The organism is Lysinibacillus odysseyi 34hs-1 = NBRC 100172 (genome assembly GCF_001591965.1).
GTDB lineage: Bacteria > Bacillota > Bacilli > Bacillales_A > Planococcaceae > Lysinibacillus_B > Lysinibacillus_B odysseyi.
The window spans coordinates 1-57671 of the sequence record NZ_BCVX01000016.1; the positions used below are offsets into that span (position 1 = coordinate 1).

Genomic DNA, 57671 nt, shown 5'->3' on the forward strand with positions numbered 1-57671 from the left:
AAAAAAAGCTCCCAACAACCAAACACCGAAGGTGAGCCCGGCGCGTAAACCAAAGCATTCATTTTAACTAAGGAAATCAAAGGATACGGTATGAATTCCCCGAGCAGTGGGAGGACCAAGAAGGACAAGGAAACAAGGGAGCGAAAGAAGGAGCGTACTCTGTACGTGACTGAAAGAGCGAGCGCAGATGACGCAGTCATTCGCCGGTCATCGCGCTGCGAAAGAGCGCTGATGGTAGTTGGGGGCACCCCCTGTGAGAGTAGGACATCGCTGGGCAATCAGTCTCAACCTGTAAAGGTTGAATTTTTTATTGCCAAAAAAGCCTCCACCTACTAATTCCTAAAAAGAGAAAATCGCAATACTTTATTTTAAATACTAAATCAATGAAGGCGGGGCTTTGGCCATTTGGAATATATGAAGGCTATGAAAATAAGAGATGGTTATTCTCTACCAATTAATATAGTGATCGATTATAATATAAATGACTACTAGGGGCGCCGTAGCGGCTGAGAAGTACCCTTTGAACCTGATCTAGTTAACACTAGCGTAGGAAAGTAGCTAGACACATCTTTTTGGGGTCTTGGGGCTATTCTAGTAGTTCAAATTCAATTACCCAAGGAGATGAGTAAAATAAAGAAGATTAAAAAGATGACGTACACAGCCATAATAAGCGCTATTGTTTCGGTGAGCAGCACGATTGTCTATATTCCCGTCGGATTTGCGAAAATTTTCCCTGTACAGCATTTAGCTAATGTTTTGACTGCAGTTTTAGTAGGTCCTTATTATGCAGTTATTCAGGCTTTGTTGGCTTCTACCATCCGTAATATTATGGGAACAGGAAGCTTATTTGCGTTTCCTGGAAGTATGATAGGTGCTTTATTCGCAGGATTCGTCTATTCAAAAACAAAAAATCTTATGCTCACAGCGTTTGGTGAAGTGATTGGTACAGGAATTTTTGGAGCTATGGCTGCCTATCCAATTGCTACGCTTATTTTAGGGCAGGAAGCTGCATTGTTTGGTCTTGTCCCGGCGTTTATAATAAGCTCTTTTGCTGGAGCAGCATTTGCGTTCTTTTTATTAAGCATAATGGAACGCAACCATGTATTAAAAAGGTTAGAGAATTAAAGAAGTAAAATATAGTAAGCTATTTTGAAAAACATATTGCAGATTTTAAGCAGGCATGTTAAGATGATTTATGTCTTTAACAAATGGTCCCGTGGTGTAGCGGTTAACATGCCTGCCTGTCACGCAGGAGATCGCCGGTTCGATCCCGGTCGGGACCGCCATTTTAGGTTTTTGTAAGAACTCATCTTACAAGAGCTTTTTTTATTTATTTCTACTATTTTAATTTTTAATGCGTACAATGGGAGTGAGTCCCATTGTACGCTTTTTCTTTTCCCGCTCCTCTTTTATGAAAGGAAGTTCGCTCTCGCATATATAAGGGAGTATAGTTACTTATGTATAAAAAGGAGGAAACTCGGTCCTTTTTTAATAATATTCACTAGTAGTGGCTTAAAATAAGCTTTTATTCTCATAATTTTATTAGAGAAATATGTTAAAATGCTAGAATCATGATAGATTTGTTTCTATTTTAAAATAATAGGGTAAATCTATTTTTGAAAAGATAGTATGTGGGGGTGCCGTTTATGACATACAGACGAATTGCTCAAATGATCATCGTTCTGTTGTCGGCTATCGTTTTGTTTGGGTGCTCTTCTAATAAAATGATCGATATAGAAGATTCAAATACGTATGCATGGCAGAAATATATGAATGAGGATGAATTCAATCAGTTAACGGAAGGCATGTCTTATATGGAAGTGGTAAAAGTAGCAAAAGGTCCGGGTGAACAGATAGATGGGCAAACGTATATATGGCCGGATGAGCTGCTCATTACTCGAGCATATGAGATTAAATTCAAGGATAATCAATTAGTGGATAAACGAATTGTACAAAAGCGAGGAGAATCCACTCGGGATTTACCAGCAGGTGAGGAATCGGCCGACCAAGGAAAAGCAGATTCAAAATAAAAGCAGATATTGTAAACAGCACTTCATTTATTGAGAAAAATCAATAAATGGAGTGTTTTCTTTTGTAAACTGACACGCATCTTCTATCCAACTAGGTACTACCCTTTGAACATTTATGTTGCTTACAGTAAACTAGTAGTAATGTACTTTGGAGGATTAAAACATGGTATTCGAAAAATATATAACATCAGTGAAAGAAACGCAGGCATTGGCCCATCGTTTAGCTAGGCTGCTGGAACCTCAAACTACCATTACTCTTGAGGGAGATCTAGGGGCAGGCAAGACAACCTTTACCCAGGCATTGGCAAAAGGGCTGGGGGTTTCGCGTACAGTAAACAGTCCAACCTTTACAATTATGAAGCAATATAATGGACGTCTGCCGTTAAATCATCTTGATGTCTACCGTCTGGCGGACAGTGATGAGGACCTTGGCTGGGATGAAATTTTTTATGGGGATGCAGTAACGGTTGTAGAGTGGGCACATTTAATTGAGGATGAGCTGCCAAAAGAACGCCTTGGGATTGAAATCACCCGGTTGAGTGAAACTGAGCGGAAATTTATATTTAAACCGATGGGCGTACAATACGTCCAACTGTGTGAGGAGCTATTAAAATGATTTGGTTAGGAATAGATACAGCAAATGCCCCTCTTTCTGTGGCAATTGTAAAAGATGGACAAGTAGTGGCAGAAATAGTCCAAAATATTAAAGTTACTCATTCTGTAGGAGCCATGCCTGCTGTAGAGGAATTGTTTAAAAAGGCTCAAATGAAACCAGCCCAAATAGATGCCGTAGCTGTATCGGAAGGGCCGGGTTCCTATACGGGAGTACGTATAGGTGTGACAATTGCCAAAACACTTGCCTGGACATTAAAAAAACCATTAGTAGGTATATCGAGCTTGCAGGCATTAGCTGCCAATGCCAAAATGTTTGACGGTGTTATTTGTCCATTATTTGATGCTAGACGTCAGCACGTTTATGCCGCTGCTTATCGCGGCGACAAGCTGGAAGAAGTAATTGGTGATCATCATGACTATATCGATGGGCTGTTAGAAACATTGCAGGCATTGGATGAAAAAGTTCTATTTATCGGTACAGATATAGACGTGTTTTGGGATCGGATCAAGGAGATACTTGGAGATAAGGCTATCCGTGCTTCCTATACGCTCGATCTGCCACGTGCAGCAGAGCTTGTTGCACTTGCAGAGAAACGAGAGCTGCCGTCTGTGGAAGCTGTCCATCACTTTGTACCACAGTACCGCCGTATTGCAGAGGCGGAAGCGAATTGGATTAAGGAACAGAAGAAGGTGGCCGAGTGATTACGTATCGTAGAATGACAGCGGATGATGTAGAAGCTGTCTATGCAATTGAATTGGCGACTTTCCCAACACCGTGGACACTGGATTCTTTTCATTATGAAATGCGTGAAAATCAGTATGCCCATTATATAGTAGCAGAAGATGAAACGGGAATTATTGGATTTTGCGGCATGTGGCTAGTCATTGATGCGGCACAGATTACAAATGTAGCTGTTGTAGAGTCTGCGAGAGGCCAGGGGATAGGAGAAGCATTGATGAAGGAAGCCATCCGTATTGCCCGGGAAGCAAAGATGGACGTCATGAGTTTGGAAGTGCGTGTGACAAATATTGTGGCGCAAAACCTTTACCGAAAACTAGGTTTTCAAGACGGGGGCATTCGGAAAGGATATTATACTGATAACGGGGAAGATGCCCTTGTGATGTGGGTGAATATAAATGAGTAGATATATACTGGCAATTGAAACAAGCTGTGATGAAACAGCAGCAAGCATTATTAAAGATGGTACGGAGATTATTTCAAATGTTGTATCATCCCAAATTGATAGCCATAAGCGTTTTGGAGGCGTAGTACCCGAAATCGCGTCAAGGCATCATGTAGAACAGATCACTATTGTTATTGAAGAGTGTCTGATACAAGCAGGGATGGAACCGACTGATTTAGCAGCGGTGGCTGTAACAGAAGGCCCCGGGCTGGTTGGCGCTCTGCTAATTGGGATTAACGCAGCGAAGGCATTTGCATTTGCACACGGATTGCCTCTTATACCTGTGCACCATATAGCAGGGCATATATATGCCAATGCCCTTGTACAGCCAATGGAGTTTCCCCTTCTTGCGCTTGTCGTATCAGGAGGGCATACAGAGCTCGTCTATATGAAGGAGCATGGCAGTTTTGAACTAATTGGTGAAACAAGAGATGATGCAGCAGGAGAGGCGTACGATAAGGTAGCGAGAGTATTGAATTTACCTTATCCGGGAGGGCCGCATATCGATCGTTTAGCACATGAAGCCCAGGAAGCTGTACCGTTTCCACGTGTTTGGCTAGAGGAAGACTCCTACGATTTTAGTTTTAGCGGATTAAAGTCAGCGGTCATTAATTATAAGCATAACCTGGACCAGCGTGGAGAGGAAATCATTCCGGCACAGGTAGCGAAAGGGTTCCAAGATAGTGTAGTGGAAGTCCTGACAGCAAAAACTGTGCGTGCGGCCCGTGAATATAGTGTCAAACAGGTCATCGCTGCAGGAGGCGTTTCAGCTAATAAAGGATTACGCAATGCCTTGGAAGAAGCATTTGCAAACGAGGGAATTCCATTTTACGTTCCGCCGCTGAAGCTTTGCACAGATAATGCGGCAATGATTGGTGCAGCAGGTTTTTATATGTATGAAGCAGGCGTCAAAGGTAATATGAGCATGAACGGTAAACCTGGAATGGAATTAGAGAGCTGGGTGAAATAAAGAAAAGTGCTGCGAAAAATTTGCAGCACTTTTTATTTTTATAAAAAAATAAATATAGTAGAAAATAGCGATTTTTTGTGTAGAACTTTCTTAATGATGTAAATATTTATGCATTGTACAATTTTTCTGAAAAATTATCCACAGCTTTGAACAACTGTTTTTAAAATGTCAACGAGAACATTCGTACTTATGCACAAATTGTGGATAACCTGTGTGTAAGTTGTGATTTAATATAAAAATATGTGATTTTCTTGTTGAAATTGTGTGGAAAAATAAAATGACGATTGTGGATAATGTGGAAAACTCTGTTGATATGTTGCTATTACTACATTTTATCTGTGAATAAAAATGTGGAAATTTTTTATTCTCCACAGGTTTTATTTAAGAAGAAGAGGCAAAACAGGATGGCTTTCAGGGAAAGAGTTAATATTACGAAATAATATTAAAAAAGGAGTTGTATGTAAAAGAGCTTTTTATCAGTGGGCACGTACAAAATAACACTCTTCTCAAAAAATGGTACACGTCATTAGCAGATGTTTATCCATAACTATTTGGGCCTATTTAATATATTCGAACGCAGGAGTGAACATTCGGCTTGATTAAAATATACACGAAAATAAAAGAGCTATAATAAAGCAGTAAAAGATAAAAACCCCCGCTGATTTAGCGGGGGAAATGAATTTATAATGCATCAAGCTCTTCGTTCAGTTCAAGCCATTCCATCTCCAGAATATCATGGCTTTCTTTCGCGATATCAAGGTTTGTTTGAATTTCAAGAGCTTTTTCATGATTAGAGAAGATTTCGGGATTGCATAATGCTTCTTCATAGCCGTTAATCTCTTTATCAAGTGCCTCCATTTTTGCCTCTATTTCTTCGATGGAACGTCGAATTTGACGCTCGCGTTTTTTTGCTTCTTTATCGATTGTAGAGGTTGTCGTCCTGGCAGGGATGACAGAGACCGAAGTCTTTGCAGCCTCACTCGCGGCCTTCATCGCAGCAAGCTCTTCCAGCTCCTGCTTTTTCTCTACATAATAATCATAGTCCCCCAAATATTCGAAAGCCCCATTATTCGAAAGCTCCACTACCTTCGTAGCAATACGATTAATGAAGTAGCGGTCATGGGATACGAATAGAAGTGTTCCAGGATAGCCAATTAGGGCATTCTCCAGCACTTCCTTACTGTCCAGGTCCAAATGGTTCGTAGGCTCATCCAGAACAAGGAAATTGCATTTTTGCATCATTAGTTTTGCAAGGGCAAGCCGGGCTTTTTCACCGCCCGATAAGGAAGTGACGGGCTTTGTGACATCATCACCGCTAAACAGGAAATTACCGAGTACTGTCCGGATATCCTTTTCATTCATTAATGGCCATTCATCCCATAGCTCTGCAAGAACTGTCTTGTTACTATTCAGCTTTGCCTGCTCCTGATCATAATAGCCAATTTGAACATTCGTACCATAGCGTATCTCCCCGCGCAGTGCTGCCAAGTCTTTTACAACAGTCTTTAGGAGGGTTGATTTCCCCACACCGTTTGGACCTACAAGGGCAATACGGTCTTCACGGAAAATACGCATAGAAATATCATGGGAAATTTCCTTACCGGTATACCCGACAGCCAAGTCATCGATAGAAAGCACGTCATTGCCGCTTTGCCGCTCAATCATAAAACCGAAGCTTGCAGATTTTTCATCACTATCGGGAGAATCCATCCAGTCGGTACGCTCCAGCATCTTTCTGCGGCTTTGCGCCATTTTCGTAGTCGATGCACGGGCAATATTCTTTTGGATAAATGCTTCAAGCTTTGCCTTCTCGTCCTGCTGGCGCTCATACATTTTTATATCACGTTCATAGTTTTTGGCTTTTTCATCTAGATAAGCGCTGTAGTTACCTGTATATTTTGTGACGCGTGTACGTGATACTTCATAAACAATAGAAACGACCTGATCAAGGAAGTACCGGTCATGGGACACAATTAAAATAGCGCCGTCATAACCTTTTAAATAACCTTCAAGCCATGATAGAGTCTCAATATCCAAGTGGTTGGTAGGCTCGTCTAAAATCAATAAGTCAGGTTTGGATAATAACAGCTTAGCAAGTGCAAGGCGTGTCCGCTGACCGCCCGATAGCGAACGGATTGGCTTCTCATAGTCTTCCGGATAAAACTGCATACCATGAAGGACAGATCGTGTATCCGCCTCATACTGGTATCCTCCTGCCTCTTTGAAACCATACTGCAGCTGATCATACTCTGACATGACGCGGGTATAGGCTTCCGCATTCTCATAGATAGCCGGATCGGCCATTTGTTGTTCCAATTTTCTCAGTGCCTGCTCCATCTTATGCAAACTGCCAAAGATCGTCATCATCTCATCCCAAATAGAAAGCTCTGAGTCAATACCTGCATGCTGCTCTAGGTATCCGACTTTTACATCCTTTGGAATGATAATTTCACCTGAATCATAGGACATCTGGCCGGCAATGATTTTCAGAAGCGTAGATTTACCGGCTCCATTTCGCCCGACGAGCGCCACCCGGTCACGATGCTGCACTTCAAGCTTTACACCGCTCAGTATCTCATCGGTTACGAATGATTTATATAATTGATTTACTTGTAATACAATCATTTTTTTACACCTCAGTTCACCCTTTAGTTTACTGGATGAAACTATTGGGTGCAATGATAGGTGCTTTACTTGTTTCTATATGTTTAGTAAGATTAAAACGATTTCCATTTGATTGTAGGAGGAACATAAGTGAACAAAGAATATAAAATTCCTCAGGCAACTACGAAAAGGCTTCCTCTTTATTACCGTTTTCTTCAAAACTTTGCTCAAGAGGGGAAAAAGCGGATCTCATCTCAAGAACTAAGTGATGCAATGAAGATTGATCCAGCGACAATTCGCCGGGATTTTTCATATTTTGGAGCACTGGGGAAAAAGGGGTATGGCTATGATGTGCAGCATCTATTATCTTTTTTCAGCCAGACGTTAGATCAAGATGAGGCGACGAATGTAGCACTGATTGGAGTAGGGAACTTGGGGAATGCATTTCTGAAGTATAATTTCCAAAAAAACCATAATACTCGTATTGTTGTGGCATTCGATTCGAAGGCACCATATGAAGGAACAGATATTAGCGGTATTCCCGTATTTCATCCAGACCGACTGGAGGAAATGTATGAGGAGTACGGAGCAGAGCTGGCTATTTTGACAGTTTCATCTCGTTCGGCGCAGACAATGACTGACCGTCTGGCAAAGATGAATGCAAAAGGTATTTTAAACTTTACGCCAATCAGGCTGACAGTGCCTGACTCAATGAAGCTCATGAATATTGACTTATCAGTAGAGCTGCAGGCTCTCATTTACTTGGTCCGTAATAGCGAAAGCTGACGTAAATTATTCACATTTAATCTAATAGCAAAAATTCAGGTATTACTGTAAAATGATACATAGTAATAGAGGAGGTGGCTGTAATGGTTGTGCATTTAAATATGATTGGACCAGTGAGCCTAGTTATTATCGGCGTTGTTGCGGTATTAATTTTTGGCCCGAAGAAACTGCCAGAGCTGGGAAAAGCGATGGGAACAACGCTTCGGGAATTCAAAAATGCTACTAAAGGTTTAGCCGATGACGATGATGATAATGAAAAGAAAGTTATCGATCATAAAGATAACAATTCAATCAAGTAAGTTAAGGATGTCAATTCTATGAATCCAAAAGAACTAACTGTACTAGAACATATGGAAGAGTTAAGAAGCCGCCTCTTTGTTACGGCGCTATTCTTTGTACTAGCCCTTGTCGGGAGTTTTTTCTTAACGGAGCCTATTATTAAATATATTCAAATTAGTGATGAGGCAGCGCAATTTACGCTAAACGCTTTTGCGCCGGCTGATACGCTTGCTGTTTTCTTAAAGGTAATGTTTAGCTTGGCTTTGGTTTTCACTGTGCCGGTATTGCTGTACCAGCTCTGGTCGTTTATCACACCAGGCTTACTTGAGTCAGAGAGGAAAGCAACGCTCAAATATATACCGTATGCTTTTTTCCTATTTTTACTGGGAATTTCATTTTCCTATTTTGTGTTATTTCCATATGTCATGAGCTTTATGACTAGCCTGTCAGCAGACTTGGAGATCAACCAGACAATCGGGATTAATGAATACTTTTCCTTCCTATTTACGCTTGTATTGCCGTTCGGTTTTGTATTCCAGCTCCCGGTAGTAACACTGTTCCTGGCTCGGATTGGCATATTAAATCCGGTCTTGATGGTTAAATTCCGGAAATATTCTTATTTTGTTCTGTTTATTTTGGCTGCCGTCCTGGCACCTCCTGACTTTATATCGAACCTGATTGTGGCAGTACCGCTTTTCATCTTGTATGAACTAAGTATCATTATTTCACGTGCCGGCTACCGTAAGTATGTAGCGGCTGAAGAGCAGCGTATCCGCGAAGAACAGGAGCGTGAACAGCAGCTTCAAGTGGAAAAACTGCTGGCGGAGCAAAAAAGACAAATAGAAGAGCTACAAAGGTAACGTGCCATCAGAAGAAAATGGCACGTTTTTTATTTTATATAAAAATGTCTTCATAATAGCGGATTGCTTTTGCCTGTTCGCCAAGTGAGCGCAGATTCCATTCCTCTTCTAGGAATACTGCTGCCAGTTGTTCTCCTTGCCCCCGATGTTTTTTTGCATATTCAACGACATTCAGGCTTTCATAGAGTGAGACCAATTGCTTCATAACAGCCTTTGCTTCAAAGATCTGCATCGCTTCATCCAACGCTGTAAATTGAACGAGCAGCTCTCTTGTCTCCTCTAGTTTCCTTTCCACAATTTCTGTTAAATAGCAAGGTGACAGCAAGCTCAGGCGCTGTTCGATCGCCTGAAGAAACAACTCCTGCACATTATATTTCTGCACAAGACGAATGAGCTCCAATGCTAAAATATTGGCCGTTCCTTCCCAGACGGTCAAAACTTGGGCGTCACGTAATAGACGAGGGGTCACGAAGTCTTCAATATAGCCATTCCCGCCATGCAACTCAATTGCTTCATGAGAAAAATGGATAGCCTGTTCGGCGGTTTCCTTTTTGGTAAGGGCAATTAACAGGCGGACGAGGATTTGCTCCTCCTGTGTCCCATTGCCGGCTGTCACTTTATCATATAAACCAATTAAATCGAATAAGGAGACAAGCTCTGCATGATGCTTTGCCTTTAGCTTCATCAAACTATGGCGGATAACTGGGTAGTGCGTCAGCTGGGAGCTAAATGCAGAACGGGCAGACGTATAAGTATACGCCTCTTGAAGAGCACGCTGCATAATGCCGACAGAAGCAGCCGCATTGCAGATTCGCGATAAGTTCAATGCTTCGAGCATATAATAGATTCCCTTTGATGGGTCTCCCACTATATAGGCTTTTGCATGGTCAAAGACGACCTCCCCCGATGGTACAGCTCGGACCCCCAGCTTATCTTTTAATCTGCGAATCGTAATCCCATTTAATGACCCGTCTTCCAAATGCCAAGGAACGGCAAATAGAGTGAGCCCTTTTGAACCGGCAGCCGCTCCTTCTATGCGGGCAAGAACCATAGCGACACCGCACTGGCCGGCATTCGAGGCAAAATATTTTTCTCCATATAAATGGTAGGTACCATCTATTAGCTTTGCAGAGACAGTATTGGCCCCTACGTCCGAACCACCTTGCCTTTCTGTCAGGAACGTGGCTCCTTCGTACAGCTCTACATCACCCGTTGAGCAAACATGAGGCATAAAACGTTTCTTCACTGCGTCGTCTGCATAATGCTCAAGCAGATAGGCAGTTGCCATTGTCAGTGTAACAGGACAGTAAAAGCCCGGTTCACTTTGGGAAAGGAGATAGCCTTGGGCAAAACTGTAAATATAGTTTCCATGATGGCCAAGCTCAGGAATCTCTTTATGCACATAGCCGACAATTCCCGTATTGTACGTATCTTTTACCGTTTGCTTATAGCCCTCATTGACCCAGACGCGGCTCGTTTCTTCGCCGAATTTATTATAACGGACTAGGCGCGGCTCCCCTTCACGGTCTGTATGCTTTGCCCGTTCATCAATAGGACCAGCACAAAGAGCGCCAAAAATAGCTAATTCACGGTCAGCATAATTGAAAAAAGGCAAAGGCAATTTATCCTTTAAAATATTTTGCAATGTGTCATCCTGTAAATAGAAATTTTCCGTAACATTCGGTTGTTTAGCCAATACTTTCATTTAACACACCGCCTTTTAGTTGCTGTTTCAGTATTTTTCTTGAGGCATTCCGAGGGAGGGAGTCTACCTGTTCAAAAATGCGTGGAACTTTATAGCCTGCAAGATGTTCGTGTAAAAATTCCTGAAGCATAGTGATATCGATGATGGATGGGGCTGAAAAGACTGCCTTGACCGTTTCACCCCACTCGGGATGAGGAACACCTACCACGGCGGCTTCTGCTAGATCCCCGAATTGAAGCATTATCTCTTCAATTTCTTTAGGATAAATAGTAATACCGCCAGAGATGATGATGTCTTTCTTGCGGTCAACAATCCATAAGTATCCTTCCTCATCCATTCTGGCAAGGTCGCCTGTTCTAAGCCAGCCGTCTATAAAAGCAGTTGCTGTTGCCTCTTCATTTTTGTAATAGCCTTGCATATTACCTTCCCCGTATAATACGATTTCCCCGATTTCACCTTTTGGAACATCATAGCCGTCCTCATCTACAATGCGAATCTCAGTTCCTAACGGAGCACGACAGCCAATGCTGCCTGCTTTATGTGGATGCTCTTTTGGAAGCAGCAGGGAGCCGGAAGGACCGGCCTCTGTAAGACCGTATACACTTACAAGCCGGTCAGTACGGAACTTTTCTGCTATCATAAGCGCTTCTTTCTTTGATAATGGAGCACCCCCGTATACCCACCATTTCATAGATGAAAGGTCGGACACTGCTAACCGGGGATGTTGGGCTGTTAATAAATAGGCCACAGGAGCGCCAAAAAAATGAGTCGTCTGTTCGTTCACTACTGAATCAATAAGCAAATCCGGTGTAAAGGTTGGTGTCAGCACGCTTGTGCATCCTACTACAAAGGCAGCCATTAAAAATAAATGAAGGGGAGCCGAGTGGCTGAGCGGCATCATAAGGAGCATTCTGCTTTCCGGCTTTACCTCCATTTCCACGGCAATCATATTTGCCACGGTTAAAATATTCCGGTAGGAGAAAAGGACACCCTTTGGGTCCCCGGTTGTCCCGGATGTATATAAAATAGTGGAGAGATCATCTTCCAACAGGGCACAGGGAATGATTGAAGTATCAGTCTGCTCCATGAGCTTCTCCATGCCCAGCCAGTCATTCGCTGGAGAGCCTGTTTTAATCTTTATATCACCGAATGTTAACGGGCTAACAATAGAGAAGAGCATTTCATGCACAATAATGCATTTTGCTTCACTATGGGTCATGACAAATTCCACTTCCCGTAATGAAAATTTGGCATTAATCGGTACAACGATTGCGCCGATTCGCTGAATAGCAAAATAGCCAATCACAAATTCCAATACATTCGGCATAAAGAGAACAACCCGGTCGCCTTTTTCTATCCCTTGGCTTTGCAAAGCATGTGAAAACTTAGTAACGAATACATCAAGTTCCTGATACGAAACTCTTCTTCCCATACTGATAACGGCTTCGGAGGCTGGATATTTCCGGGCATTACGTGCGAGCAAATTTGAACTGTTCAATCAAAAAACTCCCTTCCTACATCCTGTTTGATAATAAATATGACAAAAAGCAGTAGAAAACCTCTTTAGGCAGAATATATAGGCGAAAGAAAATGAGACCTTCCGTTGGTGGAAGGTCTCATCCTATTTCGGCATATTATCCATAATTTGCTGAAGTTTATCAGCATTCAAATTCATGAAGCTTACAAAGCTATTTAACAAAATGTGGGCAACAATAGATGTTAACAGACGTTTTGTTTTCCAATAAAGAAAGGCAAAGACTAATCCACAGATTGTATACAGCAAAATGTGGGTAAATTCAAAATGGATTGCTGCAAATACAACGGAACTAATGATAGCAGAGAGCCAGAAGCCCTGTGTCTGGATGAATGATCCAAAAACGACACGGCGGAAGACGAATTCCTCCAAAATCGGGCCGATAACGGCAATCACGATTACCATGATAGGTGCCATTTTTGCTACTTCTACTAAATTGGCTGTATTTTCCGAACCACCTTTAATACCAATGGCCATCTCAATGGCTGCACCAATCATCTGCCCGACAAACACCATGAAGAAACCAATGATTCCCCAGCCGATTGCCTCGGTTGTAGAGGCCTTTTTTCCTTCATAAATATTCAGGAAGTTTTTGTCACGCATGACGAGCAGCGCGATGATGATCAGGGAAAGAATCCCGAAAATAAATGTCCACCATCCTGCCAAGATGGAACCCTTTTCCTTTATTGGGGCGTCTATTAAGCCAAGCACGAAGTCCTGGGCACCTGGCAGGCGCAGAAGAAGGGCAGATAATTGAAACACAAAGATGTACGTCAACAATATAAAAAATGCCGTTTTAAGTGACTTTTTCTTTTCAGTAAATGTTGGATCCAAAATGAATAACTCCCTCTGTCAATGACTATGATATATAAGCGTTATCTCTATTCTAGAGGAATATGGCAAGAAAACAAAATTTTTTTGCGTTCTTGCTTGCAAAAAAAAAAGAAATTCATTAATATAGAAAATGTGTTAGCACTCTCTGTCGTTGAGTGCTAATAAAATAAATATACTATATTAATTTGTAGGAGGTTGTTTCACTTGTTAAGACCATTAGGTGATCGTATCATTATCGAAACAGTTGAGGTAGAGGTTACAACAACTTCAGGATTTGTATTACCTGACTCAGCGAAGGAAAAGCCACAAACAGGTAAAGTCGTAGCAGTAGGGACAGGCCGTGTATTAGATAACGGTGTTCGTGTTGAGCTTGATGTACAAGTTGGCGATGAAGTGCTCTTCTCTAAATTCGCAGGTACAGAAGTGAAATACGACGGCAAAGACTACTTAGTTTTACGTGAAAGTGACATTTTAGCAGTATTAGCATAATTCAGAAATTCCCATACGTAGCACATTGATGTCTTATTACATTTTTCGGCATTTCGATGTGTACCACATTCTATATAAAAAGCTTGATATTTTAGGAGGGTATTTTAAATGGCAAAAGACATTAAGTTCTCAGAAGAAGCGCGCTCATTAATGATGGCGGGTGTTGATAAATTGGCAAACGCTGTAAAAGTAACGCTCGGACCAAAAGGACGCAACGTTGTATTAGAGAAAAAATTCGGTTCTCCATTAATTACAAATGACGGTGTTTCCATCGCAAAAGAGATCGAGCTTGAAAATCCATATGAAAATATGGGAGCAAAATTAGTAGCGGAAGTAGCTTCTAAAACAAATGAAATTGCAGGGGACGGTACAACAACTGCAACAGTTTTAGCACAGGCAATGATTCGTGAAGGGCTTAAAAACGTAACAGCAGGTGCAAATCCTGTAGGTATCCGCCGTGGTATCGACAAAGCGGTTGCTGCTGCTTTAAACGAGCTGCAAACAATCTCACGCCCAGTGGAAAACAAAGAAGCAATTGCACAAGTAGCGGCAATTTCTTCATCCGATGAAGAAATCGGTCAATACATTGCAGATGCTATGGAAAAAGTAGGAAACGATGGCGTTATTACAATCGAAGAATCACGCGGCTTTACAACAGAGCTGGATGTTGTAGAAGGTATGGAATTCGATCGTGGATACCTTTCTCACTATATGGTTTCGGATACTGATAAAATGGAAGCTGTACTGGACAATCCATTCATTTTAGTAACAGATCAAAAAATCTCAAACATCCAAGAAATTCTGCCATTATTAGAATCAGTAAAACAAACAAACCGCCCATTATTAATCATTGCTGAGGATGTAGAAGGCGAAGCGCTGGCTACATTAGTATTGAATAAATTACGCGGTATCTTCTATGCAGTGGCAGTAAAAGCACCAGGATTCGGTGACCGTCGTAAAGCAATGCTTGAAGACATCGCCATTTTAACAGGTGGTCAAGTGATTACACAAGAGCTTGGTCTAGACTTAAAATTAGCTGATATTACATCTCTTGGACGCGCATCAAAAGTCGTAGTATCAAAAGACAGCACAACAATTATCGAAGGTGAAGGTAATACAGCAGATATTGAAGGCCGTGTTGCACAAATCCGTACACAACTTGAAGACACAACTTCCGAGTTTGATAAAGAAAAATTACAAGAACGCCTTGCAAAACTTGCCGGCGGTGTAGCAGTTATTAAAGTTGGAGCTGCAACAGAAACAGAATTAAAAGAACGTAAATTACGTATCGAGGATGCATTGAACTCTACACGTGCAGCGGTAGAAGAAGGTATCGTATCCGGTGGAGGTACTGCCCTTCTAAACGTATACAGCGCAGTAGAAAAAGTGCTTGAAACAGTAGAAGGTGACGTAGCGACAGGTGTGAAAATCATCCTTCGCGCATTGGAAGAACCAGTACGCCAAATCGCTGAAAATGCAGGTCTTGAAGGCTCAATCATCGTTGACCGCTTAAAACGCGAAGAAGTAGGCGTAGGCTTCAACGCAGCAACAGGCGAATGGGTGAACATGATCGAAGCGGGTGTTGTAGACCCTGCTAAAGTAACTCGTTCAGCACTACAAAACGCTGCATCAGTAGCAGCATTATTCCTAACAACAGAAGCAGTCGTAGCAGACATCCCAGAACCAGCTGGCGCAGGTATGCCAGACATGGGCGCTATGGGCGGCATGCCAGGAATGATGTAACTTCCGCATGGATGCGGTGGCAAAGACGTCGCGACACGATGTCGCGATTCTAGTCTTTGTTCCTCTTTGCACGATGTGAGTCACTCGGACGTTGTGACACGATGTCATGGTCTTAGCTTGACTTCCTTTGAGCATGGATGCGGTGGTAAAGACGTTGCGACAAAAGCATTTTGCGACGAGTAATCGTAGGAGCACGATGTCGCGATTCTAGTCTTTGTTCCTCTTGCACGATGCTAGTCACTCGGACGCTGCAACAAAACGTTGCAGTGTCCGAGTTTTTTGGTTTCAGTATGCCTTTACAATAGTTGATTCATATAACTGAAGAAGGGCTCTTTAGCATAGTTACGCTAGTGGCTGCCCAAATCCGGTCCACTCATTTGAAAGTAAGCCTGAATGCATTGGGGTTAAACGGCAATATAGCTGACATAATATATTTCAGACTGAAAAAATTAAAGCTTCTAATCCAAGATGAAGGATTAGAAGCTTTTTAGTTATGTTGTATGTTTACATGTTTACAGGATAAAGCTGAATTAATCTCAACAGATAGTTGGACATCTGAATAGATAATAAAATTGCATGACAATGGCTGATGCAATCATATCCGACATAGCCAATGCTTCTGCTTCAATTTTATCAAAAACTTTGACATCCTCTTTATAGTTTTTTTGAATCATTGTTACGGCTTCGTTTTTCGTTAACTCTAAATGTGTGTAAAACATGTTCTGTAAAGCTTGTTTTGTTAAGCATGGATTGATGCTGCTTAAAAATGAGGAGATATCATCCGCATTTTTATACCATTGTTTCTCTTTAGCATCTGCAGTGTTTGTATCTCCTTTTACAGCCGCTGTTACGAGTTCGGCAGCAATCACTAAATGTTCTTGAATGAGTTGGGCATAATGATCAGCAATTTTGTCGCCGTAGAAAGGGCGTAGACAATTACCTAAATCAGCAGCATTTTGCAAGAGACGCTGCTGTACAAATGATAGATCAGGCAGCTGGAAGACAATACTGATAATTGTCATTCTAGTCCAGTTGACATGCTCCATCCATAGTAATCGGTTCATCGCTACATAGTCGGATTCAGCCTTGCTTATACAGCGCTGATCAATGGCGCTTTGTTGGATCAAAATATGCCGAAGTGGTGCGGTATATTGCGAGTATGGCGGCTTATAAGAAGCGCTAAGTGGTGACGCAAAAAAACTATTTGTGAAATAAGGATACACTTTTTGATCGTTCCTTTCTTTTCTCCATGTCATGGGTTAATGCTACGATACAAGTTTTCCGGACGTAAAATCCCGTTACATGTTGAGAGCTCTCCATTAGAGCAAGGACCTCAATTGCTTGTGTAACTGGTCAGTAAGTAATAGTATATGCAGACCCTTTGCGGGCGCAATCAAGTAAAAGCAGAAGCCGGTGTTTTTTATAAAGAATAAAGATGTAGGAAGCCGCATACATATGGTACGAAGTATGGAAAAGAGGAGATGTATACAGCCTGTCCAATTACTTAAAGACTGCCATGTTCGAACATCAATTTTGGCTTCAGGTGTTAGCTGATCATTCCCGTTTCATTCATGACTCTCTCTATCCCTCTCAAAAAGAAGATATTGCTAAAGCAGATGGTTTCATTAAGCATTTCGATCAATTACTCAAGCAAGTGAAGACACTTGATGACCAGACGGCGGTTACTTTTTCTGAGGCCGTCGAAACGGAAGTAAAGCAATTAAAGGAATTCAAGCTTTCCATTATTCGGCGTCATTTGACCGGGGAAATGAAGATTCATCTTACCCCCTCTTTCATTAATCACATGGTAAATGAATTAGAGGAGTATGAACGTGTGCTCAGCTATTTAAATCAAGGCAAAACGCCGCCTATTTTCCATGAGCTCCACCATCATCTGCTCTGGCTTTTAGACGCTTCCGGTCATGCAGGGGCTATCAATGACCGGATGGATGCGGTGGAAAAAAGGCTGAAGGAAAAAAGTGCCGCCTTTACAAAGCATTTTGAACAATTCTATCTGAAGGCTCTTGAATTAACTGGTTTTTTACGTACAAATCTTGATAAATTCCCTGCTTTGAAAAGGTTTAATCGGGAGGTCAAAGTTGAGATGGGCCTGTTTAAAACTTTCCTCCGGGAGTTAGAAGAGATGGAGTTGAGTTCTGAAGTACTGGACATATTTACTGTCTCAATGGCTGACCATATGCTTAGGGAAGAACAGTATTATTTAATAAAGCTTGCTCAATCTGCGGAAAGGAGCGGTAATTAGTTATCTTTTCTTTGCGTTGGAGAGATAAGGCTTTTATAAAAAAGACCATTTTCGGGTTAAATGTCCCTGGGAATGGTCTTTTGCCATTGATGGAAGAACATATGAAAAAGAGCGGCAGGAGAGCTGGAAAATGAAAGCACCGCTAATTTTTCCGGTGAAAAATGGATAGAATAAACGAAAAAAAGCAGGTGGTTGTATGGAGACAATCGTAAAGGTTCGGCGACTAGTAATTGAAAATATGAAAAATGTCGAATTTGGGGAAATTCAAGTTCAGACGGCTTTTGAAACACTTACTCAATCTGATGTCGTTGGACTATATGGACAGAACGGGTCGGGAAAAACGACGGTCGTCGATGCATTCGAGCTGCTGAAAAGACTTATATCAAGCGGCGGGTTTATGAAAAAACTCCCGCGTAACGATAAGCATATTATTCATACGGAAAATGAACGGGCAAAACTGACCTTTGATTTTTTTGTTCGTAATACAGTTGGGGAATTTTTTCTCCAATATCAAGTAGAACTGGCAAGGGGAGAAGAACGGCTCTATCCTGTTTTTGAGCAACTTTCTTACAGGGAGAATGCTCCCGGAAAGCGGATGAAGGTATTAGTGAAGAAGGATGAAATGCACCTGCAAATCCGCACACGTTCGCTGGAAGGAATGGATGAGAAAATCAGGATTTCCATGATGGTGACGAGTCATTTAGCTGAAAGGGAAAATGCATCCTTTATTTTTCATAAGGAGCTGAAGCCTATTTTAAAGGATAGGCTTGGTGAGTTGGAATGGCAGCTGATTGAAAACATTGCCGTGGATTTTAATCGTGATCTGCTTGTGATTAATAATGCAGAAGTCGGAATGATCCTGACAAAATATATCATGCCTTTTAGCGTTTATTTAGATAAGTCGCATGGAGTAATTCCTTATGATTTGTCAGGCCCGGCATTGCTTCCTAAGCCGCTATATGAAACGTTGGTACAGCTTATTAAGCAGACAAACGAACTGCTGTCTGCCATTATCCCGAGCCTTACTATTGATATACAGGAAATTACGGAGCAGACAATGGATGACGGGAAGCTGGGTGTGCGCTTTGAATTTCTATCAAATCGGAACGGCCGTGTTCTTCCTCTTCGTACCGAATCAGAGGGAATTTTAAAGATTATTTCCATTCTGAGTGCCTTAATAGCTGTCTATAATAAACCGAATGCCTGTATTGTCATTGATGAACTGGATTCGGGTGTATTTGAATATTTGCTTGGAGAGCTGCTGCGGATTATTGATGAGACAGGACAGGGCCAGCTTTTCTTTACCTCACATAACCTTCGATTATTAGAGGTGCTGCCGGCAAGTAACTTATGGTTTACTACCTCAAATGAACAAAATCGATATATTCAGCTAAAGGGCGTGAAATCATTGCACAACATAAGAGATGTGTATCTTCGGGCCATTCAGCTGGGCGGCCAGGATGAGGAAATATATAAGGAAACGAAGACATTTCATATTAAGCAGGCTTTCAGGAAGGCGGGGAAGCGTCATGAGTAAAAAAGTAGTGCTGGTTATTGTGGAAGGACAAACAGAGGAACTGGTCTTCTTTGACTTTCTCCAAGAACGCTTCCGGGAGCTGGAAATCAGGATCGATGTCCAATGCGGGGATGTCGTTAGTAATTGGAATCGAAAGCACGGCACAGTGGAATGTGCTATCGAATATATTATTAAAAACTATTTAAATACGTATCGGCTGATGCCGAGCGATTTATTGGCAGTTGTCCAATTTACAGACACGGATGGCTGCTTTATCAATAATAAGTTTATCCGGGTAGATAGAATAAAAGCAACGCGGACGAGATATGGGAAGAATGGCATCTATGTTACTACAAAGTTTAAAAAGCTGCAGATGATCGAACGAAATCAGGTAAAGGCAGAGAATATGAAAATCTTGGCCCAAGACAGATACGCTGCTTATAAAAAGCGCAAAATCCCTTATCGTCTTTACTACTTTTCCATCAACCTTGATCATGTATTATGGGGAGAGCAAAATGCAAAGGGACATAGTAAATTAGAAAAGGCAGAAAGCTTTCTTGATCAGCTGGACATGCCGCTGGATCAATTTTTACGGCAATTTACTCCAGCAGAAGAAAGGTTATCATGGGAAGAAAATTGGGAAAGCTCATGGGAAAACATTGCAAAAGAGCTGAATTCGCTTCAACGCGGCACGAATATGCCGTTTGTTCTTGATTTTCTCGATTCTTTGCTTAAATAAGTTGAAAAGCAGAACTGAAAAGGTGACTATTATATTCCCGGTAACTTACCAATTGACCAACAAATATATTCTGTCGTGCCATAAGGCTCTCTTTCTATAACTGGATGAAAACAGGAAAGGGCCTTTTTGCATACCTGTCAAAGCTGAAAATGAGACTAGTTTATAACAAGAGAGCTCTCGGGTATCGACATGTATAAACTCTTCTTAAAACACTTATATTGTAAGAAGAACTTGTGCTCGGGAGGTTGATCAAGAAATGGCAAAAAATAATCATGCAATGAATTTTTGGTCCGGCATTTTATTTGGACTGGGCTTGATTGCATTCTTTGATGAAACTGTATTTCACCAACTGCTGCACTGGCATCACTTCTATGATAAGTCCACGTTGGCTATCGGCCTAGTATCTGATGGGTTTTTCCATGCGTTCAGCTGGTTTGCAACGGTGATTGGCCTTTTTATGGTTGCCTATTTACGGAAACAGAAATCGTGGCATCGTAAACGCTGGATCGGGGCGGTCTTATTGGGGGCCGGAGTGTTCCAGCTCTATGATGGCATCATTCAGCATAAGATATTCAGGCTTCACCAGATTCGCTACAATGTCGAGATTTTGTATTATGATCTTGTTTGGAATGTTGGCGCGATTTTATTTATTATCATTGGTCTGTTTATTTTAAGAAGGAAGCAGGTGGGGACAAGTTGATGGGAGATTGGGTCAGCATTCTTCTTGTCTTTATTTTGATCGCGGCGCCGTATGTAATGGCAGCAGAAATAAAAGGGGGGTTGCCGGCCAGAAGGATTCTCTATTGGGTAATCGGTGCCGGCTGTATTGCGTTTTCCATCACAGGGTCATTGGCGCAGGAAGCACACCATTATTTCGTTGCTCATATGACTGTCCATTTACTGCTGGGTATGGCCGCTCCTTTATTTTTCGTACTGGCAAAACCGGTTACATTATTATTGCGTATACTGCCTGTAAAAACTGCACGCAGCATGATGAAACTGTCTAAAACACGCTATGCGCGTTTTATCAGTCATCCTTTCACAGCCACAGTATTGAATATTGGCGGGTTATGGGTGCTGTATACAACGGATTTATATAGGGCAATGCATATGTCTATGGTCGTTCATTATATTGTGCATTTACATATTTTCCTTGCCGGTTATTTGTTTACCCATGTCCTGCTTTCGGCTGATTTTAATCCCCATAGAGCACCGTGGCTGCTCCGTTCGGGTGTGCTTGTTCTATCGATTGCTGCTCATAATATTTTAGCGAAATGGCTTTATGCTAACCCCCCCTATATGGCGACTGCCGAGCAGGCAGAAATAGGTGCCCAATGGATGTATTACGGGGGAGGGGTGATTGAACTAATCATCATCACCTTATTGTGTTATGAATGGTATCGGGGCATGCAAAAAGAAGCTCAGCGTAATGTGGAGGCAAGTGCCTAATATGTTGGCCGTAAGCAGGCAGAATAAAAGGAAGATCAAAAGCCGAAGTCTCTTTTTGACTTCGGCTTTTTTAATTTTATTGGGAAGGTTTTATGTAGTACATGCTTTTTTACTATTCTGCTGTCTCACTGAGAATCTGCAGGCAACAGGCATGTAGAAAGAATCTAGCGCATATGGTAGTCGCAGAGGGGGAAATTTATGCAAATTCATGTAGTACAACCTGGCCAGACAATTTACGGCCTGGCACAGGCATATCGTACAACGGTGCAGGCGATTATCCAGACAAATGAATTGCAAAACCCGGATCGGCTCGTGGTAGGTCAGGCATTAGTCATGCCTATATATGGAAGGTTTCACTGGGTACAGGCAGGTGAGAGTTTTTGGAGTATCGCGCAGCGCTACGGGCTGAATATGAATACGCTGGCACGACTAAACGGTTTAAATATAAATGAGCCCTTGATGATAGGAACCCAGCTCTACATTCCGCCCCGGCCAAAGACAACGGCTGAAACTTTAGCCTTCTTGGAGCCGCGGGGTGATACGGTTAGCCCGGCTCTGTTAGAACAGGCGGCCAAAGCTGGCCCTGTCCTTACGTATTTAAGCCTTTTTAGCCTGGAGGCGAGGAGGGATGGCAGCTTACGCCTGCCACCAAGCAATGGAATAATAGAGACAGCTGAGCAGGCGGGGACATCCATCATGCTGGTTATCTCTAATCTCGAAGCGGGCGCATTTAGTTCAGAACTTGGGCGTGATATTTTACAAAGCACTGCTGTTCAAGATCTTTTGCTCGAAAATATCATTTCCTATGCTGAAGAATTAGGAGATGTGCGTGCCGTTATGTTTGATTTTGAACATCTTCCAGGGGATCAGCGATTGGCCTATACTCAGTTTTTACAGCGGGCAGTCGAGCAAATGCATGAGGTCGGGTTACGCGTGAGTGCGGCCTTAGCGCCCAAGACTCGAGCAGACCAGCCTGGGGAATGGTTTGTCGCGCACGATTATCGTGCAATCGGCCAAATAGTCGATTTTGTCATGCTTATGACATATGAATGGGGCTATTCCGCCGGTCCTCCGATGGCAGTATCGCCTATTAATGAAGTTGAACGTGTGCTGAATTACGCTCTTACGGAGATGCCTGCCAATAAAATTATGATGGGCCAGAATTTGTATGGCTATGACTGGACACTTCCATTTGTACAGGGAGGGGAGTATGCTCGGGCTATCAGTCCGCAAATGGCTATCCAGCTTGCTGTAAGGTATCAGGCAATTATTCAATATGATACTAAAGCCCAGGCTCCTTTCTTTACGTATCAGGATGAGGAAGGCAGGGATCATATTGTATGGTTTGAGGATGCAAGATCTATTCAGGCAAAATTTGACCTTTTGAAAAAACTTGGGCTCCGGGGAATAGGGTATTGGAAACTGGGGTTATCCTTCCCGCAAAACTGGCTTCTTATCGAAGATAATTTTGATGTGGTGAAATTATAAGGCAGCTAGTGCTACTATAGCTGCCTTTCAATTGTGCGAAAAAATGAATAGGGCGAATCACGTACATGCAGCATATATACTGTTTTACTAAACATAAGTCTTTCGTTAGGATTTTGCAGGAGATTAATAGATGCTACTATAATTAATAGAGTAAAACAGTAAAGGGGGAATTGTAAGTTGAAGTTATTTAAGTTTTTAGCCGTATTATTCTTGACGTTCCAGCTTGTTAGTCCTGCGGCAGCCATGACAGGCAATAGAGGGGAACCGGCTCACTACCTTGCTTTGGGGGATTCACTTGCCGCCGGGATGATTGAAACAGGCGGTATCGGGACAGGCTATGCTGATGTTCTTGCACAAACATTAAAAGAGGCGGGGTTATTGGCTTCCTATAACAAGGGCTTTGCAGTGCCAGGTTATACAACAGAGCAAGTTTTAGATGAACTAAACAAGGATGTGAAAAAGCCTTCGTCTGAAACAGGAGAAAAGGTTTCTATTGTAGACGAAGTAAAGAAAGCGGATGTTATTACGATTAGTGTCGGAGCGAACGACGTTTTAAAAAATTTGAAGCGCGACGACACGGGGAAATTGAGCTTTGATCCTGCTGAAGTACAAAAGGGAATCGTGAAAATGGTTGGAAACTATGATGCAATTTTAAAGCATATCACACAGCTTAATCCTACTGCGGATGTATTTGTAATGGGTTATTATAATCCTTTCCCGCATGTAACAGAGCTAGCTGTCCAATTAAATATGCTTGTAGGGATTCTGGATACGCAGGTAAATCAGATGACTGAAAAAAATGGAGCATATTTTGTAAAAGTAGCAGATATTTTAGCTTCTGACACGGCGGCATATTTGCCAAACCCTGAAAATATCCATCCGAGCGAGGAAGGATATAAGGCAATAGCTGAGCAATTTACAAAACCGGTCCTTGAGTATATTAATCTAGTACCGCTTCCTGAAGTGAAAATGGATTTTACGGATATTCCAAAAGATAGCGAGTCATACGGTTATGCAGTAAAGGCAGCCGAATATGGGCTGATGAACGGATATAAAGATGGTACATTCAAGCCGTATAATCCGTTGACACGTGTCCAAATGACATCGATTTTGACACGGGCCCTGGAATTAGAGGCAACGTCACCCGTGAAATTTACGGATTTGCTTACCTATCCAGCTGAAACCCAGCAGGAAGTTGCAGCAGCAGCTGAAGCGGGAATCGTGAAAGGGATCGGCCAGCTGTTTAAGCCGGCTGACCGTATTACTCGTGCACAAATGGCCTTAATGATCCAGCGTGCGTATGAAAAAGAAACAGGGAAATCGTATAAGCCGGCAAAAACAGCGCCATTTACTGATATCAGCACATACAGCAGCGAGTATAAGGAAGCTATTACATTCCTGTATGATAAACAAATTGCTTCAGGGGTAGGTTCAACAGGGAAATTCAACCCAACAGGCTATTTAACACGTGCCCAGGCTGCAAAAATCATCTCTAATTTTTATGAGCAAATATTACAGTAAATAAAATAAGCGGCGAGGAGATGGGGAATCTGCCTCGTCGCTTATTTTTAATATATATAGCAGAAGGGGTATTCTGCTGGGGATAATGTAGTTAGTATAGACATATAAAAAAGTTTCTATTCATTATTCTTTCCATTTTAGCCCTTCAAAGAAGCGGTACACTTCTTCGAATACTAAATCGCGTTCTTGGCCTAATGTTAAAATATGGCCGGAGTTTACAAATGTTTTTACAGATTTGATGCGTGATTTGACAGAACTGTAAATCAGGTCTGCACTTTCGCAATAATATTCATCATCCTGTAAACCGCGTAGAATGTGGACAGGTGCCTCAATATTTTCTAGCTTATTACTTGTATCATTAATCATCCCTTGCAAATAGTCAAGTGATGGCATTCGAACTAAATCTGCAACATGCTCCGGACGGTCCACATTTGGGTCATACGTACCGGATAATTTTTTGTAATTAATGGCATAGTCAATAATACGGCTCTGTAAGCTTTCCGGACTCTTTGCGATAGCAGGAGCCGACATTGTAACAATTGCTTTTGTTGGGCGTTCAACACCAAGCTTTAAAGAAAAGATACCGCCTAGTGATACACCGGCAACTGCAATTTCCTCATAGCCAAGACTGCGTAGAACATCGTACCCTTCAATTACGCTGTTCCACCATTCTAGTGGATTTGTTTGAATTAGTGTTTTTGGGTCGCTGCCATGGCCTTTATAAAGCGGAGCATGTACAGTGTAATTGCGATCTGCTAAATATTTTCCTAAACGTTTTACATCATTTGTATTTCCGGTAAAGCCGTGCAATAGAAGAACCGCACGTTTGCCGGCTTCAATTGTAAAAGGCTTTGGTGGAATGATTTTCATTTTTAAACAAACTCCTTTTAAGTATGTGATAATGTATATTCATTTGATGTAAGAAAATTTGACGATCAAGCGAAAGTTCAAAAAACAGTTGTAATTCAATAAAAAATTTGATATGAATTCGTTTCGTTATAGCTATTATAGTGCTATAAATACATAAGTACAATTTATTATTTCTATTACTTTAATATCTTTTAGTTATTGATTAAAAGGAGGCATTCTTTCATGGAAATACAGCAATTACAGTACTTCAAAACTGTGGCACAGCTGCAGCATATGACACGTGCTGCAGAAAAATTGAGCATTTCACAGCCAGCCCTCAGCAAGTCAATTGCTAATATTGAACAGGAGCTTGGTGTCCCGCTATTTGATAGACAGGGACGTTCGATCCTTTTAAATCGATATGGCATTCTATTTTTAGAAAGTGTCGATATTATATTAGCGGAGTACGGCAAAATCATGCAGGAATTTGGAGATATTACTACACCCGGACATGGAGAGGTAGCGTTCGGATTTATTCATACACTTGGTATGGAAATTGTCCCCGAGCTCATGGCCACAGTTCCTGACAAGTATCCACATATGAAATTTTCCTTAACACAGGCGACATCCCTTAACTTACTGAAACGTCTGGAAGAAGGAGCAATTGATCTTTGCCTGTCACAGGAGATTGAATCAAAGCTTATCGATATTGAGTGGGTGGACCTATGGACTGAGGAGTTATTTGTAATCGTTCCTGCCAATCATATGCTGGCACAGAGAAACACCATTGAACTCCATGAAATTAAGAATGAACCATTCATCTCGATAAAGCGCGGCAATTCTTTGCGCCAAATTGTCGATCAGTTTTTAAAAGAAGCAGGCGTTACGGCAAAAACGACTTTCTCAGCAGAGGAAATGCACACTGTAGCAGGCTTTGTTGGTGCAGGGCTTGGCGTATCACTTATTCCCCATATTAAGGGGCTTGAACACTTTAATGTGAAAAAAATATCCGTAAGTTCGCCTCCGTGCCGCAGAAAAATAGGTGTCGCCTGGGCGAAGGGCCGCTATTTATCACCAGCCGCTAATGAATTCAAGGAATTTTTAATTGATTATTTTAGAGGAGAGGCATAATGGACAAACAGACATTCTTTGAGCTTATAGAGGAAGATTTACATCCCGCCGCTATCGAGGCGATGAATGGAGATGCATCGGCAATGTTTACTATTGCTATGTATTTGAAGGAGAAGGACCTGGAAAAGGAAGCAGTTGTATGGCTAAAAAAAGCAGCAGCGAAGGCTCATGCCCCCGCACAATATGAGCTTGCGAATTGTTATTATGCCGGCAGCGGAGTGGAAATAGATGAGAAGCGTGCATTTGAACTATATGAGCAGGCGGCCGAGCAGGGTCATGCGGATGCGGCTAATAACCTGGCTGATATGTACTTAAACGGGGAATCGGTGGAAGTAAACGAGGAAAAAGCACTGGAATGGTTTAGTCAGGCCGCAAAAAACGGAGTAGTAGAAGCAATGTTTACGTTAGGCATAATGTATGAACAAGGACTCGGCACAACACCGGATGAAAAACAGGCATATCTGTATTACGAGCAGGCAGCAGTAGAAGGCTACGAGGATGCACAGTATCGGCTTGGGTGTATTTATTTGGAAGGACTCCTCGGCAAAGAGCAAAATAATGAAAAGGCGCTGGAGTGGTTTGAACGTGCAGCAGATCAGTTCTATATAGATGCTATTTATAATCTTGGCTATCTATATGAAAAAGGTATTGCGGTAGAGCAGAATGGACTAAAAGCAATTACCTATTATAAGCAGGCAGCCCTTCTTGGGGATTATCAGGCGAAAATGAACCTCGCCTATTTGTTTGAAGCAGGAGAATGTGTTCCGAAAAACGAAGAAGAATCAAGGAAATGGAGACTCTCTGCTACTACACAGTTGGAAGAAGCCGCACAGGAATGGTGAATGTATAGCAGGGGAAGAATAACACTTTTTCATTATGTGAATAATAGAAAAGCCGTTAAAACAGCAGCAGAAATGTTTACAACCTTTATTAAACAGGCTAATAATGATGTAGGAGATAAAATAAGGAGGTTTTATCATGCTATTATCTGCAGTACCAAATGTAACGAAAGAAACACTTTCATATAAGGAAGAACATATTCGTACCTTAAAGGGAATTCTCGCAGACCAACTTGAAGATCTTACAGAGTTAAGCACGATTATCGGCTATTTAAAAGGTTTTAAAGACGTAGGGATCGATCGGGCGGAAAAAGGAAAATATAGTGGGAAAATTGAACAAATAGAGGAAAAACAAAAAATCCGTTTTGATAAAATGGACGAAATGATTAATGAAAACCGCAGAGAAATAAAAAAGGAAAAGACACATGATGGGACAGTCCTGCTGTATGGCAAGGAAGTGCGGAAATTAGAAGCGGGTCTTCGAACATTGCGTCTGTTTACATGTGATGTCATAAAGATGCTGGCCCCGGATAGTACGATAATGAACCGGGCGGATGACCGGATTGGTTATTTTGAAAAACGTTCCGCTGCGCTGGAAGTAGAGATGAAAATGATGATGGAAAGGCTGTCTGCCCTATAGATTGAACGAGCTGCCTGGAAAGTAAATACTTTCTAGGCGGCCCTTTTTTTATCCGGTAAATAGTTTTGCAAATGGCATACTGTTTCGGGAAGGTACAAATCAGCATACTACTATACTCTCAGATCGAAAAGGGAGCGCTTAAAATGAATGTTAAGATGCCGTGTTTTATGAGATGGTTCGATTGATATGTGATTTTTTATTTATCTATTTCTAAAGACTTACCTCATGAGTATATAGTTGTTAGTAGTATATGCTTAATGGTTGGAATCATTTATGAGTCATCCATAGTATAAGACTATTTCCTTAATTTAACACTAGAGAGCGGATTTGTATTGAATTAACGCGAAATCATAGTAATCTTAACTAGTATGTAAATTCTATGAAAGTGGTGTACTGTATGTTATTTAAAAAAACATCACAACCAGAGCGTCTCAATATAGATTCCAGGCACGTGAAAATTCAAATTGGCAATCAGCCGAAAGTAAAAAAGCAGCTCGCTATGCTCATGCTGACAGAAACGGATTTAAAATATCTTCAGGCATTCCAGCCATATATCAAAGAACATATTGATGAAATCGTAAACGAATTTTACAAGGCTTTGCAGATAGAGCCAAAGCTTTTAGAGATCATTGATCATCACAGTACAATCGAGCGGCTTAAAGTTACATTAAAAACACATATTTATGAAATGTTCAGCGGTATCATTGACACGGAGTTTCTCCAAAAGCGAGAGAGAATTGCGAGAGTTCATGTCCATATCGGCTTACCTACACAGTGGTATCTTGCAGCATTTCAAAATTTAAATGTATCTTTTATGGAATATGTTAAATTGTATATTCCTCATATAGAAGATCAGTTTTCCATATTGGCAGCTATTTCAAAAGTTTTAAACTTGGAGCAGCAGTTGGTATTGGAAGCATTTGAAGCCTATGTAGCAAATTCAAAACGCACAGATGAAGAGCAAAAACGGGAAATAGGCCATGCGATTATTGATTCCTCTGAAAACCTCGCTTATATTGCCGACCAAACAAATGCAGCGTATCAACAGCTCATTATACAAATGGAGGAGCTTACGTCGCATGCAAAGCGGGCGGGAGATATTTCGACAGGTACGGAACAGCAGGCTCTTGAAGGACAAGGACAAATGCTAGCCCAATCTCGAAATATGGAAACCATTACTTCTTCCGTAGTGGAAATTACACAAGATATTGACCGATTGACAGAAATGACAAAGCAAATGGAAAGTGTAATGGCAATTGTAATGAGCATTGCTACGCAGACAAACTTATTAGCACTGAATGCTTCCATTGAGGCAGCACGTGCGGGCGAGGCAGGAAAAGGCTTTGCTGTCGTCGCGAATGAAGTAAGAAAACTGGCAGAACAGACAAAATCGTCAACAGATACAGTAAGGGAATTGCTCCATGGTACAAATGAACGTACAGCTAAATTAGAAGGGTCCCTCAATCATATTCAGGAGGCTGTGCAATTTGGCAGCGAGGAGATGATGCAGACAGAGCAGAAATTTTCGCATATTCTGCAATCAGTACGTGAGACGAAAATGCAAAATAATTTAATCGAACAGGAAATCGTTCTCCTAGGACAAGGAATTGATCAATTGTCCTCTTCATTTGAAAAAGTAGCATATTCAGCAGAGGAATTGTCCGGTATTTCTCGTGAGTTAAGTAAATAATTGACGTCTTGGGGGGACCCTCGGGGAATTAGTTGAAGTATCCTATCTTATCGAAGGATGCTTTTTTCTTTATTTTGTAATACAACGTCCACGTATTCAAATAGAAAAACGTTTATACTAAAGGCAGGTTATTTCGAACGTATAGGAGATGTATATATGAAAACAGTTGTAGTCATAGGCGGCGGAATTACAGGTCTTTGTACAATGCATTATGTAAAGCGTCAAATGAATGAAAAAGGCATCGAGGCCAATTTAATTTTAATGGAGCGTAATGAATACCTTGGCGGTAAAATCCATTCAGCGCATGAAAAAGGCTTTATTATGGAGACAGGAGCTGACTCCATTGTAGCGCGTCATCCAGGTGTGCTTGAACTGGTTAGGGAGCTGGACTTTGAATCGGAGCTTGTTTATAACGAAACAGGTATATCTTATATTCATACGAATAATGAATTGCATGCCATACCAGCCGGATCAACGTTTGGCATCCCGATGAGTGTGGACTCGCTGCAGGCTAGTACACTCATTTCGGAGGAAGGGAAGGCACGGGCTCTTAAAGATTTGGAATTGCCGAATACGGATTTTACGAAAGAAAGCTCAATTGGGGAATTTCTTGAGTATTTTCTAGGAGAGGAGATTGTAAAGAAACAAATCGCTCCGGTGTTGGCTGGTGTTTACTCCGGTAATCTTTATCAATTATCCCTTGCCTCTACGCTTCCTTATCTTGTTGATTATAAAAATGAATACGGCAGTATTATAAAAGGATTTGAAGCGAACCGGGAGCAATTTGAAAAGGCAGCAAACAAAAAATTTATCTCCTTCCGAAATGGTCTCTCCTCATTAATCGATCGCCTGGAAGCGAGTCTGCCCGAAGTAAACTTTATGAAAAACACGGAAATTCATAGTGTAATAAAGGAAGGGGATCGCTATAAGGTTAGTGCCGGTGAACAGGTGATTACAGCAGATATTGTAGTGCTTGCTGTACCGAATACAACAGTTCAACAAGTATTGGCTGATGAAAAATTGAAAAGAAACTTGAAACGTTTTACTACGGCTTCGGCTATTACATTGTATGTCGGCTTTGATGTACCGGACAGCATATTACCGGCAGACGGCACAGGCTTTATTGTCTCTGAGAATAGTGATTTAGCATGTGATGCTTCCACTTGGACAAGCCGTAAATGGAAGCATACATCGCGTGAGGGAAACTTACTTGTGCGGCTTTTCTATAAAAACGTTAATCCTCGTTATGAGGAGCTTGCTGCTATGACGGATGAAGAATTGGTTGAAGTAGCACTCAATGATGTAAAGATGAGCCTCGGAATCGAAGAGGAGCCGACAGTAATAAATGTCACGAAATGGATCCATCAAATGCCGCGTTATGATTTAGCCCATAATGAAGCATTATCAGCGGTAGTGAGTGATTTAGAGAATTACTATCCGAACTTGCTGCTTGCAGGCTGCTCCTATTTTGGAGTAGGAATTGGGGCGTGTATACAAAATGGTAAGAATACAGCCGATCGTATTATAGCAGCTTTGGCAAAATAATGAGCGGCAGCTTCCTCTACTAGAGGAAGCTGCGTTATGACGGAAAAAGCAGCGTTTTTCCTGAAAAGCACGTTAATTCACCTTGAAAACGTTTACTATAGCAAAACGTCTTGACGTCTCTTTCAGATAACGTTATGATTCTTTTAATTGTTGACAAAATTCAATATATTTCTTATCAAGAGAAGCTGAGGGACTGGCCCGAGGAAGCTTCAGCAACCAGCTGTAAAGTCAGGTGCTAAATCCAGCCGGCAAATTGCCGAAAGATGAGAAGGGACTGCATTTTTTAGCCTTCTTATTATAAAGAAGGCTTTTTCTTTTAGATAAAAATAACTGAAAAATTTTGCAATTCGGTTAAAGAAAAGAGGGGTAACATGGGATTGCTTGAAGCTTTGAAAACACGTATCTTAACAGCAGACGGGGCAATTGGAACGCTGCTTTATTCATACGGTTTGGACTACTGCCATGAGGAAATGAACGTAACAAAACCGGAAGTGGTGCAAAAAATCCACGAACAGTATATTGCCGCAGGCGCGGATATTATTCAAACGAATACGTATGGGGCGAATGCAATAAAATTGGCCCGCTACGGCTATGAAGACCGAGTCAAGGAGTTCAATGAGGCAGCTGTTAAGTTGGCAAAGGCAGCGGCGGGAGATACGATATTTGTTCTAGGAACAATCGGCGGCATTCGCGGTATTCGTAAAAGCGACGCCACACTTGAAGAAATCATCACTGCTGTTTGTGAGCAGGCACGTGTATTGCTTGATGGAGATGTGGATGGTATTTTGTTGGAAACATTCTATGATTTTGAGGAAATAGAGGCAGCTGTCAGAGCCGTCCGGGCAATGACGGATAAGCCAGTTATCGCCCAAGTGTCTATGCATGAACCTGGTATTTTACAGGGAGGTATTTCATTCCGTGCAGCACTGCTGGAGCTTGAGGCTGCCGGAGCTGATATAGTGGGAAGCAACTGCCGCCTTGGCCCGTTTCATACAATCCAAGCATTTGAAAAAGTAGATCTTCCGAAAAGAGCTTATTTATCAGCCTATCCAAATGCTTCCCTTTTAGATGTTGAGGATGGCCGTGTTGTTTATGAGTCTGAGGCAGACTATTTCGCACGGGCAGCAGAAGAGCTGGTCAAGCAGGGAGTCCGCTTGATAGGCGGCTGCTGTGGGACGACACCGAAGCATATTGAAGCGGCCAAAAAACGGCTGTCCAAGCTTACACCACTGTTGGAAAAAGAAACAAAACCGGCAACGACTGAATTCGTTCGTATCCCGGAGCCGCCAAAATATGAACCGCTGCATATGAAAGCAAGGCGTGAGCGTTCGGTCATTGTAGAGCTAGATACACCTCGCCATCTGGAAATAGACGGATTCATAAAAGGGGCAAGAGAATTATACGAAAATGGAGCAGATGTCATTATGATGGCAGATAATTCACTGGCATCTCCAAGGATTAGTAATATTGCGATGGCATCTATCCTTATAAGGGAAGGGATACGTGCTTTGCCGCATATTACATGCCGGGATCGGAACTTGATCGGCCTTCAATCACATTTAATGGGGCTGGATGCCTTGGAACTGCATGATATTTTGGTTGTGACGGGCGACCCGACAAAAGTAGGGGATTTCCCAGGGGCAACTAGCGTGTATGATGTTTCTTCCATGGAATTGATATCGCTCATTAAACAATTGAATGAAGGAATTTCATTCTCCGGTAAACCGCTTCGCAAGCAAGCTACTTTCTCAGTAGCCGGTGCTTTTAACCCAAACGTAAGGGTAGTAGATCGTGCTGTTGCACGGCTTGAAAAAAAACTAGAGCATGGCTGTGACTATTTCATCTCTCAGCCAGTTTACTCAAAGGAAAAAATAATGGAAATTTACGAGGCGACCAAGCATTTAGACGCCCCGATTTATATCGGTATTATGCCTTTGACATCCTTTAGGAGTGCGGAGTTCCTGCATCATGAAGTGCCGGGAATCAAGCTCTCTGCTGAAGTGCTGGCCCGTATGGAAGCGTGTGGGGAAGATAAGGCAAAGGCAGCGGAAGAAGGAGTGGCCATTGCAAAAGAGCTGCTTGAAACAGCATGCGAATATTTCAATGGAATTTATTTAATTACACCATTTTTGCGATACGATATGACCCTGCAGCTGATGGACTATGTAAAAGAATTAGATGCACAGTATAAAGGAGTACAGACAAATGCTTAATCACCCAATTTATGAGCAGCTTGAAAAACGGATATTAATCATTGACGGTGCAATGGGTACAATGCTGCAAAACGAGCAATTGACGCCGGATGACTTCGGGGGAGAAGAGCTCGATGGCTGTAATGAAAATCTTGTCCTTACACGCCCTGATGTGATAAAAAAAGTACACCGCGCCTATTTGGAAGCAGGAGCCGATATTATCTGTACCAATACATTCGGCGGAACACCGCTTGTACTAAATGAGTACGGGCTTGGTCATAAAGCAGAAGAGATCAATATCCGCGCTGTGGAATTAGCGAAAGCTGTAGCAGAGGAGTTTTCAACTGCGGAATGGCCCCGTTTTGTCGCCGGAGCTATGGGGCCAACAACAAAGACGCTTTCGGTAACAGGCGGTATCACATTTGAGGAGCTGGAAGAAAACTTTTATCAGCAGGCGCATGCGCTTATTCGAGGCGGCGCAGATCTTATCTTGCTAGAAACGAGCCAGGATATGCTGAATGTAAAGTCAGCAACAATCGGTATTAGACGTGCGTTTGAAGAACTGGACAGAGAGCTGCCGGTCATGATTTCCGGAACAATTGAACCGATGGGCACGACGCTTGCCGGTCAGTCCATCGAAGCGTTCTATATTTCGATTGAACATATTAATCCATTATCAGTAGGCTTGAATTGTGCCACAGGTCCGGAATTTATGACAGATCATATTCGTTCATTATCTGAGCTGGCGACAAGTTATGTCAGCTGCTATCCAAATGCGGGTCTTCCTGATGAAGAAGGCTGCTATCATGAGACACCGGATTCGCTTTCTAAAAAGCTGAAGGGCTTTGCAGACAAGGGCTGGCTGAACATCGTGGGAGGCTGCTGCGGCACAACCCCTGCCCATATTGCCGCTATCCGTGAGGCTGTAGAAGGGTACACGCCTCGCCAGCGACCAGGGCATACCCATGGCCACGTCGTATCGGGGATTGAACCGCTGCAGTATGACGATTCCATGCGGCCGCTCTTTATCGGGGAGCGAACAAATGTAATCGGCTCTCGTAAATTCAAGCAATTGATTATTGACGGCAAGTTTGAAGAGGCAGCCGAAATTGCACGTGCCCAAGTAAAAAACGGAGCACACGTTGTAGATATCTGTCTGGCGAACCCTGACCGGGATGAAGTAGAGGATATGCGCCGATTTATGCCAGAAGTCGTAAAGAAAGTAAAGGTGCCGATTGTCATTGATTCAACGGATGAAAAAGTAATGGAGGAAGCGTTGAAGTTCTGCCAAGGAAAAGCTATCATTAACTCCATTAACTTAGAGGACGGAGAAGAACGGTTCGATGCCGTTATGCCGCTTGTGAAAAAATACGGGGCATCTGTAGTAGTCGGAACAATTGATGAAATAGGGATGGCTGTATCACGTGAACGCAAATTAGAAGTAGCTGAACGTTCCTACAGGCTGCTGACGGAAAAATGGGGGCTGGCACCTGAGGATATTATTTTTGATCCTCTTATGTTTCCGGTTGGTACCGGGGATGAGCAATATATTGGTGCAGCCGAGGAGACAATTGAAGGCATACGACTAATCAAGGAAAAACTACCTCGTACATTGACGGTACTTGGTGTTAGTAATATTTCGTTCGGTTTGCCACCTGTCGGCAGGGAAGTATTGAATGCGGTTTATTTGTATCATTGTACACAGGCAGGCCTGGATTATGCCATTGTCAATACAGAAAAGCTGGAACGTTATGCCTCTATTCCGTCAGAGGAAATTAAACTGGCAAATGACCTGATTTTCCATACAAACGATCAAACGTTAGCTGATTTTACAGAGTTTTACCGTGATAAAAAGAAAGAAAAAACAGCCGTATCTTTACCTGAGACAGTAGAAGGACGTCTAGCCTACTACATATTAGAAGGAACGAAGGAAGGGCTGATCGATGATTTAAATCAAGCACGGGAAATATTTGATACACCGCTTGATATTATTAACGGACCGCTGATGGACGGGATGGCCGAAGTAGGACGTCTATTTAACGATAATCAGCTGATTGTTGCGGAAGTACTGCAATCTGCCGGTGTCATGAAGGCAGCGGTAAGCCACCTTGAGCAGTTCATGGAAAAATCCGATGAATCTGCAAGCAAAGGTAAAATGGTATTGGCTACGGTAAAAGGGGATGTTCATGATATCGGGAAAAATTTAGTCGATATCATTCTTTCGAACAATGGATTTAAAGTAGTCGATTTAGGCATCAAAGTCACGCCTGCGGAATTAATTGAGGCAATCCGCAGGGAAAAGCCGGACTTTGTAGGTTTGTCAGGTTTGCTTGTTAAGTCTGCACAGCAGATGGTATTGACCGCCCAAGACTTTAAAGAAGCAGACATTAATATTCCGATCATGGTAGGGGGTGCTGCTCTTTCCCGCCGTTTTACAGAAACAAAAATTGCTCCAAACTACGACGGACCTGTCATTTATTCAAAAGATGCAATGGAAGGGTTAGGGGTAGCGAACCGTCTCGTCAATCCAACAGAGCGGGTGAAGCTTAAAGAGGAATTGAGGGCATCCATTGAAAAACGGCTGGAGACAGATAGCAAACGCTCTCAGCAACCGGTGGCCACAATGGAAAAACCGGTCCGTACAGTGGCGGATGCTCCCGTTTTTGAGCCGAAGGACCTTGTACGCCATGTAAAGCGCGATTATGCAGTGGGCCATTTATATCCTTACGTAAATATGCGTACATTAATCGGACATCATTTAGGGTTTAAGGCAAATGTAGAAAAGGCGATTGCCGAAGGTGAAGAGCGTGCCGTACAGCTGAAGGAGCTTGTCGACAGTTACTTGAATGATACGGTATTAAAGCCGTCCGGTATGTATCAATTCTTTAAGGCGCAAGCAGATGGCGATGATGTGATTGTCTATGCAGGAGATGGCATAACGGAAATAGAGCGCTTTACCTTCCCACGTCAGGCAAAAGCACCACATCTATGCCTTGCAGACTTCTTAAAAACAAAGGAATCCGGTGAAATGGACTATATTGCGCTGATGGTTGTAACAGCAGGCCACGGGGTATCGGAAAAGGCACGTATCCTAAAAGAAGAGGGGAAATTCCTCGAAAGCCATGCCCTTCAGGCAACGGCACTGGAGCTTGCCGAAGGATTCGCAGAGCGTATCCATCAGGAAATACGTGACCAATGGGGCTTCCCAGATGGAGTGGATTTCACAATGCGGGAACGTTTTGCAGCAAAATACCAAGGACAGCGCTTCAGCTTTGGCTATCCAGCATGTCCGAACTTGGAAGACCAGGAAAAGCTGTTTAAGCTGTTAAAGCCGGAGGACATTGGTGTCCACTTAACGGAAGGGTTTATGATGGAGCCTGAGGCGAGTGTCTCCGCTATTGTTTTTGCTCATCCCGATGCAAGATATTTTAATGTATAATAAATACCACTGCTCCTGCTTTTGCAGGAGCCTTTTTAATAAAAGGAGGAAAAAAGAATGATTAGACAAGCAACACATGAAGACATAGCTGATATATTGGAAATTTTTAATTATAACATTCGCCACAGCACTGCGGTTTATTTATATGAAGAACAAACTTTAGAGGAGAGAATGGAATGGTTTGAGGCAAAGATGAATGCCGGAGAGCCTGTACTCGTCTATGAGGTAGATGGAAAAGTAGGTGGCTATGCTACATACGGCAAATTCCGTGCATATATCGCGTATCAGTATACAATCGAGAACTCCGTTTATGTGCATGAGGACTTTCAACGGCGAGGTATTGCCAAGGCATTGATGATCCAATTAATAGAAGAGGCCAAAAGACAACATTATAAAACAATGATTGCTTGTATTGATGCGAGCAATGATGGCAGTAAGCATATGCATGAAAAGCTAGGCTTTACTTACAAAGGTACACTGGAGGAGGTCGGATACAAATTCGATAAATGGCTTAATTTAGACATGTACCAGCTGAAATTGTAAATAACAAGAAAAATATATACTCCTTTCTATTTTCAGTATATTATAAAAATATAATAGGGAAGAAAATGGGAAGGGGGTTATGTGATTTGAAGAAAACAGAGGAAAAAGGTTTTGTATTCCGCCATCTACGGAAATTCCTGCTCGTTAATGCCGTGGGAATCCTTATATTTTTGAATTATGATATGTTCTATCAAGTAATAGGTGAAAACAATATAACGATGTTGAAAATTATAGTCCAGATATTTATGCTTGTAGCAATCATTTCAGTTGGTATTCAAATATGGTTTTCGACCCGTTTTAATTTAGATATTAAAAATGTACATATGGGTGCACTCTTTTTCACTATTGGTATATTTCAGGTCGTTCATATTATGACCTTGGAAGGGATGCCGAACTATCTTTATTACGATTATGGAAGGTTTTCCGATTTGTTTGATTTAATGACTCATAACCTTCTGCCTTTAGGGATGATTGTTGTTTTTTCTATTCGTTATCGCTATATTACATTCGCCTACCGAAAAAGGGTATTTTCAACTTCAATTGTGATTGCCATGCTTTTTGTTATTCTCTGTTTTTGGCAAATTCCTTTTATCCATCAATTATTTGTGCAGTTTAATTTAAAGGTGATGCTACAGACCTCATCTATTATCGTTCAGTTGGTGCTGATCGCCTTGCTTATATGGAAATTCGAATGGTCGCACAAAAAGAATTTCCTGTTTTTAATTGCTACTTCCTATTTTTTAATAGGAAACGGGCTTTTTAGTTTATCGGCGTCGTATACGGATGCGTACTATTTCATGGGAGAGATGAGCCAGGTATGTGCCTTTGCTACATTGTTTTATGGCATTTACTATGCATCTGTAGAAAGGCCGTATAGGAAGCTCGAGGCCTCGGAAATGCGAATGCAGAAGATGGCTTATTACGATGAAGTCACAGGGCTGCCTAATCATCGATATTTGGAAGAAAAACTGGAGGAGGATATGCCAGTTTCAAAGAGTGGACTGACAATTCTATTAATAGAGGTGGAGCGGCTCGATGCAATTGAAATCTCCTTCGGTCAAAAACATAAAAATGTACTGGTGAAAACAATAGCTGACCGTTTTCAAAGTGTATTGAAGGAAGGTCAGCTTCTAGTCAAGTTTGCAAAAAATCAATTTATTATTTATGTAAAACAAGACTGCAAGAAAGAAGCGAGACGTATTTGTGAAGCGCTGCGCCAAATCCTTGAACAACCGATTCAACTGCATCACTACTCCCTTCGTGTAAAACTTTATACAGGAATAGCTGTTTATCCGAATGACGCACAGCGGACAGAACGGTTAATTAAGTGTGCACAATATGCTTTAAACAAGGCGAAGACATCAGGACCGGGCCACGTCGCATTCTATACTTCTGAAATTGAACTGAAGAATAGGGAGAGGCTTCAATTAGAACATGATCTGGAAAAGGCATTAATTAATAATGAGTTGTTTTTAGAATATCAGCCCCAGCTGGAAATAAGGACGAATGAGATTCGTTCGGTGGAAGCGCTTGTCCGTTGGCAGCATCCGCGTATGGGGAGGATTGCGCCGGATCATTTTATCTCAATTGCTGAAGAAAGCGGCCTTATCATTCCACTTGGGCTCGCGGTTTTGAAAATGGCATGCCGAGATATGAAAAGATGGGAGGAACTGCATGGCAAGGCTGTAAAAGTAGCGGTGAATTTGTCGCTCAGCCAGCTCTATCAAGAGAATTTCTCAGGAGAAGTTAGGAAAATATTAACGGAAACGGGCTGGGAGGCAGCTTATCTACAGCTGGAAATAACGGAAAGTATGACATATGAGGTAGCTCAAATGATCCCGGTACTGGATGAATTAAAGGCGCTTGGTGTCACGGTTGCCATTGATGATTTTGGAACCGGCTACTCTTCACTCTCTTATTTAACAGACTTTCCATTCGATTGCCTAAAAATTGACCGCTCCTTTGTAGATAAAATTGGGATCTCCAAAAAAGGAGAGGCAATTGTAACAACTATTTTGGCGATGGCCAAGCACCTAAATGTCAAAGTAGTGGCCGAGGGAATCGAAACGGTGGAACAGTTTATGTACTTAGAAGATGCCGGCTGCGATAAAATCCAAGGTTATTATGTCAGCAAACCACTTCCTTTCAATGAGCTAATTGATCGCTATGACGGTTTGCTCGCCCGTGTCTATTCGGTTGTATAATATGACAACTGTCATATGAAAAAAATGATGTTTGCTTCTAGTGGTCTTACCACTTTCTTATTATACTAAGGATAGTAATTAAGCGTAAGAAAGAAGGGATTAGATGGCAACCATCCTCACAGATGCAGAAAAAACAAAAAAGTTACGGAAAGATGTAGCGCCATTTGCTAAAGCTGAGAGACGTAAAAGTATTATGCAAATGGTCAATACACTTGCTCCGTTATTGATAGCATGGGTAGCAGGTTTTTATTTGCTGCAGTTCTCTCCATGGTTGACAGTAGCTTGTAGTGTCGTAGCAGCAGGTTTTGTTGTACGGACATTTATCATTTTTCATGATTGTACACATGGCTCATTTTTCAAAAGTAAAAAGGCGAATGATTACGTAGGGTTTGTGACAGGTGTACTGACGTCCTTCCCGTATGAAAAATGGAAGCGTGAACATACAATCCATCATGCAACAAGCTCGAACTTGGACAAGCGGGGCATTGGTGACATTGATATGCTGACAATTGACGAATATATGGAAAAGTCGAAACTGGGACGCTTCGGTTACCGTCTTTACCGAAATCCTTTGGTAATGTTCGGGCTTGGACCAATCTATATGGTTCTTATACTGAATCGCTTTAACCGCAGTGATGCGAAAAAAAAGGAACGGATCAATACGCATCTAACAACATTAACGATGGTAGCTGTTTTGGGCTCCCTTGTTTGGCTTACAAGCTGGCAGGCCGTACTGCTCGTGTATGGTGTAACGTTGTTTATCGCCGGGGCGTTAGGTATTTGGCTTTTCTATATCCAACATACGTATGAAGACTCCTATTTTGAATATAATGAAGAATGGGATTATGTAAAGGCGGCTGTTGAGGGCAGCTCCTACTATAAGCTGCCGAAGCTGCTGCAATGGATTACAGGGAATATTGGCTTCCACCATGTGCATCACTTATCTCCACGTGTACCTAATTATCATTTAGAGGCAGTACATGAGTCGGTCACGCCTTTGCAGAAAGCAACAACGATTACGTTAACAACGAGTTTAGAATCAGTTCGCTATAAGCTGTACGATCCAGAACAAAAGAAATTTGTTACGTTTAAGGAGGCAGAGGAAATCATCGTGAAACGTTCACGTCGTTCCTCCAAAGCCGCATAACAGGGAAAAACGCAGCTGACGATAAGAAGCGCGGGCAAAGTTGGAGAAGTCAACCTTGTCTGCGTTTTTGTTTTTCAAAGAAACATACTATCATTATGGCTGGCATGATAGGCGAGAGGCTTGATGTTTTGATGTCCTTCCTTTTGCTATAATAGAAGAAAAAGAAATGAGGATTTTATGCAAAGCTGGTACAGTATTATCCCTAAAAGTCCATGGCTGAGTATTTATATATGGGTTATCTTTTGCATTATGCCATTCTTTTTCATTGTACGTGAGTTCAGTCCACTTTACGTCGGCGTTGGCATTATCATGATTTTGCTTTATTTTTTATGCCATAAGTTTTCGTTCCAGGCAAAGACAGGCCTGGTGTATATGTGGATTAGCTTTCAAATGGTATTGAATATTGCGATGACATTAATGTTTGGCTATATATACTTATCTTTATTTACAGCGTTCTTTATCGGGAATATCCGGCAGACAGTCGGCTTTTATATTATGTATGGCCTTCATATCGGGTTTACCGTACTTTCCATCGTAGCCGGTTATTTCATCTTTCTGGATATGTTCCTTACGCAGACACCGTTTATCATTATTGCGGTAATTGGTGTCGTACTTTTACCGTTTACACTTTTTACGCGGAATAAACGAGAGAATTTAGAAAGCGAGCTGGAAACGGCAAAGGATCGCATTTCAGAATTGACGATTCATGAAGAGCGCCAACGTATTGCCCGTGACCTCCATGATACGCTTGGTCAAAAGCTGTCAATGATTGGTTTAAAGAGCGATTTAGCTGCACGATTAATCGAGAAAAACCCGCAGCAGGCCATCAGTGAAATTAAAGATATACGGCAGACGGCAAGCAGTGCATTAAAAGAGGTTCGTGAGCTGGTCGCAGATATGCGTGCAGTTAGAATAGAAGAAGAGCTATCGCGAGTAGAGCAGATTTTAAGAGCTGCAGAAATAAAATTTAGGCTAATAGGAGATCCAAAGTCCATTCAGATGCCTGCGCTTTATGAAAATGTCGTCAGTATGTGTCTGAAGGAGGCCGTAACGAATGTAGTAAAGCATAGCCGTGCAGCTACTTGTACAGTCACGCTTTTGCAAAATGAAAATGAACTGTCTCTTTCTATTAAAGATGACGGGATTGGCCTGGAGAAAAAATATTCTCCGACAGGCAGCGGTTTAAAAGGTATGCAGGAGCGAGTCGAATTTATTAATGGAACGGTGGAGCTGAAAAAAGGACAAGGTACAGAATTAATTGTGCATATTCCAGTGGCGATTACTCATCAAAAAGGAAGTGAAGAGGCATGATTCGAATTGTAATAGCGGAAGACCAGGGCATGCTGCTTGGTGCAATGAAGTCGCTGCTAAGCTTAGAAGATGATATGGAAGTAGTAGGTCTTGCCAAAAATGGCGAAGAAGCAATTGAACAAGTACAGAGTTTGAAACCGGATATTTGTATTATGGATATAGAGATGCCGGTGAAGACAGGATTAGATGCAGCGGAAGCCTTGAAGGAAGAAGACTGTAAGGTTATTATTTTGACTACCTTTGCACGTCCCGGTTATTTTGAGCGTGCCCGAAAAGCGGGAGTGCGGGGGTATTTGCTGAAAGACAGCCCGATTGAGGAGCTTGTTCATTCTATCCGCATTATTATGGATGGAAGACGTATTTACGCACCTGAGCTGGTGGACTTTGTTTACGAGGATGATAGCGAAAATCCTCTGACTGAACGGGAAAGCCAAGTGCTGGAGCTGGTATCGGAAGGCAAAACAACGAAGGAAATCGCTGCCGAGCTATATTTATCAGCCGGGACAGTCCGCAATTATATTTCTACTATTTTAGATAAATTAGGGGTAGGTAACCGGATTGAAGCGATACAGCGCTTTAAGGAAAAAGGATGGAATAAGTAAAGAGGCGGAGAGATTCTCATTAAGTTTCATCCCTTTGCGACAGATATATTATCTATATTAGTACGTGTATAGCTTATAACTCGGCAGGGAAGAGAAAGCTCTCCCTGCCGAGTCGGAATTTGCGTTATGGAGATGTTTTGAAATTCCTATAGTGTAGATCTCTCCAAAACTACTTATTTTTCTTTGTTATTCGACCGAGAATAAAGGCTCCGGCAGCCACTGCAATCATCGTATTTGTCTTCTTATTAAATACTTGTTTTGTTACAAGGTTAATATTTTGCGGGCGTTCTGCCAGACGGCGCATATAGTAGCCGTACCAGTCCTTCCCGAACGGAACATACGTGCAAAACTTGTATTCCTTTGCAAGCTCCTTCTGCAGATCGCTCCGGAAGCCGTAAAGCATCTGAAACTCAAACTTCTCATGGGAAATATTATGATCCGCAGCAAAGCGCTTAATGTGGTTGATAATATTATGATCGTGTGTAGCGACGGACGTAAACTTGCCATGCAGTAAATGGTATTCAATTAGCTCTAAAAAGTTAATATCGATATCCAGCTTATCTTGATAGGCTACCTCTTCCGATTCCTGGTAGGCTCCTTTTACAATACGGAGACGGTAATCTGCGAATTTTTCAATATCCTCCTTTGACCGAAGAAGATAAGCTTGTATGACGGTACCGACATTATCAAAAACCTTGTTCAGCTCCTCCAGCATATCAAGTGTCGGCTGAAGCCGTGGGTAGTCTTCCATATCTAAATTAACAAAAATGCCATAGTCGGAAGCATACTCTACAATTTCCCGTAAATTGTCATAGCAAAAATCAATATCAATATCCAATCCTACTTGGGAAGGCTTTACTGAAATGTGGGCATTCAGCTGATGTGCATGAATTGCATCAATCACTTTCAAAATATCCTCTTTTGCCCTCGAAGCGATCGCTTCGTCATATACGAATTCCCCAAGATGGTCAATCGTAGCTTCTATGCCGGCCGCATTCAGCTTTTTTACATTGCCTATCATTTCCTCCAGGTTAGTACCAGCAATAACGCTCTGTGCACCAAGTCTCAAGCCATATTTTTGCGCAGCTGTATTCATCATTTCATTCTTCGATAAAGTAAGTAATATATCGCGTAATGCCATCTGCAATCCCTCGCTTTCTTTCCATAAATTATAACATAAGGAGGTTTTCTCTTCCTTTTCAGCCTCTATCATTTTCTCAAAACAGCAATGCGCTGCATCCGTTCGTTAAACAGTGTCGGGTAGACAAGGAATCCTAGAATAACGCTGGCTAAGGTAGCGCATGTAAGCAGCGCGAAAATAATAAGGATTTGAAATTGAACAGCTTGAATAGGATCAGCGCCGCCGATAATCTGGCCGCTCATCATACCGGGAAGCTGCACAAGTCCGATTGTCTTTTGAGCCTCGATTGTGGGGATCATACTTGCTTTAATAGCGCTCATTAAATGCCGGTGAACAGCCTGTTTCGGTGTCCCCCCTAAAGAGAGGATCAGCTCGATTTCATTTTCGTTCGCTTCCAGCTCGGCGCGGAATCGGTTTAAGAATAATACGGAGAGCACCATGGCATTTCCGATCATCATTCCGCTGATGGGGATAATATACTGGGCAGTTGCAGGGACGATCCCGAGCCCAAGCAGCACTCCTTGTGTGACAAGCTCAACGGTAAGCAATGTAATAGCAATTTTCCATGTTATACCGGGAATGCCGACCCCTTTTTTGCGCGCATTCAATGTAGCTACAGTAATCATTAGTAAAATCATCAGCAGGATATAGACGTAGTTATCCGTTCCGAAAATGAAATGAAGAACATATCCAATAGCTAAAAGCTGTATAACAGAACGAACCGTCGCAATCGTAATATCTTTTTCAAGACTGAGTTTTAATGACTTAGATAGAAGAAACGGAATAAAAATAAAAATTAATGTAAGAGAAAGTGTGCCGTATGTCATTGGGCACCTCCATTCAAGAACTGCTGGACAGCTGGAATTTCGGAGTTTTCTAAAATGGATGCATTACCCGATGCAAGAAGCTTGCCATTTTGTAGAATCCATGTAAAATCGCTTACCCTTCGTGCCTGCTGCAAGTTGTGGGTAATCCAAATAATTGTCACACCGTATTTTCGATTGATTTTTAAAATAAGCTCTTCTATTTCCTTTGCTGATGAAGGATCGAGGGCTGAAGTAATTTCATCCAGCAATAAAATATCCGATTGGTTAATCAGTGTGCGGGCGATAGATAGCCTCTGTTTTTGTCCGCCGGATAGTTCTTCTGCTTCGCGATGTAAAAAAGAGCTATCCAGCTGCACGTTCTCCAAGACGGCTGCTGCCTCTTCCTCTGTAAGCTGCTTACCCTGCAGCGTACGCGGTAACGCTAGGTTCTCGTGTACAGAACAACGAAGAATAGGAGCACTCTGCAAAGCGATACCGACTTTTCGCCGTAAGCTTGTCGGCTCGTATTCTTCTATTGGTTGTCGATCAATCAGAATATCACCGCTTGAAGGAGCGAGCAGCCCGTTGCATATTTTAAGCAGCGTGGTTTTTCCAGCACCGGAAGGACCAACAAGAGTAGTTATTTTTCCTTTATAAAAAACTCCATTGAGATTGTGCAAAATAGTACGGTCTTTTGCAGTAAAGCAAAGATCATGTATGGCGATTGCAGGTTCAAGGTTCACTATCTATTCTCCTTAAGTTTTTTCAGCCTGTTCGGCCGCTTTATCAATATATAATTTCAATTATAACGTAAAAAAAGTGAAGGCAAAGCGTAAGACGGGACTGTCTCTGCATTTGAAAATCAAAGAGATGAATGAGCTTCCTTTCGTAAAGATGAATGCTTCTATTTTCTTCATAACTAATAATTTGGTATGTTACTTTTTTTGACAATATAAATGGCTTTTTTTATTTGATTATTTTATAATGTAATAAAACCTAACATTAATAAATGCTTATTTTGAAAATGATCATAATCCTTCATTTCTATAAGTAGTAGGTGAAAGTTGTTTTAAAAAAAGAAAAGTTGATTTTATGGAAGTTATAAAGAGGCGAGAATGAAGCAGACTCTCTTTTAAAATAAAAGGAGGGAAGGGAGAATTCATGTAATAAAAGCTTACAATTTAAAATAGCTGAGCGCGAAGCATGCCTTGTCACCGACTAAATAGTGTATACTATGACTAATTATGTTTCGGAAGAAGGGACTTTTGATGAGAGCAAAATTTGAAGATGATAGCTTAACACTCCACACAGATCTTTACCAAATTAATATGGCGGAAAGCTATTGGGCGGATGGTATCCATAATCGGAAAGCTATATTTGAGCTGTACTTCCGCAAGCTGCCATTTGGAAATGGCTATGCAATATTTGCAGGGCTTGAGCGCATGCTGAATTACTTAAAAAATTTCCAATTTACAGAATCCGATTTAGCCTATTTACAGGATGAGCTTGGATATAAGGAGGATTTCCTATCCTATTTAAAAGATGTTCGTTTTACAGGCTCTGTGTATTCAATGGCAGAAGGAGAATTGGTATTTGCCAATGAGCCGATCGTGCGTATTGAGGCACCGCTTGTAGAAGCTCAATTGGTGGAAACAGCACTGCTGAATATTGTAAATTTCCAAACGCTGATTGCTACAAAAGCGAGTCGTATTAAACAGGTCGTAAAAGATGAAGTGGCTATGGAGTTCGGTACGCGCCGGGCACAGGAGATGGATGCGGCACTTTGGGGAGCGCGTGCAGCTGTAATCGGCGGTTTCGAATCCACTTCAAATGTTCGTGCTGGGAAAATGTTTGGCATCCCTGTATCAGGCACACATGCTCATGCGCTTGTGCAGGCCTATAAAAGTGATTATGAGGCATTCCATTCCTATGCGAAACGTCACCGGGATTGCGTGTTTTTAGTAGATACGTACAATACATTAAAGTCAGGCGTGCCGACAGCTATACAGGTGGCAAAAGAGCTGGGGGATAAAATCAATTTTATTGGAATTCGCCTGGACAGCGGGGATATTGCCTTCTTATCCAAGGAAGCACGCAAAATGCTGGATGAAGCCGGCTTCCCGGACGCAAAGATAATTGTTTCGAATGATCTTGATGAATATACTATTTTAAACTTAAAGGCTCAGGGAGCGCGGGTCGACATGTGGGGGATCGGTACGAAGCTTATTACAGCCTATGATCAGCCTGCATTAGGGGCGGTTTACAAAATGGTGGCTATTGAGGACGAAAACGGGGTAATGGAGGATACGATCAAAATTTCAGCAAATGCTGAAAAAGTGACGACTCCCGGATTAAAACATGTGTATCGCATTATTAATAAAACAAATGGCAAATCAGAAGGTGACTACATTGCAATGGCGGATGAAAATCCTCAGGAAGAAGAGCATTTGAAAATGTTCCATCCTGTGCATACATTCGTGTCAAAGTTCGTAACAAACTTTGAAGCAAAGAATCTTCATATAGAAGTTATCAAGGATGGGCAGATTGTTTATGAAAACCCATCTTTAATGGAGATGCGCCAATATGCACATGAAAACTTAAATCTGCTGTGGGATGAGTATAAGCGTGCAATGAATCCGGAAGAGTACCCTGTTGACTTGAGCCAAAAATGTTGGGACAACAAAATGCGCAATATTCAAGAAGTGCGTGAAATGGTACAAGCGATCGAAAATCGGTAAGGAGGACTTCGTTATGTCAGATTTACAAAAGCAAATTATTAAAGAGCTGCACGTATTGCCTGAAATTAATGTAGAAGAGGAAATCCGAAAGTCTATTGATTTTATGAAGGAATATGCTAAAAAGTATAGCTTTATTAAAGGCTTTGTGCTCGGTATCAGTGGTGGGCAGGATTCTACACTTGTCGGAAAGCTAGCCCAAATGGCGGTTAATGAGCTGAATGATGAGGCAGGGGAAAAGAAATATGCATTCATGGCTGTACGTCTCCCATATGGTGTACAGGCGGATGAACAGGACTGTCAGGATGCGCTGGATTACATTCAGCCAGATAAGATTTATACAGTGAATATCAAAGGGGCGGTAGATGCCAGCAGAAGTGCATTGGAAGAAGCGGGCATTGTTCTTAGCGATTTTGCCAAAGGGAATGAAAAAGCGCGTGAACGTATGAAAGTCCAATATTCTGTAGCGGCGATGCATAACGCTGTTGTCCTTGGTACGGACCATGCGGCTGAAGCTATCACTGGATTTTTCACAAAGTTTGGTGATGGCGGTGCTGATCTGATGCCGATTTTCCGTTTAAACAAACGCCAAGGCAGGCAGATGCTAGCTCACTTAAACTGTCCGGAGCATTTATATTTAAAGGTACCGACAGCGGACTTGGAAGAGGATCGTCCGTCCTTGCCGGATGAAGTAGCGCTTGGCTTAACATACAGCCAAATTGATGATTATTTGGAAGGCAAAGAAATTCCTGAAGAAGCACGAAATATACTAGAGGGGCATTATCTGCGCTCCCAGCATAAACGTCATATGCCGATCACGATTTTTGATGACTTTTGGAAATGAGTAAAAGCGATTCCTTTTATCGTCTGCTAAGGGACTGCTTCCCCAGCCGTACTGCATTGTTGCAGTACGGCTTTCTATAAGGAGAAGGGGTAGATATTTAATCTATAAAAGGTTCGTATATAATAATCCAGGAGGTGTAAGCATGAGGACAACACGTGTAGGCACCGTAACAGCAAATCCGCATGGGAAGGCAAAGCGGCACCTAGAAGCAGACAGCTCGTTTACCCTGATGAATAGCGGACATTCGCTTGATGACTTTCAGCGGCAGCAACAGCAAAAACAAGGGAAGAAGAAAAAGCAGCCTGTCTCAAAGCAGATACTTGTAAACAAACGCCAGCATATTTTAATTAAGGGCATTCAATTTGAGGCTGATACAATTACCGCTACAAGGAATCATTTAATAAGACAATCCAGACATGTTAATCACATAAGTAAAATGAAACGCCGGCATGATACATATCGTACCTCTATCTAGTCACTTGAACAGAAAATATGTTCAGGTGGCTTTTTCATGTTGGACAACCGTTAAAAGCTGCTGGTTGGGCCGGATGTTTGCTCGCCTTCAACGTCAAGAAATAGCCGAAAAGCTTTATTAACTCGTCATTTTTATTAGTAAATATTGTATAAGTTGTATTCACTCCGCCTTTTCGATATGCTTGTATTAATCAAGAAAATTCAATCAATTGCCGTTTGAAATTCAAGGAGGCTATATATGCAGGAACATATTCAGGCTGTACTAAAAAATATAGAAAAAGTCATGATTGGCAAGCGTGAAGTTGCGGAACTGAGCATTGTCGCTTTACTGACAGGTGGGCATGTCCTACTGGAAGACGTACCAGGAGTAGGGAAAACGATGATGGTGCGCTCGCTTGCAAAATCGGTTGGGGCGAATTTTAAACGAATTCAATTCACGCCGGATTTATTGCCGTCAGATGTAGTGGGAGTATCAATTTACAATCCGAAAACTTTGCAGTTTGAGTTTCGGCCAGGTCCGATTGTAGGAAATATTATTCTTGCTGATGAAATTAATCGGACATCCCCGAAAACGCAGGCTGCTCTTTTAGAGGCCATGGAAGAAGCATCCATTACAGTGGACGGGGAAACACTTTCTATTCCGAAGCCCTTCTTTGTAATGGCAACACAAAATCCAATCGAATATGAAGGTACATATCCATTGCCTGAGGCACAGCTGGATCGCTTTTTATTAAAGATTAGAATGGGATACCCGTCTGTTCAGCAGGAAATTGAAGTGCTACGGCGGGCGGAGAATAAGCAGCCGATTGAGGAAATTAAAGCTGTCATGACCGTGGAGGAGCTGCTGGCGCTGCAGCGGGCTGTTCAGCAGGTCTATATAGAAGATAGCGTGAAAGGTTATATTGTCGATATTGCAAGAGCTACCCGTGAGAACCCGCGTGTTTATTTGGGAGTCAGTCCTCGTGCTTCTGTCGCTCTAATGAAGGCATCACAGGCCTATGCTTTTATACAAGGAAGGGATTTTGTAAAACCGGATGATATCAAATACTTAGCGCCGTTTGTATTTGGCCATCGGTTGATTTTAACGCCTGATACGCGTTATGAAGGGGTTACCCCTGAACAGATCATCAGCCAGATTATCGAGCAGACATACGTCCCTGTCAGAAGGTTTACGGATTCATGAATGCAAGGAAAGTAATAATAGGGATGAAGCGTGGGGCGCGTTTTTTAATGGTAGTAGGTCTGCTTGCATTAACTTTTTGCTTTGCCATGTTTCAAGGAGGCTTTGTGAGCTGGTTTATTTTCTTTACCCTTTTGCCATTCCTGCTGTATTCCTTACTGCTTGCTATGGTTCCGGTCCGTATTAGCAAGGTGGAAAGAGAAATTGTTCCTTCCAAGCTTCAGCGCGGCGGTAAAGCAAAGGTGACAGTTCGCTTCCGTAATCACACTCTGCTGCCTGCGGTCTTTTTGCTTGTACGCGAATTAGATCTGGACGAGCGTGTTTACCGTATTGCCGAGGGGCGTTCGGGACAACTTTTTTTTGCCGGATGGCGCCGCTCTTTTGAATGGACATATGAACTGGAAAACTTGCATCGCGGGGAGCATACTTTATCGGCACTTGAGGTGACGGTGACGGACTTCTTCGGCTGGGTAAGAAAAAGACGGGTGATTGAACAGCGTAATACCTTTCTTGTCTACCCGCATACAGTGGAGATGAATTACACCTCTTTACAGGTGCACTATGATCAGGGGGCTTTAGCTGCAAGATATGCAATTGCTAAAGATACAACACTTGTGACTGGTGTACGTGATTACCAGGCAGGCGACCGCTTTTCATGGATTCACTGGAAATCATTTGCGAAAAATGGAGAACTGCGGACTAAGGAATTTGAGGATCGCCAATCTCAAAAGCTCTTCGTTTGCATTGACCGAACGGCCTCCGATCAATTTGAAGAAGTAGTGGAACTGACAGCGTCCATGCTGCACTCTATCGTAGCAAGAAATGGAGATGTTGCCTTTTTATCCGGAGGTGAAAGCCGTGTATTTTACCCGGCTATCCGAACGGAGGTACAGCTGGAGCAAATTATGCAGTATTTAGCTATCGTCAGGTGTGATACGGGATTGCCGCTGGAGCAGCTTTTACGCACCGAAAGAGAATTGAACAGCGCCATCTTGATTTTGGTCACAGGATCGTTGACAAATGATCTCAAGGCATTTTTGATGAATGGTTTCAAATACGCGCGGGCTGTAATATGCTTTGTCGTTGTAGCAAAAGAACAATATGCCAGCTATAAAGGGGCATCTGTCAGATTTTCAAATAGCAAGGTCATTTATATTACGAAGGAAATGTTCAGCCAAGCCTTCACGGAGGTGAATAAACCGTGAAAAAAAAGTCAATGCATTATATAGAGATGACCTTTTACTATATTATTTTGTTTTTCATCTTGCGCGAATGGCTGGTGCCGGTGGTGGAATTAACATCGACAGGCCACCTGGCGCTGCTTTTGCTGTTTATCGCTATTGCATTTTTATTAAATATTTTTGAAGCTCCGTTCTTTATCTCGTGGATAATAAAGGTTGCCTATATTGCCTGGTTTATTGTCTCTGTATATACAGAGGGAACGGTATTTAGTGGTGCGGGCATTCAATTTTTACTCGCCGATATCCGCGCAAATATTTCATTATTACTTGCCGGGGATTGGGAAAATGTGACGAACCCGTTCCGTTCGCTTCTTTTCTTTATCCTCATCTGGATGCTGATCTATTTAATCCATCATTGGTTGACGGTGAGAAAGACAATTTTCTATTTCTTTGCGTTGACTGTATTCTTTATTTCTACGTTAGACACGTTTACGACATATGATGGAAAAGCAGCTATTGTGAAGGTTATATTGCTCGGACTTGTGATGACAGCCCTTCTTTATATGAAGCGCCTTATGGCAGAAACCGGCACAACATTTGTCTTTTCAAAATATATGCGTTATTTTCTGCCGGTGATAGTAACTATCGCGGCAGTTGGGTTTATGGCCGTGTTATTACCTAAGGCAGCACCCCAGTGGCCGGATCCGGTGCCCTATATTAAAAATTTATCCGGAAATGGCGGCCAAAATTCGATGTCCAAAGTTGGAATCGGCGAAGATGACAGCCGTTTGGGAGGCTCATTTGAAGCTGATGATACAGTTGTCTTTACGGTACATTCCCCGGACAAGCAATACTGGCGTATTGAAACGAAGGATTTCTACACAACAAAGGGGTGGGAATCAACAGGCAATGATAATGATGAATATGAGGTTGCCCAAAATGAGGCATTTATCTCTATTTGGCCAAACGAGAAAAAAGAAGCAGTTTCGGCATTTATCTATCCAAAAATAGACCGATCCTATGTTTTGCAGGCGTATGGAATGATGTCGGTATTATTCGATGCTCCTGATGCTATGCTCTTCCAGGAAAGGGCAACGGAGCGCTTTAATACAAAGGGAGCGGATGGCAGTGAGCGCCCGCTTGATCAATACGAAGTCGTCTACAGCACACCGGAATACAGCTATACACAGTTGAAGACACCGGTAACGGATTCCGAGCTGATGTATATAGATGAGCGGTATTTACAGCTGCCAGATGAATTGCCGGAACGTGTCAGAACATTGGCAGCCGATACGGTAGAAGGGCGCAAAACGGACTATGATAGAGCAAAGGCAATTGAGCAATACTTCAAGCGGGGCGGCTTTACATATGAGACGAAGAATGTAGAAGTTCCTGTGGAGAATCAAGATTATGTTGATCAATTCCTTTTCGAAACAAAGCGAGGCTACTGCGATAACTTCTCCACTTCGATGGTAGTGATGCTCCGTTCAGTTGGTATTCCGGCACGCTGGGTAAAGGGATATGCAAATGGTACAGAGGTCGATAAAACAGAGAAAGGGCTTCGTGTATTTGAAATAGAAAACAATGATGCCCATTCATGGGTTGAAGCTTATATTGATGGAATTGGCTGGATGCCGTTTGAACCGACAATCGGCTTTGTAAACCAGTCGGATATTAACTTCGATATGGAGCTGAACCAATCTGCCCCTCAGGAGATGCTTCAGCAGCAGGAGCAGGACCGCCAAGAAATAGAAAGGGAAGTAAAGGAACAGGAAGAAAAGGAGAAGCAGGCATCTAAAAAGAAACACTCATCTAATGAGGGAAGCAGCTGGGTATGGGGCATTATTTTCTTCCTCATCCTTCTTGTGATAGGAGTTGGTTTGAAAACAAGACGCAAATGGATGCCGAAAGTGTATATTCAGGCACAGCGCCGTAAACCTGTTAGTGCGTCGACGATTCAGTCTTCTTATAAAGTGCTGATGAGGCAGCTGACATTTGTCGGGCTGAAACGTAAGCCTGATGAGACATTGCAGGCATTTGCTGGACGTGTAGATGAGCGCTTCGGAACGGACGATATGTCGAAGGTGACAACCGTGTATGAGAAGGCGATTTATAGCAAAAATACAAATAATCATTCATTTGATGAAATTAAAGAAAGTTGGGAATATTTAATCAATCGCACTACCGGTTGATTTTACGTATATTAAAGAGTAAAATTTAGAAAAATCATTAATAGGTGTGCCTTCATATAAGTCCGATAATACGGTTCGGATGTCTCTACTAAGTTACCTTAAATAACTTATCTATGACGGTAGGCCGGCGTATATCCTTATGGGTGTACCCTGCCTATCCGTAGATAGATGTAGATGAACGCGTAGAATTCTTTTCTTCGCGTTTTTTTATAAATATAGGGCGCCTTTATCATACTAGAAGAGGTGGAAATAGTGTCAACTCCTTTATTAAAAGAGCAAGAAAAAGTGGTCGTTCTTGATTTCGGCAGTCAGTTTAACCAGCTGATCACTCGTCGTATCCGTGAGTTCGGTGTATTCTCAGAGCTTCACCCACATACAGTGACAGCAGAGGAAATCAAAGAAATGAACGCAGTAGGAATCGTCTTCTCAGGCGGACCAAACTCTGTGTACGATGAAAATGCTTTTGGTGTAGATCCAGCAATTTTTGAGCTTGGCTTACCGATTTTAGGTATTTGCTACGGCATGCAGCTAATGGCCTTCAAAAACGGCGGTAAGGTAGAAAGCGCTGCTACACGTGAATACGGAAAAGCGGAACTAACAGTCACTACAGAAAACAAATTATTCGGCAGCCTGCCAGCGAGCCAGGTTGTATGGATGAGCCACGGTGACCATGTAACAGAAGTACCGGAAGGCTTTGAAGTTATCGCAACAAGTGCATCTTGCGAGATTGCAGCGATGGCAAATCCGGCACGTAACTTTTATGCTGTACAATTCCATCCGGAAGTACGTCACTCTGTATACGGAAATGACTTACTGAAAAACTTCGTATTCGATGTATGTGGTGCGAAGGGCGACTGGTCGATGGCGAACTTCATCGAGCTTGAAATGGCAAAAATCCGTGAGCTAGTAGGCGACAAGCAAGTGCTATGTGCATTATCAGGCGGTGTAGACTCTTCTGTAGTAGCTGTCTTAATCCATAAAGCAATCGGTGACCAGCTGACTTGTATGTTCGTAGACCACAACTTAAACCGTAAAGGTGAAGTAGAACAAGTCATGAAGACGTTCACTGAGGACTTCGATATGAAGGTCATCAAAATTGATGCACGCGAACGCTTCATGAACAAATTAAAAGGCGTTTCTGACCCAGAGCAAAAACGTAAAATCATTGGTAACGAATTCATCTATGTGTTTGATGAGGAATCAAACAAGCTGAAGGACATGGACTTCCTTGCACAAGGAACACTTTACACAGACATCATTGAGTCTGGTACAGCAACAGCGCAAACAATCAAATCACACCATAACGTCGGCGGTCTTCCAGAAGATATGAAATTCCAATTGATCGAGCCGTTAAATACATTATTCAAAGACGAAGTACGTGCTCTAGGTCTAGAGCTTGGCCTTCCAGAAGAAATCGTTTGGCGCCAGCCATTCCCGGGTCCAGGCCTTGGTATCCGTGTACTTGGCGAGGTAACAGAGGACAAGCTTGATATCGTTCGCGAAGCGGATTACATCCTTCGTGAAGAAATCAAAAAAGCCGGCCTTGACCGCGACATCTGGCAATACTTCTGCGTACTGCCGGACATCCGTTCAGTAGGCGTTATGGGTGATGGCCGTACGTACGACTACGCAATCGGTATCCGTGCCGTAACATCAATCGACGGTATGACATCCGACTGGGCACGTATCCCTTGGGATGTACTAGAAAAAATCTCTGTACGTATCGTTAACGAAGTAAAACACGTAAACCGCGTGCTGTATGATGTTACTTCTAAGCCACCTGCGACTATTGAGTGGGAATAGCCTCCGAATTTCAATCGGTGCTATTATCGTAGAAAAGCCGGTATATCAACGCCTTGAGCACGTTTCGTGTTTTAGGGTGTCGTAAAACCTGCGACTATTATCCGAATTTTACTCCTTTCTATTTAACGATTAAAACGTTATTTAGGGAGGAGTTTTTTTGTGCGCAAAATTAGCGAATTGACAGACGACTTTCATTTAACGCAGAAGCTAGAAGGTCGAGCCGTTAAGTATATCAATTTATGTGAACGTAGGTTAAGCAATTGGAGCGAGTATATGAAGTCTGTTCTCGGTATTGAAAATATCGAAGATGTAAAGGCATCACATATCCGTAGCTATATCGGATACTGCCAAGAATTAGGTCGAGAAAAAGCAATAACCATTAACGGAAATTTATCGACTATCCGAGTTTTCTTTAAGTATCTGATAGACGAGGAGTTTATCGATGAACTAGACGATCCAACTCGCCGTGTTAAAGACTTGCGTGAGGATAAACGTATTATAACGACTTTTAATGATGAAGAAGTTAGACGGATTTTACAGTATACTCCGGAGGCTACTTATTCAAATATCCGTGATAAGTGTATTATTGCGTTTTTATTTGATACTGGAATACGTGTCAGCGAACTATGCGGAATTAAAAACGAGGACATTCGAGTAGACAGTATTCTTATCCGTGGAAAAGGTTCGAAGGAACGTCTTGTTTATATTAGTAAAACCATGCGGAAATATATGAGGAAGTATGAGAAGGCAAAGGCGAAAAAATTCGATAAGCCACATTTTGAAGAGATCGAAGATTATTATTTCCTCGACCAATCCGGCTGGAAGATGCATAGAGCATCGATTAACCGAATTTTGAGGAATCGTTGTGAGCCAGTAAATATACGACCGGAAGTGCGATGTTCGCCGCATGATTGTAGGCATTATTTTGCACAGAAACAGTTGCGGAATGGTATCGATATGTATAGCCTGAGTCGTTTACTCGGTCATTACGACGTGTCAATGACTTCGAAATACCTTCGTGGAATAGAGCAGAGAGATATTTTGAAAATTGGGCGTAAATATTCGCCTTTAAATGAAATGCGATTATAAAAAGGAAAAAGACGCTCCGACGGCAATCGGAACGACTTCTTACAACTAAATATCTACGCTAAAAATTGCCTGGCAGCAATAGCGTTTAATTGAGTTCATTATATCGAAAAAAATTCGATGATGCAACTCTTATTAAGTGCACCCTATTTTATGCGAAGCGTCGAGGTCGCCCAATAATTCGACGTTAATCTAACCTGGTCAGTGCCGTCCGTCACACCGCAAACTACGGAATATATCGCTGATCCAGCCATTTCCCGTTATGGTAGCGATGAAGGGCGAGCTCTGCCATTAAAGGAGCGGTAGGTTTATCGGGGCATTACGGTGCCGGTAAATATACACATGCGGATTGCAGTACGATCACCGCACGTTTAGGACGATAATTAAACGAGTGTATATGCAGTGAAAGCTGCCGACCAACGGGAGCATACGAAGAAACCTCGGACGTCACCATGACGCTGAAATTATGCGGTCGCTACTTATTGTCGCTTGATACGTTTTCCTACGTGTCTTGCGGCAGTAGGTAACGACTGTGCGCCGATTTCCTGGAGCGAGCAGCCATTCTGCTGAAATTTAGTTTGATTTGTCAACAGGAGTCTTTAAGAATGATAGAGAATATTATATTTATTTAAAATTGCCAACACTTCTTCAAGCTCATTATTATTAAGTTTATCTCTTAAACCACGCTCAAATTCAATATCCCTTGTCTTTTTCTTCATTTCTTCTATTTTTTCATTTACTAGGGGAATTACAACTTCGTTACGATATTTTTTAGCAGCCTCTAAAGTTTCGAAATTCTTATAAATGGTTAAATCGAAAACGTTTTTATGAACCTTATAACCATAGATTCTCTCTACTCCGTTAACTATACTTTTTTGAGGAAATATTAAATGTAAATCCTGTTCAATATTCTTGCTCAAAATATTAGTAGAATTGAGTTTAGAATTGTAAATCCTAAGATTTTCTAATCTATTATCTAGTGGGTTGTTATTGATATGATCGACTGTGTTCCCCCAATAATCTAATTCAGAATACTCGTTTTCGATAATCATTCTATGGAGACGTACTGAATGTTTATTAACACTTGTTTTTACTGAGGCATACTTCCTGTTTGATGGAAAAGTAATGGTCCATCTAAATTTATGTAGGTAATTTTCCCAAGAAGATTTATCTACTATTACTTCTAATTTATATTTACCTACAGTTGAAAACTCTATATATTCCTTGCCATTTAAGTGAGTAATGCGGTATGGGTTTGATGATTCCACTTGATCTCTCCTAACTAAATTTAAGTAATATTTTAACATAAATTTATGTATTAAAGATCCTGTTTTGTAAAATCGGTGAATGAAATAGCAACATTGTCGGACGACATAAACGTAATCACGGCCGAGATCAACGCATACCAACGTGTAGCAGGCGAGGCAATATTCGAAATAGGCAAACGGCTCAAGCACGTTAAGGAAAACGACTTGGCTCAAGGACTAT

48 protein-coding genes, 1 tRNA gene and 3 riboswitches are annotated in these 57671 nt (G+C 42.0%); of the genes, 39 read left to right on the forward strand and 10 right to left on the reverse strand.

The window, feature by feature from the left end:
- Positions 1-480 precede the first annotated feature (480 nt).
- Positions 481-570: riboswitch (TPP riboswitch) on the forward strand.
- 78 nt (positions 571-648) lie between these two features.
- The 7 genes from thiW (at position 649) to tsaD (ending at position 4799) form a co-directional block, all read left to right on the forward strand.
- The gene (gene thiW, locus BOD01S_RS20535; RefSeq protein WP_233153186.1) at positions 649-1125 is read left to right on the forward strand and encodes an energy coupling factor transporter S component ThiW; all 477 of its coding nucleotides are present in this window, start codon (positions 649-651) and stop codon (positions 1123-1125) included.
- A gap of 85 nt (positions 1126-1210) precedes the next feature.
- Positions 1211-1286, forward strand: a tRNA-Asp gene (locus BOD01S_RS20540).
- Between the two features lie 360 nt (positions 1287-1646).
- Positions 1647-2030, forward strand: a complete 384-nt coding sequence (locus tag BOD01S_RS20545; RefSeq protein WP_052124705.1) for a hypothetical protein — start codon at positions 1647-1649, stop codon at positions 2028-2030.
- Positions 2031-2193: 163 nt separating this feature from the next.
- The gene (tsaE, locus tag BOD01S_RS20550) at positions 2194-2646 is read left to right on the forward strand and encodes a tRNA (adenosine(37)-N6)-threonylcarbamoyltransferase complex ATPase subunit type 1 TsaE (RefSeq protein ID WP_036151272.1); all 453 of its coding nucleotides are present in this window, start codon (positions 2194-2196) and stop codon (positions 2644-2646) included.
- Positions 2643-3347: a tRNA (adenosine(37)-N6)-threonylcarbamoyltransferase complex dimerization subunit type 1 TsaB gene (tsaB, locus tag BOD01S_RS20555; protein ID WP_036151274.1), complete on the forward strand. Its 705-nt coding sequence runs from the start codon at positions 2643-2645 to the stop codon at positions 3345-3347. Before tsaE ends, tsaB begins: the two co-directional genes overlap by 4 nt.
- Before the next feature lie 14 nt (positions 3348-3361).
- Positions 3362-3790 (forward strand): ribosomal protein S18-alanine N-acetyltransferase, encoded by a 429-nt coding sequence (gene rimI, locus BOD01S_RS20560; protein ID WP_174523111.1) that lies wholly within the window; start codon positions 3362-3364, stop codon positions 3788-3790.
- Positions 3783-4799: a tRNA (adenosine(37)-N6)-threonylcarbamoyltransferase complex transferase subunit TsaD gene (gene tsaD / locus BOD01S_RS20565; RefSeq protein ID WP_036151278.1), complete on the forward strand. Its 1017-nt coding sequence runs from the start codon at positions 3783-3785 to the stop codon at positions 4797-4799. The genes rimI and tsaD overlap by 8 nt, the downstream gene beginning before the upstream one ends.
- Positions 4800-5480: 681 nt before the next feature.
- On the opposite strand, the gene BOD01S_RS20570 is transcribed toward tsaD, so the two are convergent.
- Positions 5481-7424, reverse strand: a complete 1944-nt coding sequence (locus BOD01S_RS20570) for an ABC-F family ATP-binding cassette domain-containing protein (protein ID WP_036151280.1) — start codon at positions 7422-7424, stop codon at positions 5481-5483.
- Positions 7425-7553: 129 nt separating this feature from the next.
- Here BOD01S_RS20570 and BOD01S_RS20575 point away from each other — a divergent pair, with 129 nt between their 5' ends.
- From BOD01S_RS20575 to tatC, 3 genes are all read left to right on the forward strand, one after another.
- Positions 7554-8189 (forward strand): redox-sensing transcriptional repressor Rex, encoded by a 636-nt coding sequence (locus BOD01S_RS20575; protein WP_036151282.1) that lies wholly within the window; start codon positions 7554-7556, stop codon positions 8187-8189.
- An 83-nt stretch (positions 8190-8272) separates the two neighbouring features.
- Positions 8273-8488: a twin-arginine translocase TatA/TatE family subunit gene (locus tag BOD01S_RS20580; RefSeq protein ID WP_036151284.1), complete on the forward strand. Its 216-nt coding sequence runs from the start codon at positions 8273-8275 to the stop codon at positions 8486-8488.
- A gap of 18 nt (positions 8489-8506) precedes the next feature.
- Complete coding sequence (gene tatC, locus BOD01S_RS20585; protein WP_036151285.1) at positions 8507-9328, forward strand: twin-arginine translocase subunit TatC; 822 nt, start codon at positions 8507-8509, stop codon at positions 9326-9328.
- Positions 9329-9362: 34 nt separating this feature from the next.
- On the opposite strand, the gene BOD01S_RS20590 is transcribed toward tatC, so the two are convergent.
- From BOD01S_RS20590 to BOD01S_RS20600, 3 genes are all read right to left on the reverse strand, one after another.
- Positions 9363-11033, reverse strand: a complete 1671-nt coding sequence (locus BOD01S_RS20590; RefSeq protein WP_036151287.1) for an acyl-CoA dehydrogenase family protein — start codon at positions 11031-11033, stop codon at positions 9363-9365.
- Positions 11017-12531, reverse strand: a complete 1515-nt coding sequence (locus tag BOD01S_RS20595) for a class I adenylate-forming enzyme family protein (RefSeq protein ID WP_036151290.1) — start codon at positions 12529-12531, stop codon at positions 11017-11019. The genes BOD01S_RS20590 and BOD01S_RS20595 overlap by 17 nt, the downstream gene beginning before the upstream one ends.
- Positions 12532-12654: 123 nt before the next feature.
- Positions 12655-13401 carry a CPBP family intramembrane glutamic endopeptidase gene (locus tag BOD01S_RS20600; RefSeq protein ID WP_036151293.1) on the reverse strand — a complete coding sequence of 249 codons (747 nt, stop codon included), beginning with the start codon at positions 13399-13401 and terminating at the stop codon, positions 12655-12657.
- A gap of 204 nt (positions 13402-13605) precedes the next feature.
- On the opposite strand from BOD01S_RS20600, the gene groES reads away from it, so the two are divergent.
- Together groES and groL are read left to right on the forward strand one after the other, a co-directional pair.
- Positions 13606-13890: a co-chaperone GroES gene (gene groES / locus BOD01S_RS20605; protein ID WP_036151294.1), complete on the forward strand. Its 285-nt coding sequence runs from the start codon at positions 13606-13608 to the stop codon at positions 13888-13890.
- A 108-nt stretch (positions 13891-13998) separates the two neighbouring features.
- Positions 13999-15633: a chaperonin GroEL gene (gene groL, locus BOD01S_RS20610; protein WP_036151297.1), complete on the forward strand. Its 1635-nt coding sequence runs from the start codon at positions 13999-14001 to the stop codon at positions 15631-15633.
- Positions 15634-16169: 536 nt separating this feature from the next.
- Here groL and BOD01S_RS20615 read toward each other — a convergent pair.
- Positions 16170-16856, reverse strand: a complete 687-nt coding sequence (locus tag BOD01S_RS20615) for a hypothetical protein (protein WP_036151300.1) — start codon at positions 16854-16856, stop codon at positions 16170-16172.
- 293 nt (positions 16857-17149) lie between these two features.
- Here BOD01S_RS20615 and BOD01S_RS20620 point away from each other — a divergent pair, with 293 nt between their 5' ends.
- The 7 genes from BOD01S_RS20620 to BOD01S_RS20650 all read left to right on the forward strand — a co-directional run bounded on the left by BOD01S_RS20620 (position 17150) and on the right by BOD01S_RS20650 (position 24609).
- Entirely contained in the window at positions 17150-17896 is a 747-nt protein-coding gene (locus BOD01S_RS20620; protein ID WP_036151302.1) for a DUF2935 domain-containing protein, read from the forward strand.
- 196 nt (positions 17897-18092) lie between these two features.
- The gene (locus tag BOD01S_RS20625) at positions 18093-19433 is read left to right on the forward strand and encodes an AAA family ATPase (RefSeq protein WP_036151304.1); all 1341 of its coding nucleotides are present in this window, start codon (positions 18093-18095) and stop codon (positions 19431-19433) included.
- Complete coding sequence (locus BOD01S_RS20630; protein ID WP_036151306.1) at positions 19426-20151, forward strand: hypothetical protein; 726 nt, start codon at positions 19426-19428, stop codon at positions 20149-20151. Before BOD01S_RS20625 ends, BOD01S_RS20630 begins: the two co-directional genes overlap by 8 nt.
- Before the next feature lie 256 nt (positions 20152-20407).
- Positions 20408-20851: a DUF2243 domain-containing protein gene (locus BOD01S_RS20635; RefSeq protein ID WP_036151311.1), complete on the forward strand. Its 444-nt coding sequence runs from the start codon at positions 20408-20410 to the stop codon at positions 20849-20851.
- Entirely contained in the window at positions 20851-21600 is a 750-nt protein-coding gene (locus BOD01S_RS20640; protein WP_036151313.1) for a cytochrome c oxidase assembly protein, read from the forward strand. Before BOD01S_RS20635 ends, BOD01S_RS20640 begins: the two co-directional genes overlap by 1 nt.
- A 198-nt stretch (positions 21601-21798) precedes the next feature.
- Positions 21799-23088 carry a LysM peptidoglycan-binding domain-containing protein gene (locus BOD01S_RS20645; protein WP_036151314.1) on the forward strand — a complete coding sequence of 430 codons (1290 nt, stop codon included), beginning with the start codon at positions 21799-21801 and terminating at the stop codon, positions 23086-23088.
- Between the two features lie 177 nt (positions 23089-23265).
- Positions 23266-24609, forward strand: a complete 1344-nt coding sequence (locus tag BOD01S_RS20650; protein ID WP_052124706.1) for an S-layer homology domain-containing protein — start codon at positions 23266-23268, stop codon at positions 24607-24609.
- Between the two features lie 123 nt (positions 24610-24732).
- Here the strand turns inward: BOD01S_RS20650 and BOD01S_RS20655 are convergent, their stop codons facing one another.
- Entirely contained in the window at positions 24733-25479 is a 747-nt protein-coding gene (locus tag BOD01S_RS20655) for an alpha/beta hydrolase (RefSeq protein ID WP_036151316.1), read from the reverse strand.
- 222 nt (positions 25480-25701) lie between these two features.
- Here BOD01S_RS20655 and BOD01S_RS20660 point away from each other — a divergent pair, with 222 nt between their 5' ends.
- The 12 genes from BOD01S_RS20660 (at position 25702) to BOD01S_RS20715 (ending at position 42741) form a co-directional block, all read left to right on the forward strand.
- A complete protein-coding gene (locus BOD01S_RS20660) occupies positions 25702-26589 on the forward strand; it encodes a LysR family transcriptional regulator (RefSeq protein WP_036151318.1) in 888 nt (295 codons plus the stop codon).
- Positions 26589-27431 carry a tetratricopeptide repeat protein gene (locus tag BOD01S_RS20665; RefSeq protein ID WP_052124707.1) on the forward strand — a complete coding sequence of 281 codons (843 nt, stop codon included), beginning with the start codon at positions 26589-26591 and terminating at the stop codon, positions 27429-27431. Before BOD01S_RS20660 ends, BOD01S_RS20665 begins: the two co-directional genes overlap by 1 nt.
- Before the next feature lie 136 nt (positions 27432-27567).
- The gene (locus tag BOD01S_RS20670) at positions 27568-28068 is read left to right on the forward strand and encodes a hypothetical protein (RefSeq protein WP_036151320.1); all 501 of its coding nucleotides are present in this window, start codon (positions 27568-27570) and stop codon (positions 28066-28068) included.
- Between the two features lie 397 nt (positions 28069-28465).
- The gene (locus BOD01S_RS20675) at positions 28466-29758 is read left to right on the forward strand and encodes a globin-coupled sensor protein (RefSeq protein WP_036151322.1); all 1293 of its coding nucleotides are present in this window, start codon (positions 28466-28468) and stop codon (positions 29756-29758) included.
- A gap of 156 nt (positions 29759-29914) precedes the next feature.
- Positions 29915-31303: a protoporphyrinogen oxidase gene (hemG, locus tag BOD01S_RS20680; protein ID WP_036151324.1), complete on the forward strand. Its 1389-nt coding sequence runs from the start codon at positions 29915-29917 to the stop codon at positions 31301-31303.
- A gap of 169 nt (positions 31304-31472) precedes the next feature.
- Positions 31473-31573: riboswitch (SAM riboswitch) on the forward strand.
- Between the two features lie 101 nt (positions 31574-31674).
- On the forward strand, positions 31675-33516 hold the full coding sequence (locus BOD01S_RS20685) for a bifunctional homocysteine S-methyltransferase/methylenetetrahydrofolate reductase (protein WP_036151328.1): 1842 nt from the start codon (positions 31675-31677) through the stop codon (positions 33514-33516).
- Complete coding sequence (gene metH / locus BOD01S_RS20690) at positions 33509-36934, forward strand: methionine synthase (RefSeq protein ID WP_036151330.1); 3426 nt, start codon at positions 33509-33511, stop codon at positions 36932-36934. The genes BOD01S_RS20685 and metH overlap by 8 nt, the downstream gene beginning before the upstream one ends.
- Positions 36935-36991: 57 nt before the next feature.
- Positions 36992-37477: a GNAT family N-acetyltransferase gene (locus BOD01S_RS20695; RefSeq protein ID WP_036151333.1), complete on the forward strand. Its 486-nt coding sequence runs from the start codon at positions 36992-36994 to the stop codon at positions 37475-37477.
- Positions 37478-37563: 86 nt separating this feature from the next.
- Positions 37564-39681 (forward strand): bifunctional diguanylate cyclase/phosphodiesterase, encoded by a 2118-nt coding sequence (locus tag BOD01S_RS20700; protein ID WP_052124708.1) that lies wholly within the window; start codon positions 37564-37566, stop codon positions 39679-39681.
- A 103-nt stretch (positions 39682-39784) separates the two neighbouring features.
- Entirely contained in the window at positions 39785-40828 is a 1044-nt protein-coding gene (locus BOD01S_RS20705; protein ID WP_036151335.1) for a fatty acid desaturase, read from the forward strand.
- Between the two features lie 177 nt (positions 40829-41005).
- Positions 41006-42139 carry a sensor histidine kinase gene (locus BOD01S_RS20710; RefSeq protein WP_081977873.1) on the forward strand — a complete coding sequence of 378 codons (1134 nt, stop codon included), beginning with the start codon at positions 41006-41008 and terminating at the stop codon, positions 42137-42139.
- A complete protein-coding gene (locus BOD01S_RS20715; RefSeq protein WP_036151337.1) occupies positions 42136-42741 on the forward strand; it encodes a response regulator transcription factor in 606 nt (201 codons plus the stop codon). The genes BOD01S_RS20710 and BOD01S_RS20715 overlap by 4 nt, the downstream gene beginning before the upstream one ends.
- A gap of 169 nt (positions 42742-42910) precedes the next feature.
- Here the strand turns inward: BOD01S_RS20715 and BOD01S_RS20720 are convergent, their stop codons facing one another.
- The 3 genes from BOD01S_RS20720 to BOD01S_RS20730 form a co-directional block, all read right to left on the reverse strand.
- A complete protein-coding gene (locus tag BOD01S_RS20720; protein ID WP_036151446.1) occupies positions 42911-43882 on the reverse strand; it encodes a proline dehydrogenase family protein in 972 nt (323 codons plus the stop codon).
- A gap of 68 nt (positions 43883-43950) precedes the next feature.
- Positions 43951-44709, reverse strand: a complete 759-nt coding sequence (locus BOD01S_RS20725; RefSeq protein ID WP_036151339.1) for an ABC transporter permease — start codon at positions 44707-44709, stop codon at positions 43951-43953.
- A complete protein-coding gene (locus BOD01S_RS20730; RefSeq protein ID WP_407656010.1) occupies positions 44706-45434 on the reverse strand; it encodes an ABC transporter ATP-binding protein in 729 nt (242 codons plus the stop codon). Before BOD01S_RS20730 ends, BOD01S_RS20725 begins: the two co-directional genes overlap by 4 nt.
- A 522-nt stretch (positions 45435-45956) precedes the next feature.
- Here BOD01S_RS20730 and BOD01S_RS20735 point away from each other — a divergent pair.
- The 8 genes from BOD01S_RS20735 to BOD01S_RS20770 all read left to right on the forward strand — a co-directional run bounded on the left by BOD01S_RS20735 (position 45957) and on the right by BOD01S_RS20770 (position 56186).
- On the forward strand, positions 45957-47426 hold the full coding sequence (locus BOD01S_RS20735; protein WP_036151343.1) for a nicotinate phosphoribosyltransferase: 1470 nt from the start codon (positions 45957-45959) through the stop codon (positions 47424-47426).
- 13 nt (positions 47427-47439) lie between these two features.
- Positions 47440-48267, forward strand: a complete 828-nt coding sequence (gene nadE / locus BOD01S_RS20740; RefSeq protein WP_036151346.1) for an ammonia-dependent NAD(+) synthetase — start codon at positions 47440-47442, stop codon at positions 48265-48267.
- 142 nt (positions 48268-48409) lie between these two features.
- Entirely contained in the window at positions 48410-48742 is a 333-nt protein-coding gene (locus BOD01S_RS20745) for a hypothetical protein (RefSeq protein ID WP_036151349.1), read from the forward strand.
- 237 nt (positions 48743-48979) lie between these two features.
- On the forward strand, positions 48980-49924 hold the full coding sequence (locus tag BOD01S_RS20750; RefSeq protein ID WP_036151351.1) for an AAA family ATPase: 945 nt from the start codon (positions 48980-48982) through the stop codon (positions 49922-49924).
- A complete protein-coding gene (locus BOD01S_RS20755) occupies positions 49921-51126 on the forward strand; it encodes a DUF58 domain-containing protein (RefSeq protein WP_052124709.1) in 1206 nt (401 codons plus the stop codon). The genes BOD01S_RS20750 and BOD01S_RS20755 overlap by 4 nt, the downstream gene beginning before the upstream one ends.
- Positions 51123-53294, forward strand: coding sequence for a transglutaminase TgpA family protein (locus BOD01S_RS20760; RefSeq protein ID WP_036151354.1), 2172 nt, complete (start codon positions 51123-51125; stop codon positions 53292-53294). Before BOD01S_RS20755 ends, BOD01S_RS20760 begins: the two co-directional genes overlap by 4 nt.
- A gap of 32 nt (positions 53295-53326) precedes the next feature.
- A riboswitch (purine riboswitch) is annotated at positions 53327-53428 on the forward strand.
- 115 nt (positions 53429-53543) lie between these two features.
- Complete coding sequence (gene guaA, locus BOD01S_RS20765) at positions 53544-55097, forward strand: glutamine-hydrolyzing GMP synthase (RefSeq protein WP_036151450.1); 1554 nt, start codon at positions 53544-53546, stop codon at positions 55095-55097.
- A 159-nt stretch (positions 55098-55256) separates the two neighbouring features.
- The gene (locus BOD01S_RS20770; protein ID WP_036151357.1) at positions 55257-56186 is read left to right on the forward strand and encodes a tyrosine-type recombinase/integrase; all 930 of its coding nucleotides are present in this window, start codon (positions 55257-55259) and stop codon (positions 56184-56186) included.
- Between the two features lie 596 nt (positions 56187-56782).
- On the opposite strand, the gene BOD01S_RS20775 is transcribed toward BOD01S_RS20770, so the two are convergent.
- Positions 56783-57451: an HNH endonuclease gene (locus tag BOD01S_RS20775; RefSeq protein WP_036151359.1), complete on the reverse strand. Its 669-nt coding sequence runs from the start codon at positions 57449-57451 to the stop codon at positions 56783-56785.
- Positions 57452-57671 lie beyond the last annotated feature (220 nt).

What these genes read in the sequence shown, in the direction of transcription:
- BOD01S_RS20625 (WP_036151304.1), top strand. Translation starts at nt 18,093, where the DNA reads ATGGAGACAATCGTAAAGGTTCGGCGACTAGTAATTGAAAATATGAAA.
- BOD01S_RS20745 (WP_036151349.1), top strand. Translation starts at nt 48,410, where the DNA reads ATGAGGACAACACGTGTAGGCACCGTAACAGCAAATCCGCATGGGAAG.
- BOD01S_RS20640 (WP_036151313.1), top strand. Translation starts at nt 20,851, where the DNA reads ATGGGAGATTGGGTCAGCATTCTTCTTGTCTTTATTTTGATCGCGGCG.
- hemG (WP_036151324.1), top strand. Translation starts at nt 29,915, where the DNA reads ATGAAAACAGTTGTAGTCATAGGCGGCGGAATTACAGGTCTTTGTACA.
- BOD01S_RS20655 (WP_036151316.1), bottom strand. Translation starts at nt 25,479, where the DNA reads ATGAAAATCATTCCACCAAAGCCTTTTACAATTGAAGCCGGCAAACGT.
- BOD01S_RS20635 (WP_036151311.1), top strand. Translation starts at nt 20,408, where the DNA reads ATGGCAAAAAATAATCATGCAATGAATTTTTGGTCCGGCATTTTATTT.
- BOD01S_RS20685 (WP_036151328.1), top strand. Translation starts at nt 31,675, where the DNA reads ATGGGATTGCTTGAAGCTTTGAAAACACGTATCTTAACAGCAGACGGG.
- tsaE (WP_036151272.1), top strand. Translation starts at nt 2,194, where the DNA reads ATGGTATTCGAAAAATATATAACATCAGTGAAAGAAACGCAGGCATTG.
- tsaD (WP_036151278.1), top strand. Translation starts at nt 3,783, where the DNA reads ATGAGTAGATATATACTGGCAATTGAAACAAGCTGTGATGAAACAGCA.
- BOD01S_RS20715 (WP_036151337.1), top strand. Translation starts at nt 42,136, where the DNA reads ATGATTCGAATTGTAATAGCGGAAGACCAGGGCATGCTGCTTGGTGCA.
- BOD01S_RS20580 (WP_036151284.1), top strand. Translation starts at nt 8,273, where the DNA reads ATGGTTGTGCATTTAAATATGATTGGACCAGTGAGCCTAGTTATTATC.
- BOD01S_RS20725 (WP_036151339.1), bottom strand. Translation starts at nt 44,709, where the DNA reads ATGACATACGGCACACTTTCTCTTACATTAATTTTTATTTTTATTCCG.
- BOD01S_RS20755 (WP_052124709.1), top strand. Translation starts at nt 49,921, where the DNA reads ATGAATGCAAGGAAAGTAATAATAGGGATGAAGCGTGGGGCGCGTTTT.
- BOD01S_RS20645 (WP_036151314.1), top strand. Translation starts at nt 21,799, where the DNA reads ATGCAAATTCATGTAGTACAACCTGGCCAGACAATTTACGGCCTGGCA.
- BOD01S_RS20735 (WP_036151343.1), top strand. Translation starts at nt 45,957, where the DNA reads ATGAGAGCAAAATTTGAAGATGATAGCTTAACACTCCACACAGATCTT.
- BOD01S_RS20670 (WP_036151320.1), top strand. Translation starts at nt 27,568, where the DNA reads ATGCTATTATCTGCAGTACCAAATGTAACGAAAGAAACACTTTCATAT.
- BOD01S_RS20545 (WP_052124705.1), top strand. Translation starts at nt 1,647, where the DNA reads ATGACATACAGACGAATTGCTCAAATGATCATCGTTCTGTTGTCGGCT.
- BOD01S_RS20750 (WP_036151351.1), top strand. Translation starts at nt 48,980, where the DNA reads ATGCAGGAACATATTCAGGCTGTACTAAAAAATATAGAAAAAGTCATG.
- BOD01S_RS20675 (WP_036151322.1), top strand. Translation starts at nt 28,466, where the DNA reads ATGTTATTTAAAAAAACATCACAACCAGAGCGTCTCAATATAGATTCC.
- BOD01S_RS20570 (WP_036151280.1), bottom strand. Translation starts at nt 7,424, where the DNA reads ATGATTGTATTACAAGTAAATCAATTATATAAATCATTCGTAACCGAT.
- tsaB (WP_036151274.1), top strand. Translation starts at nt 2,643, where the DNA reads ATGATTTGGTTAGGAATAGATACAGCAAATGCCCCTCTTTCTGTGGCA.
- BOD01S_RS20665 (WP_052124707.1), top strand. Translation starts at nt 26,589, where the DNA reads ATGGACAAACAGACATTCTTTGAGCTTATAGAGGAAGATTTACATCCC.
- tatC (WP_036151285.1), top strand. Translation starts at nt 8,507, where the DNA reads ATGAATCCAAAAGAACTAACTGTACTAGAACATATGGAAGAGTTAAGA.
- BOD01S_RS20705 (WP_036151335.1), top strand. Translation starts at nt 39,785, where the DNA reads ATGGCAACCATCCTCACAGATGCAGAAAAAACAAAAAAGTTACGGAAA.
- thiW (WP_233153186.1), top strand. Translation starts at nt 649, where the DNA reads ATGACGTACACAGCCATAATAAGCGCTATTGTTTCGGTGAGCAGCACG.
- BOD01S_RS20620 (WP_036151302.1), top strand. Translation starts at nt 17,150, where the DNA reads ATGTTCGAACATCAATTTTGGCTTCAGGTGTTAGCTGATCATTCCCGT.
- BOD01S_RS20710 (WP_081977873.1), top strand. Translation starts at nt 41,006, where the DNA reads ATGCAAAGCTGGTACAGTATTATCCCTAAAAGTCCATGGCTGAGTATT.
- nadE (WP_036151346.1), top strand. Translation starts at nt 47,440, where the DNA reads ATGTCAGATTTACAAAAGCAAATTATTAAAGAGCTGCACGTATTGCCT.
- BOD01S_RS20720 (WP_036151446.1), bottom strand. Translation starts at nt 43,882, where the DNA reads ATGGCATTACGCGATATATTACTTACTTTATCGAAGAATGAAATGATG.
- metH (WP_036151330.1), top strand. Translation starts at nt 33,509, where the DNA reads ATGCTTAATCACCCAATTTATGAGCAGCTTGAAAAACGGATATTAATC.
- BOD01S_RS20695 (WP_036151333.1), top strand. Translation starts at nt 36,992, where the DNA reads ATGATTAGACAAGCAACACATGAAGACATAGCTGATATATTGGAAATT.
- BOD01S_RS20630 (WP_036151306.1), top strand. Translation starts at nt 19,426, where the DNA reads ATGAGTAAAAAAGTAGTGCTGGTTATTGTGGAAGGACAAACAGAGGAA.
- BOD01S_RS20590 (WP_036151287.1), bottom strand. Translation starts at nt 11,033, where the DNA reads ATGAAAGTATTGGCTAAACAACCGAATGTTACGGAAAATTTCTATTTA.
- BOD01S_RS20660 (WP_036151318.1), top strand. Translation starts at nt 25,702, where the DNA reads ATGGAAATACAGCAATTACAGTACTTCAAAACTGTGGCACAGCTGCAG.
- rimI (WP_174523111.1), top strand. Translation starts at nt 3,362, where the DNA reads ATGACAGCGGATGATGTAGAAGCTGTCTATGCAATTGAATTGGCGACT.
- groL (WP_036151297.1), top strand. Translation starts at nt 13,999, where the DNA reads ATGGCAAAAGACATTAAGTTCTCAGAAGAAGCGCGCTCATTAATGATG.